Source organism: Dyella sp. C11, from assembly GCF_003121485.1.
Lineage (GTDB): Bacteria > Pseudomonadota > Gammaproteobacteria > Xanthomonadales > Rhodanobacteraceae > Dyella.
The window spans coordinates 57,672-108,431 of the sequence record NZ_QAVX01000017.1 but is presented as its reverse complement, the minus strand read 5'-3'; the positions used below and the strand labels follow the sequence as shown (position 1 = coordinate 108,431).

Annotated in this window: 47 protein-coding genes (1 of these 47 cut by a window edge); 28 read left to right on the top strand and 19 right to left on the bottom strand. The window is 60.8% G+C overall.

Annotated elements, in window-relative coordinates; genetic code table 11:
- Positions 1 to 888, top strand: an 888-nt coding sequence (locus DK366_RS15760) for an IS30 family transposase (protein ID WP_109126511.1), incomplete at its 5' end; no start/stop codon positions are given.
- A gap of 412 nt (positions 889 to 1,300) precedes the next feature.
- Here DK366_RS15760 and DK366_RS15750 read toward each other — a convergent pair.
- Positions 1,301 to 1,855 carry a YaeQ family protein gene (locus tag DK366_RS15750; RefSeq protein ID WP_109126509.1) on the bottom strand — a complete coding sequence of 185 codons (555 nt, stop codon included), beginning with the start codon at positions 1,853 to 1,855 and terminating at the stop codon, positions 1,301 to 1,303.
- 871 nt (positions 1,856 to 2,726) lie between these two features.
- On the opposite strand from DK366_RS15750, the gene DK366_RS15745 reads away from it, so the two are divergent.
- The 7 genes from DK366_RS15745 (at position 2,727) to DK366_RS15710 (ending at position 8,540) form a co-directional block, all read left to right on the top strand.
- A complete protein-coding gene (locus tag DK366_RS15745; protein WP_198651596.1) occupies positions 2,727 to 3,119 on the top strand; it encodes a hypothetical protein in 393 nt (130 codons plus the stop codon).
- Between the two features lie 139 nt (positions 3,120 to 3,258).
- Entirely contained in the window at positions 3,259 to 3,723 is a 465-nt protein-coding gene (locus DK366_RS15740; RefSeq protein WP_109126507.1) for a GNAT family N-acetyltransferase, read from the top strand.
- A gap of 882 nt (positions 3,724 to 4,605) precedes the next feature.
- Entirely contained in the window at positions 4,606 to 5,175 is a 570-nt protein-coding gene (locus tag DK366_RS15730; protein WP_109126505.1) for a hypothetical protein, read from the top strand.
- 81 nt (positions 5,176 to 5,256) lie between these two features.
- On the top strand, positions 5,257 to 5,871 hold the full coding sequence (locus DK366_RS15725; protein WP_157956583.1) for a hypothetical protein: 615 nt from the start codon (positions 5,257 to 5,259) through the stop codon (positions 5,869 to 5,871).
- 83 nt (positions 5,872 to 5,954) lie between these two features.
- Positions 5,955 to 6,278: a hypothetical protein gene (locus DK366_RS15720; protein WP_157956582.1), complete on the top strand. Its 324-nt coding sequence runs from the start codon at positions 5,955 to 5,957 to the stop codon at positions 6,276 to 6,278.
- A gap of 91 nt (positions 6,279 to 6,369) precedes the next feature.
- The gene (locus DK366_RS15715) at positions 6,370 to 7,770 is read left to right on the top strand and encodes a hypothetical protein (protein WP_157956581.1); all 1,401 of its coding nucleotides are present in this window, start codon (positions 6,370 to 6,372) and stop codon (positions 7,768 to 7,770) included.
- 293 nt (positions 7,771 to 8,063) lie between these two features.
- The gene (locus DK366_RS15710; protein ID WP_157956580.1) at positions 8,064 to 8,540 is read left to right on the top strand and encodes a GFA family protein; all 477 of its coding nucleotides are present in this window, start codon (positions 8,064 to 8,066) and stop codon (positions 8,538 to 8,540) included.
- Between the two features lie 40 nt (positions 8,541 to 8,580).
- Here DK366_RS15710 and DK366_RS15705 read toward each other — a convergent pair whose 3' ends face one another.
- Positions 8,581 to 9,111, bottom strand: coding sequence for a dihydrofolate reductase family protein (locus DK366_RS15705; RefSeq protein WP_109126500.1), 531 nt, complete (start codon positions 9,109 to 9,111; stop codon positions 8,581 to 8,583).
- Positions 9,112 to 9,261: 150 nt separating this feature from the next.
- On the opposite strand from DK366_RS15705, the gene DK366_RS15700 reads away from it, so the two are divergent.
- From DK366_RS15700 to DK366_RS15675, 6 genes are all read left to right on the top strand, one after another.
- Positions 9,262 to 10,746: a hypothetical protein gene (locus DK366_RS15700; RefSeq protein WP_109126499.1), complete on the top strand. Its 1,485-nt coding sequence runs from the start codon at positions 9,262 to 9,264 to the stop codon at positions 10,744 to 10,746.
- Between the two features lie 104 nt (positions 10,747 to 10,850).
- The gene (locus DK366_RS15695; RefSeq protein ID WP_109126498.1) at positions 10,851 to 11,768 is read left to right on the top strand and encodes a DUF5996 family protein; all 918 of its coding nucleotides are present in this window, start codon (positions 10,851 to 10,853) and stop codon (positions 11,766 to 11,768) included.
- Between the two features lie 221 nt (positions 11,769 to 11,989).
- Positions 11,990 to 13,069: a GGDEF domain-containing protein gene (locus DK366_RS15690; protein WP_157956579.1), complete on the top strand. Its 1,080-nt coding sequence runs from the start codon at positions 11,990 to 11,992 to the stop codon at positions 13,067 to 13,069.
- Positions 13,070 to 13,132: 63 nt separating this feature from the next.
- Positions 13,133 to 13,423: a hypothetical protein gene (locus DK366_RS15685; protein WP_109126496.1), complete on the top strand. Its 291-nt coding sequence runs from the start codon at positions 13,133 to 13,135 to the stop codon at positions 13,421 to 13,423.
- Positions 13,424 to 13,490: 67 nt separating this feature from the next.
- On the top strand, positions 13,491 to 13,721 hold the full coding sequence (locus tag DK366_RS15680; RefSeq protein ID WP_109126495.1) for a hypothetical protein: 231 nt from the start codon (positions 13,491 to 13,493) through the stop codon (positions 13,719 to 13,721).
- Positions 13,722 to 13,772: 51 nt separating this feature from the next.
- On the top strand, positions 13,773 to 14,174 hold the full coding sequence (locus DK366_RS15675; RefSeq protein WP_109126521.1) for a VOC family protein: 402 nt from the start codon (positions 13,773 to 13,775) through the stop codon (positions 14,172 to 14,174).
- A gap of 705 nt (positions 14,175 to 14,879) precedes the next feature.
- On the opposite strand, the gene DK366_RS15665 is transcribed toward DK366_RS15675, so the two are convergent.
- The 4 genes from DK366_RS15665 to DK366_RS15650 form a co-directional block, all read right to left on the bottom strand.
- Positions 14,880 to 15,338 (bottom strand): hypothetical protein, encoded by a 459-nt coding sequence (locus DK366_RS15665; protein WP_157956578.1) that lies wholly within the window; start codon positions 15,336 to 15,338, stop codon positions 14,880 to 14,882.
- Between the two features lie 58 nt (positions 15,339 to 15,396).
- Positions 15,397 to 16,929, bottom strand: coding sequence for a DUF1254 domain-containing protein (locus tag DK366_RS15660; protein ID WP_109126492.1), 1,533 nt, complete (start codon positions 16,927 to 16,929; stop codon positions 15,397 to 15,399).
- Positions 16,929 to 18,332: a DUF1214 domain-containing protein gene (locus DK366_RS15655; RefSeq protein WP_198651595.1), complete on the bottom strand. Its 1,404-nt coding sequence runs from the start codon at positions 18,330 to 18,332 to the stop codon at positions 16,929 to 16,931. Before DK366_RS15655 ends, DK366_RS15660 begins: the two co-directional genes overlap by 1 nt.
- Before the next feature lie 205 nt (positions 18,333 to 18,537).
- The gene (locus tag DK366_RS15650) at positions 18,538 to 19,869 is read right to left on the bottom strand and encodes a DUF1254 domain-containing protein (RefSeq protein WP_198651594.1); all 1,332 of its coding nucleotides are present in this window, start codon (positions 19,867 to 19,869) and stop codon (positions 18,538 to 18,540) included.
- 464 nt (positions 19,870 to 20,333) lie between these two features.
- On the opposite strand from DK366_RS15650, the gene DK366_RS15645 reads away from it, so the two are divergent.
- From DK366_RS15645 to DK366_RS15635, 3 genes are all read left to right on the top strand, one after another.
- On the top strand, positions 20,334 to 21,278 hold the full coding sequence (locus tag DK366_RS15645; RefSeq protein ID WP_109126489.1) for a transporter: 945 nt from the start codon (positions 20,334 to 20,336) through the stop codon (positions 21,276 to 21,278).
- A gap of 23 nt (positions 21,279 to 21,301) precedes the next feature.
- Entirely contained in the window at positions 21,302 to 22,762 is a 1,461-nt protein-coding gene (locus DK366_RS15640) for an arylsulfatase (protein ID WP_198651593.1), read from the top strand.
- 338 nt (positions 22,763 to 23,100) lie between these two features.
- Positions 23,101 to 24,069, top strand: coding sequence for a hypothetical protein (locus DK366_RS15635; protein WP_109126487.1), 969 nt, complete (start codon positions 23,101 to 23,103; stop codon positions 24,067 to 24,069).
- Positions 24,070 to 24,304: 235 nt separating this feature from the next.
- Here DK366_RS15635 and DK366_RS21705 read toward each other — a convergent pair whose 3' ends face one another.
- Together DK366_RS21705 and DK366_RS21700 are read right to left on the bottom strand one after the other, a co-directional pair.
- Positions 24,305 to 25,666: a sulfatase-like hydrolase/transferase gene (locus DK366_RS21705; RefSeq protein WP_198651592.1), complete on the bottom strand. Its 1,362-nt coding sequence runs from the start codon at positions 25,664 to 25,666 to the stop codon at positions 24,305 to 24,307.
- A complete protein-coding gene (locus tag DK366_RS21700; RefSeq protein WP_198651591.1) occupies positions 25,654 to 26,742 on the bottom strand; it encodes a sulfatase-like hydrolase/transferase in 1,089 nt (362 codons plus the stop codon). Before DK366_RS21700 ends, DK366_RS21705 begins: the two co-directional genes overlap by 13 nt.
- 426 nt (positions 26,743 to 27,168) lie before the next feature.
- Here DK366_RS21700 and DK366_RS15625 point away from each other — a divergent pair, with 426 nt between their 5' ends.
- The gene (locus tag DK366_RS15625; RefSeq protein WP_109126486.1) at positions 27,169 to 28,011 is read left to right on the top strand and encodes a PP2C family serine/threonine-protein phosphatase; all 843 of its coding nucleotides are present in this window, start codon (positions 27,169 to 27,171) and stop codon (positions 28,009 to 28,011) included.
- On the top strand, positions 28,008 to 28,940 hold the full coding sequence (locus DK366_RS15620; RefSeq protein ID WP_232821074.1) for a LysM domain-containing protein: 933 nt from the start codon (positions 28,008 to 28,010) through the stop codon (positions 28,938 to 28,940). Before DK366_RS15625 ends, DK366_RS15620 begins: the two co-directional genes overlap by 4 nt.
- Positions 28,941 to 28,964: 24 nt before the next feature.
- Here DK366_RS15620 and DK366_RS15615 read toward each other — a convergent pair whose 3' ends face one another.
- Both DK366_RS15615 and DK366_RS15610 read right to left on the bottom strand, forming a co-directional pair.
- A complete protein-coding gene (locus DK366_RS15615) occupies positions 28,965 to 30,641 on the bottom strand; it encodes a protein kinase (protein WP_109126519.1) in 1,677 nt (558 codons plus the stop codon).
- A 5-nt stretch (positions 30,642 to 30,646) separates the two neighbouring features.
- Positions 30,647 to 31,171 carry an FHA domain-containing protein gene (locus tag DK366_RS15610; RefSeq protein ID WP_109126485.1) on the bottom strand — a complete coding sequence of 175 codons (525 nt, stop codon included), beginning with the start codon at positions 31,169 to 31,171 and terminating at the stop codon, positions 30,647 to 30,649.
- A gap of 375 nt (positions 31,172 to 31,546) precedes the next feature.
- Here DK366_RS15610 and DK366_RS15605 point away from each other — a divergent pair, with 375 nt between their 5' ends.
- Positions 31,547 to 32,242: a hypothetical protein gene (locus DK366_RS15605; RefSeq protein ID WP_109126484.1), complete on the top strand. Its 696-nt coding sequence runs from the start codon at positions 31,547 to 31,549 to the stop codon at positions 32,240 to 32,242.
- Between the two features lie 149 nt (positions 32,243 to 32,391).
- Positions 32,392 to 32,769 (top strand): PDZ domain-containing protein, encoded by a 378-nt coding sequence (locus DK366_RS21580; protein ID WP_157956577.1) that lies wholly within the window; start codon positions 32,392 to 32,394, stop codon positions 32,767 to 32,769.
- A 107-nt stretch (positions 32,770 to 32,876) separates the two neighbouring features.
- Here DK366_RS21580 and DK366_RS15600 read toward each other — a convergent pair whose 3' ends face one another.
- Positions 32,877 to 33,710, bottom strand: coding sequence for an oxidoreductase (locus DK366_RS15600; protein ID WP_109126483.1), 834 nt, complete (start codon positions 33,708 to 33,710; stop codon positions 32,877 to 32,879).
- A gap of 153 nt (positions 33,711 to 33,863) precedes the next feature.
- On the opposite strand from DK366_RS15600, the gene DK366_RS15595 reads away from it, so the two are divergent.
- The 3 genes from DK366_RS15595 to DK366_RS15585 all read left to right on the top strand — a co-directional run bounded on the left by DK366_RS15595 (position 33,864) and on the right by DK366_RS15585 (position 36,084).
- Entirely contained in the window at positions 33,864 to 34,775 is a 912-nt protein-coding gene (locus tag DK366_RS15595; protein ID WP_109126482.1) for an AraC family transcriptional regulator, read from the top strand.
- Between the two features lie 389 nt (positions 34,776 to 35,164).
- The gene (locus tag DK366_RS15590) at positions 35,165 to 35,545 is read left to right on the top strand and encodes a hypothetical protein (protein WP_109126481.1); all 381 of its coding nucleotides are present in this window, start codon (positions 35,165 to 35,167) and stop codon (positions 35,543 to 35,545) included.
- Positions 35,546 to 35,547: 2 nt separating this feature from the next.
- A complete protein-coding gene (locus tag DK366_RS15585) occupies positions 35,548 to 36,084 on the top strand; it encodes a hypothetical protein (RefSeq protein ID WP_109126480.1) in 537 nt (178 codons plus the stop codon).
- 192 nt (positions 36,085 to 36,276) lie between these two features.
- On the opposite strand, the gene DK366_RS15580 is transcribed toward DK366_RS15585, so the two are convergent.
- Positions 36,277 to 37,056 (bottom strand): alpha/beta hydrolase, encoded by a 780-nt coding sequence (locus tag DK366_RS15580; protein ID WP_198651589.1) that lies wholly within the window; start codon positions 37,054 to 37,056, stop codon positions 36,277 to 36,279.
- A gap of 158 nt (positions 37,057 to 37,214) precedes the next feature.
- Between DK366_RS15580 and DK366_RS15575 the strand changes: the two genes are divergently transcribed.
- The gene (locus DK366_RS15575) at positions 37,215 to 38,696 is read left to right on the top strand and encodes an HD domain-containing phosphohydrolase (RefSeq protein ID WP_232821073.1); all 1,482 of its coding nucleotides are present in this window, start codon (positions 37,215 to 37,217) and stop codon (positions 38,694 to 38,696) included.
- Between the two features lie 195 nt (positions 38,697 to 38,891).
- Here the strand turns inward: DK366_RS15575 and DK366_RS15565 are convergent, their stop codons facing one another.
- From DK366_RS15565 to DK366_RS15550, 4 genes are all read right to left on the bottom strand, one after another.
- Positions 38,892 to 40,067: a PepSY-associated TM helix domain-containing protein gene (locus DK366_RS15565; protein ID WP_109126478.1), complete on the bottom strand. Its 1,176-nt coding sequence runs from the start codon at positions 40,065 to 40,067 to the stop codon at positions 38,892 to 38,894.
- 75 nt (positions 40,068 to 40,142) lie between these two features.
- Positions 40,143 to 42,599: a TonB-dependent siderophore receptor gene (locus DK366_RS15560; protein ID WP_109126477.1), complete on the bottom strand. Its 2,457-nt coding sequence runs from the start codon at positions 42,597 to 42,599 to the stop codon at positions 40,143 to 40,145.
- A gap of 63 nt (positions 42,600 to 42,662) precedes the next feature.
- On the bottom strand, positions 42,663 to 43,628 hold the full coding sequence (locus DK366_RS15555; protein WP_198651588.1) for a DUF4880 domain-containing protein: 966 nt from the start codon (positions 43,626 to 43,628) through the stop codon (positions 42,663 to 42,665).
- 10 nt (positions 43,629 to 43,638) lie between these two features.
- A complete protein-coding gene (locus DK366_RS15550) occupies positions 43,639 to 44,139 on the bottom strand; it encodes a sigma-70 family RNA polymerase sigma factor (RefSeq protein WP_109126475.1) in 501 nt (166 codons plus the stop codon).
- 349 nt (positions 44,140 to 44,488) lie between these two features.
- Here DK366_RS15550 and DK366_RS15545 point away from each other — a divergent pair, with 349 nt between their 5' ends.
- Positions 44,489 to 45,016 carry a TOBE domain-containing protein gene (locus tag DK366_RS15545; RefSeq protein ID WP_198651587.1) on the top strand — a complete coding sequence of 176 codons (528 nt, stop codon included), beginning with the start codon at positions 44,489 to 44,491 and terminating at the stop codon, positions 45,014 to 45,016.
- A gap of 186 nt (positions 45,017 to 45,202) precedes the next feature.
- Here the strand turns inward: DK366_RS15545 and DK366_RS15540 are convergent, their stop codons facing one another.
- Positions 45,203 to 45,691: a pilin gene (locus tag DK366_RS15540; protein WP_109126474.1), complete on the bottom strand. Its 489-nt coding sequence runs from the start codon at positions 45,689 to 45,691 to the stop codon at positions 45,203 to 45,205.
- A gap of 638 nt (positions 45,692 to 46,329) precedes the next feature.
- On the opposite strand from DK366_RS15540, the gene DK366_RS15535 reads away from it, so the two are divergent.
- Together DK366_RS15535 and DK366_RS15530 are read left to right on the top strand one after the other, a co-directional pair.
- Positions 46,330 to 46,686, top strand: a complete 357-nt coding sequence (locus DK366_RS15535) for a DUF1428 domain-containing protein (RefSeq protein WP_109126473.1) — start codon at positions 46,330 to 46,332, stop codon at positions 46,684 to 46,686.
- A gap of 53 nt (positions 46,687 to 46,739) precedes the next feature.
- Positions 46,740 to 47,168, top strand: coding sequence for a DUF1801 domain-containing protein (locus DK366_RS15530; RefSeq protein ID WP_109126472.1), 429 nt, complete (start codon positions 46,740 to 46,742; stop codon positions 47,166 to 47,168).
- 135 nt (positions 47,169 to 47,303) lie between these two features.
- Here DK366_RS15530 and DK366_RS15525 read toward each other — a convergent pair whose 3' ends face one another.
- Both DK366_RS15525 and DK366_RS15520 read right to left on the bottom strand, forming a co-directional pair.
- Positions 47,304 to 49,271, bottom strand: coding sequence for a beta-L-arabinofuranosidase domain-containing protein (locus DK366_RS15525; protein ID WP_232821072.1), 1,968 nt, complete (start codon positions 49,269 to 49,271; stop codon positions 47,304 to 47,306).
- 164 nt (positions 49,272 to 49,435) lie between these two features.
- On the bottom strand, positions 49,436 to 50,760 hold the 3' portion of the coding sequence (locus DK366_RS15520) for a DUF4231 domain-containing protein (protein ID WP_109126470.1). The gene runs 355 nt beyond the window's last position; 1,325 of the gene's 1,680 nt are visible here — the last part of the coding sequence; its start codon lies off the right edge, out of view; its stop codon occupies positions 49,436 to 49,438.

Below are 50,760 nucleotides of genomic sequence, written 5' to 3'. Positions count from 1 at the left end.
CCCTCCACGATCAGCCGCGAGATTCAGCGTAACGGCGGTCGCGAGCGGTACCGAGCCAACGGCGCCGATGTGCGCGCATGGCATTGCGCCTGTCGGCCCAAGGTCTGCAAGCTGTGCATGCACCCCCTGTTGGCCAAACGTGTCGCCAGCAAGTTGCAGCAACGATGGTCGCCGGTGCAAATTGCCGGTTGGCTAAAGAAGCGATCCAAGGGCCATGAGGAGCGTCGGGTGTCGCACGAGACCATCTATCGCAGTCTCTTCATTCAAGCCCGTGGCGCCTTGAAAAAGGACCTCCTGGCGCATCTCAGGCGTCCGCGAACGATGCGTCGATCACGCCACCACACGCAGAAGACGGCCCATCACGGTCAGCTCACCGACATGGTGTCGATCCGGGAGCGTCCGGCAGAAGTCGAAGATCGCGCCATACCAGGTCACTGGGAAGGTGACCTGTTGATGGGCAGTCACCACAGCCAAATCGCCACGCTGGTGGAGCGTCGTACGCGCTACGTCATGTTGGTCAAGGTACCCAGTAAAGACACCAAGACCGTGATCGATGCACTCATCAAGCATGCGCACAAGCTTCCACGCGAACTGTATCGGTCGTTGACCTGGGATCGCGGCAAGGAGATGGGCGAGCATCGTCGCTTCACACTGGCGACGGATATCCAGGTCTACTTCTGCGATCCACAACACCCGTGGCAGCGCGGCTCGAACGAAAATACCAACGGGTTGCTCCGCCAATATTTTCCTAAAGGCACTGACCTGTCAGGCATCTCGCAAGCTAAGCTTGATGCTGTTGCACGACAGCTCAATGAGCGGCTGCGCCAAACGTTGGACTTCGATACGCCGGCCGAACGATTCCAGCAATGTGTTGCGTTGACCGGCTGAAGTCGCAACCCAAAGCGGACAGTTTCAGCCTGACAATCAACGCTGGAGACGGAGAAAAATGACATCGAGTCGATTCGCCGATTTGGCCTTAGTGTTGGTGGCAGCAGGCTGGCTTCTCTGCTTCTACGGCGTGATGTCTCAACTGGGTGACCCATCGCCGACAACGCCTTCGTCAGTCATCGAGGCACACAGGCACACATCCATCGCCATTTTGCTCGTGGGTGTCCTGTGCCTGGTCAGTTCCCTGTGGTTGTCGGGACGCTCGTATGTGGAGGCAATGAAGCGCTCCCTCATGGCTGCGGTCTTGGCAGTCGCTCCTGTCGTCGCCGCTTTTGTAAGCCTGTACTAGTAGGCTTTGATCTGTCCGCTTCCGACCCACGGCGGACGTTTCAAAACGGGGCAGGGGCACTCCTCAAGCGACAGCGTACTCACCCATGCGGATAGCCGGACGGATCGGCAGCGTGAGGTCGCCGGCGATGAGCTGCAGTTCGCCGTCCTGGATCAGGCATTGCAGGCGCATGCTCCGCTCGCACAGGGCAGCCAGTTGCTTTATGTCGGCGTGGTCGATGGCGAGCACGCTGAGGTTGTCGTGGCGGGTGAGTGTGCTGGCGATCTTGCTCCACCAGACGTCGACGGCATGGCCGCCATAGGCCAGCACCACGACGTGCCGCGACTGGTTGCAGGCTTTGCGCAAGCGTGTTTCATCAGGCAGGCCGACGTCGATCCACAGCTCGATCTCGTCGGTATAGGCCTTGCGCCACAGGGCCGGTTCGTCGGTGTCGCTGAGCCCCTTGCCGAACTCCAGCCGTTCGTCAGCATAAAGCGCAAACGCGAGCAGGCGCGCCATCAATCGCTCCTCGGTTTCCGACGGATGCCGGGCGAGGGTCAATGCGTGGGTGGCGTAGTAGTGTCGATCCATGTCGCTGATCGACAGTTCGGCCTTGTGGATGGTGGCGGTGAGGGCCATGGGGGCACTTGAGTGGGCGTAAAGCCACCATTTTACGCGGCTTTGCCCCGGGAGCGGAAAGACACCCGGGGCCATGCTAGAGCCGCCCGTGTTGCGGCCATGCCAGGAGGTTGGCCGTAGTCGTCCATCAAATGCAGAGTCGGGCTCACGCCGTTGTCTGTGTCGCCAAATCTGCCCGCTGTTCCGATCAATCCGTCGGCGTGGGATAACGAGCTAGCATTGGTCCGCTTTCGACCCATAGCGGACGTTTTAGCATAGCGGGTGGGTTCCGTTTGATACCAATGATCAGGGGGGTATTCCATGCGTATGAATGATGAAGGAGGTCATCTTTTTTCGTTCAGTCGATGGATGCTTTCGCTCTTGCTTCTTGCTGGTTTCGCGTCGCCGTCATTGTCGTCTGCTGTCGACGCCCCCACGAATTCCGGCGTTAGTTCATGGGGCGGTCCAAGCGGAATAGCTGAAGGTGATTCCTACGTGCAGATCGCAGTCCGTACGATCTATGTGGAAGACAGCCGCCGGACGCGCAATAGACTTGTCGTGGAGCTGGCCCAGTGGGTGCGCAAGCATTCTGAGCAAGTGTCTCGGGCAGACATTGACGCGTTGGCATTTCAGATGGGTGATGCCGACGATGGAGTGCGACTATGGACTGCCGGAGCGCTGGGGTCCCTCGGTGCGCGAGCTGGAAGTGCTGTCCCTATCCTTCAGGAGGATCTAAGGGATCGGCCGTGCGATTTTCGACCAGCAACTTCCGCAGGGGCCATTCGGTTGGCGTTGGTGCGAATCGGAGTTCAGCCCACTTACGCGCCTTGTCTAAATTCGGGGCCATAGAAAAGGTCCGCTTCCGACCCAGAGCGGACATCGAAATGAGAGTGTGGACAACATGCAGATATTCGAGTCGCAAACGGATCGGCAATCACTAGAACGGTTTGGCCAAGAAGCTGTCACTTTGCTGCATGACGGCAATTTTCGGGCAATGGCAGAGCGCTTCGGCTACGCCCTTGCCTATGGGAGAGAGCCGGCAAACGCGATTGAGGCAGATCTCATCGCCAGTTTATCCGAGGACGGGGAGTTCCCTGGCGACATCGCCGCATCGGTGGTGATCAAGTACTTCGAGGCCGATGCGACAGAAAGCACCGGATTGGTAGCGGCCGTTGAATGCATCACCCATGTCGCCGACGGCTCGGCAGTGCTTCTCGCGCTTGTTATCACTGGAAGGGGCGTGGATCGGTATATCACGCTGGAAGGAATCGATCGGGTCCGCTAGAAATGCTCGGTAAGGTCCGCTCCCGACCCGAAGCGGACACTCAAGAAAGTAGGTGGCATAGCGCCTTTTCAGGTTTTCACTAAGGCCTTGAGCGCGCGCTCTATCCCCTTTTCAAATCAGCCAATCAGAGGTTGCCGACATGGAGATCGTCAAGTTGAGGGAGCGCGCTGGATACGTGTCTGAGTTGGCGAAGCTGCATTTTGACGCATGGGGGTATCTGCGGCCGCATGAGACGTTGAGCGAGCGAACGGCTCGCCTGGATGAGACGTCCCGCGCGCTGGATATGCCTACGGTTCTTATCGCAGTCGAGTTCGGCCAGTTGCTCGGTTCCGCTACGCTTCAAGCCAGTGACGGTTTGCTGCCGGACATTGAGCTGACGCCTTGGCTGGCCGGTGTCTACGTCAAAACCGCGCATCGGTCGCGGGGAATTGCCGCAAGGCTGATTCGTGAGATCGAGACGCTGGCGTTTGCGAAGGGCTTTTCAACCTTGAATCTCTGCACCCATGATCACGAGGTCTACTATGCCGGCCTTGGTTATAGGACCTTAGCCACCCAGGACTTTCGGGGCGAGCCAACGTCCATCATGGCAAAGGCCCTCGGGTAGGTCCGCTTTCGACCGGAAGCGGACATTGAGCAAGAGATTGCCGGACTGGCGCCCTTCGCAGTCGTTGCGGAGGATCGGCTTTTTTGGGGGAGAATAGGTATCTATGAAGCACCGGTTTCCTGGGTGGTTTCCTTATCTGCTATTGGGCGTCTTGGGCGGAATAACTGGGGCCTGCACTGTTGCGATACTTGGATCAGAGGCAATTTATGGCGTAGGCGCCTATGTAACACTTGGTTTGTTGGCAGCCGCTGTCTGCGCGCTAGCGTGGAGCTTCCTGTATGCCATTCGTTACAGCGTGCAGGTGCGCCCAGAGGGTGTCTTAATCACTGGGGCGTTCCGAATCCGCACTATTCCTTTGGACTCCATCGCACAGGTCATCACTGCGAGTGCTCCTAGAAGTGGCACGGACTCGTGGCTACTAGATAAGGACGACACATGCCTTGCAAAGCTCGCCGGAAGTCTGGTTGGGTTCGAGGTCCTTCTTGTCGAGTTGGGGCAAGCGTTGCGCCCTTATCAGGTGCTTTTCTATCGGCGGGAAAACTTCGGGCCGTGGCAAATGCAAGTTGCCGGCGACTCACATTGGGTGCCTTATGAAGCACCGCGTTTCGCAAGGAAAAGCGGGCGCCGCATGATGATCGCGACCGTCTTTGCCCTTCTTCTGATAGTCATAGCTGTCATGCTTTCAAGACGCTAGGAAACGTAAATTCTGGCCGATCTTTAACGGTGTCAGATGTCCGCTTCCGACCCAAAGCGGACCCCCAAAAAATCAGTTCATCGCAAGAAATCATGGCCCGTGGCCAGTGGTATTTGAGCTGGCAAGCATTGCCCGGATTTGGGCGTCCTTGATACGTTGCGATCTCCCCAAACTGTTAAGGAGTTTCGATGGATTCGACGAGCCAGGCAGTTTATGAAAATCGTATCAAGAGCTTGGAACGTTCACTGCGCTGTACGCAATGGACGATGGCCGTCCTGTTGATCGCAGTGATATTCCTCGGCCTCGCTTGGTACGGGGTTGGCGGCATAACGCAGCGTCAAGTCACGACTAATCGCGTGGTGGTGGTCGATGACTCGGGTGCCGTGCGTGTGAGGCTTGGGCAGGACAAGCAGGATACTAAGCGAGCCAGTCGCGCCGCGGGCATCGTTCTTTACGATAAGGCGGGGCACGAACGTGGCGGCATGGCGACTATGGACAACGGTCGTGTGGCTTTTGGTCTGGATGCGCCCAATGTGCCTGACGGCAAGGAGTCCGACCGTGTTGGCATGATGGTGGACGCAAAGGGCCACGTGATGTTTGCCGTAGCAGACAACCAAGGCGTCCCTGTTGTGATGATGAAGTCTGCCGATGCCGGCGGAACGTTGCAGGTGATGTCCGCCACGCCGGATCAGAAACAAGTCGACGTACGGACGCTCGGGGTGAAGGGAGACACCCAGTCAACGATGGGCGGTGGCTGACAGAGCATAGGTCCGCTTTCGACCCGAACCGGACATTCGGGAATGTCCAGAATCTTACCCCTTCAATCGGTGAACGGAATCATGTCCGACCAAAAGAGCCAAGCTGAGGTCTTTGTGTACGGCCTAGTTCACGGGCTCGTTACACCTGACGAGGTGGGTCGATGGGCAGAGGGTTTGCTATCAGCGACTCCGGCACCCGAGAGCTGGATCATCGAGTTGTGCACAGGCGAGGAGCGAAGCCCTAAGGAACTAATCGCCACCCTCCATACAGTTCCTGGCGCGTCTAACCCGGCTGACGTGAATGCGGGTGTGAACAATCTGCTTACGAGGAAGAACAAGCCTTTTGAGCTGTTTGCACCCGAACTGTTGCCGCCATCGTTCGTCTCCCCTCTAAGGCTTGTCCAGTACGCGCGGACGGGGCATTTTCCTTACGACCCGTCCGTGTGGTTCATTGATGCCGCGTCAAGCCACGCAAGATCACTGCTCAGGCACGTGAGGGACGTCAATCCGTTATATGTGCCGTTCGCGAAAGTGGGCGATCGATTCCTGAGCTTTGATTCCAGCGCCAAAAACGGCGTGGTAGTCGTAGACATCGTTGAGCGGATCGTGGCCCAGCTTGAAAGCGCCGCCTCTTGGTTTGACTCATACGAACAGCGGGCAAACGAGATTGTTTGGCACCTGGACGTGCCGGGATAGTTGAAGATCAAAGGTCCGCTTTCGACCCATAGCGGACGTCAAGGCGAATGAGGATGGGCGGGTCAGGAGACAGTGGAGCGACGATGAATTTGACTGCTGCAATGACGCTGGCTTTTGTCGCGATTTTCGGCCGCTGGTACTTGATGCTGGTGGCCGGGAGGGCCTGGAAGGGTATTTCCAAATCTCATCCTGAGTTCGCAGCAGAGCTTTACGCATCCGGTTTGGACATGGCTTTCTATGGCATTGGTCCCCTTAACTGGAAGCCGCTATTTCGGCACCCCGTGCCACACGATATTGAGTCAACAATAAGGCGCTTGCGGCGCGTAGTTCTGACCACCGGCCTGCTCGGCTTGGCGGCGCTTATTTACGTGCCTGCAACCTTCTTGCATGAGGCCATGATCGGCTAGGGCGCGTCCGCTTCCGACCCGTAGCGGACATTCATGACGCCCCTATCTATCGTGTAATCGATTTCCTCTTTTACAAGGATGAAAGATGCACTTGTCCGACGCCCGCAGCGTTTTCATGCGGAAGCGGTTCTGTATTTCGTTACTCCTTCTCGTGCTTGTGCTGGCTTTGACGGGCCAGCATCTTCAGGCCCAAGCGATTCAGCCCAGTTTTCGTTGCGGACCAGCCAACAGTGCCGTGGAAAGGACTATCTGCTCCAATACGGTGTTGGCGCAACTCGATTCAGAACTCACGCCACTTTATTCGTACTTGGTCGCTCATGTGACCCCGGATGAGCGCAAGAGGCTAATTTCGGAACAGCGCGAGTGGTTGGCGGTTGGCCGCGTCAAAGGCTGCACTGATTCGGGGCTCGCGCCCTGTATGGTCAACAACTACAGTTTGCGAATTACCGCTTTGACTACGAAGCGCAACAGTCTTGGCGAGGATGGCGGTGATGAATCGCTCGGCGATGGCGAATCGACTGCCATTGGAGGTGCTGAATTCGGCTGCAAAAAGGACCAGGTGACCCTGACCTTCCCTGATGATGATCCGTCGTTGAATCAGGCTGGCAGGGGCGTACTAAATGCGACCTACGTGGATTGTCGCTTCTCCGATGGTGCAACCATTCGAGTGAAGTCTGGATACGCATTTCCTCCCATGCCATATGGGTACTGCGGATTGTCTCCACCCTTGAAGCTCAGTGTGTGGCTGAACCATAGAAAGGTTGTTTCGGAGATGGTGTTTACTGGCCAGTGTGAAGAACCTTTCGCGGAATCTTTGTCATTCAACGAAAAGGGCGCAAGCTACTGCCTGAAGACGAGACCGAATGGCGATGCCGATCTGCCAGAGCGCTTCAAGGCAACGAATGAATTGTGTGGCGGCTGGGCGTTTGATCAGGCCAGTCCGCTTGATGTTGTTGAATTTCCACCCAAGGGCAAGAAGCCCGCGGAAGTCGGGAGCTTGACGCTGGAGGCGAGCGGGCCAATGAGCACAGTGTGTGCGGGAATGCTCGTTCTTGATTCCAATGGCGAACCTTTTGTTCCCGATGGTCTGCCAACGCCAGCATGGGTGACGCAAGATGTGCATGCATCACAACCTGATACGTTGTCGGACGATGGGTCAGTTAGAGTGGCCACGTTCGACCTAACCAATACGGGCCGTACGAGCAGGGTCTATTCAATGGACGAGAATAAGCCGTTCTTCGATGGGACGGCTTTAGGTACCGGTGGAAACGATGTTCTTGCCAAGCCGTTTAATCCCGAAAATTGGGATGACGCTGTTGCAGAAGGCATTTATGTGTTCCAGTTTGCACACGCAAGCGTCTTCTTCGCGCTTGGCAAAACGCACATGTTGCTCAATCCCGTGAACCACCTGGAAGACCCAACGGTGATCGCCTTGAGAGGTCAGTCAGTCGTGACAGAGTGTACGTTTCATCGCACGCAAGAGAATTTTTGAAATCTCAAGGCAGTCTCCGAACTGCTTGGCGGTGGCGCTGTCCTTCAGGGACAGCCCGCGTCTGCTTTCTGCCCGTCTACATGTCTGCTACGGGTCGAACGATCTGAAAGTGGATGCATATGACCCCAATGTCCGCTTCCGACCCATGGCGGACATTCGCCACCAGGTGGATATGGCAGGGAAAGCGATGCGAACGTTTTTATGCCTGCTGGCACCGGTTTACGCGTTCTTCGTTGGACTGTTCACCACTTCTATCCAGAACGGACGAACGTTGGGTTGGAGGCCGGGCAATCATGACCATTGTGAATCAACGAAGCGTGTGTGCTTGCGGGGCATCGGGGACGCATGTCCATGGTGTGTTGCTGGCCCGTTTCTTTTGTCACTGCACGATCTGTCAGTCGCTGTACAAGCGGCCCTGGGCAGACGTAATGGTCTTCCGTCCAGGCGCCATCACCGTCTCTGACCCGAACAGGCTGGCGTTCCGTCGCTATCGCTCGCTGCCCGCGCTGAATCGCGGGGTGTGCTCGGCCTGCGGGTCGCCGGTGGTTGCCCTTACGCCGGGGCCGTCTGCCTCGGGGCTTGGCTTTATGCCTGCGGGCACGTTTGAAAATCCCGGTGAATTGCCTCCGCCGACACATCACATTTTCTACGATCGCAGGGTGGCGGACGTGGACGACGCGCTGCCCAAGATCCATGGATATTGGCGCAGCGAGCTTGCTGTCGGCAGCTTGGTGGTGCGGGGCCTTCTTGCAGCGAGAAAGCTGTCCTGAGTCGAAAACCATGTGCTCTACGTTGCGGCGTGCGCGGGCACTACGCCGGAACGTAAGTCAGCCTGACGATGTTCTCGTCGATCATTTCGTTTGCCACGAGGCGCAGCGGTGGTCGGGCAGCGGCGAAGAACGGTTTGCCATGCCCAATCACCACGGGATGTATGTAGATGCGGTACTCGTCGATCAGGCCAAGATCGCCAAGGCTGCGTGCAAGCTCGGGGCCGGCAACTTCAATCTCTCCTTTCAGCTCGGCCTTTAGCTCTCGAATCACCGCTTCCACGTTGTCGGCGACAAGGGTGGCATTCGGCCCAACGGATGTCAGCGAACGTGATACGACCCACTTGGGCTGTTTGCGCCACGCGACGGCGTACTCGTGTTCGTCCGCGCTCCACTCGGGAGAATCTTCGTCCCAGTAACGCATCACCTCGTACATGCGGCGGCCGTACACGCTGCCCGTCTGATCGCGCACCTGCTCGATGAAGTGACGGAAGAGGGCCGGCGAGGGCGACATGGCCTGGTGGTCAATGTAGCCATCCAGGGACTGGTTCAATCCGTAGACAAGCTTTGCCATGGAACCTCTCCATACGGGGAGTTTCAGCCTAGTGCGGGTCACCGCAGCGCGGCGTGAGGATCAAACATAGGCCATTCGCCAGAGCGACTTGCGCTAACACCTGCTCGCGGCTTCCGGTGCACAATAGCCGGGTGCTCAAGGGAGATGCTCATGTCCCGATGGTCGCGAGTTTGCCATGCGCTATTTTTCGTCGCTTCGTCTGCGCTGGCGGACGAGGTTCACCAGCACGGTGTGCCCGAAGCGTTGGGCGACGTATCGTTTCCGGTCTCGTGCGATCCGGCGCAACAGCAGCCGTTCAATCGCGCCGTCGCACTGCTGCATTCCTTTGCGTATACCGAGGCCGAGCAGGCGTTCCAGGACATCACCGTGAAAGATCCCCACTGCGCCATGGCGTATTGGGGGCTGGCGATGGTGCATTTCCATCCGGTGTGGACACCATCGCTGCCGCCTGACTCGTTTGAACAGGCACAGAAGAACATGCAGCAGGCGTCGCGGCTGGGTGCGGCGTCGGATCGCGAAAAGGGCTTCATTCACGCCGGCAGCGTGCTGTTCCAGGCGACTCCAGGCGTCAAGACGAACCAGCGCACGGAAGCCTACGAACAGGCGATGGGGCAGGTGGCCAGCGACCATCCCAAGGATACGGAAGCGCAGGTGTTCTATGCGTTGGCCATGCTTTCCAACGTATCGTCCACCGACAAGACCCACGCGAAGCAGAAGCAGGCCATCGCGATATTGCAGCCGCTTTTTCGCGCACATCCCGATCATCCGGGGCTCGCGCACTATCTGATCCACGCCTGCGACAGCCAGGAACTGGCGCAGCAGGGTCTGCCCGCTGCGCGCGTGTACGCCAAGATCGCGCCTTCCGCACCACACGCACTGCATATGCCTTCGCACATCTTCACGCGGCTGGGGCTGTGGGACGATTCGATCCAGTCCAATCTGGCCTCCAAGCAATCCGCGCACAGGCATGGCGATGCGATGGGCGAGCTTCACGCCATGGACTATCTGGTCTATGCCTATCTGCAGGAAGGCAAGGACGGGCAAGCGGCGGGTGTGGTCGAAGAGATGAAGGCCATGCCTGCGCTGGACATGAACGAGTTTGCGATTGCTTATGCAGCCACCGCCATGCCGATACGCCTGGCGGTGGAGCGCAGGCAATGGAACGATGCGGCGCAGGTGGTGGCCTTGCCCGGCGCTCCGCCCTCGGTCCAGGCCATTGCGGTGTGGGCCAGAGGGATGGGCCTTGCGCGTACCGGCCACGCCGCCGAAGCCAGCGCTGAAGCCCAGAAGCTCCATCATCTGGAAAAGCAGCTGCGCGATGCCGGTGATGACTATTGGGCCGTCCAGACGGCCGTACTGGCCGATGAGGTCACCGCGTGGTCAAGCCAGGCCAGCGGCAACACCGACCAGGCGCGCTCGCTGCTTCAGGCTGCTGCCGACCGCGAAGACAGCCTGGAAAAACGACCGGTAACGCCAGGCCCCATTCTTCCCGCGCGCGAGCAACTGGGCGATCTGCTCGCGTTGCAAGGCCATCCAGCCGACGCGAGCGAGGCCTATCGTGCCGCCCTGATCCAGGCGCCCGGCCGGCGCGGTGCGCTGCTTGGCGAGGCGCAGGTCGATCAGCGTGCGCACTGACGTAAGCCCAAGGCGCGCTGGTGATTCGGCATGCGCGACGGGGCAGGGCGAAACGCACGTGCCCATGTCTGCTTTGGAGTTGTCTTCCCGCTGAGGATGCCGCCATGCCAGTACAGAGTGATCACCATGCCGATCCGTGGCCTGCGCTTTCCTACCCGGATTTCGTGGGAACGCAGTACCTGCTCCACATGGGCCTGCAGGCTGTTGGCAAGCTGAAACTCGCATCGCCCTTCCAGCCGCAATGGTCGGGCGTACCCATGTGGATAAGCGCAACAGGGCTGACCACGGGGCCCATCGACTACGATGGCGGCGCCTATGAAGTCCACGCCGATCTGATTCGTCACGAATTGATCTGCGTCACCAGCCGGGGCGAATCAAAGTCCTTCAAGCTGGCGTCCATGTCGGTGGCAGAGTGCGTGGCGCGTCTGTTCGCCCTGCTCAAGAGCGTGGGCGTGGATGTTTCCATCAACGTGATTCCGCAAGAAGTGGATCACCAGACGCCATTCGACCAGGACACGCAACATCGCCCTTACGATCCGCTCATGGCCAACCACTGGTGGCGCATCCTGCTGAGCACACAGCGCGTCATGCGGCATTTCAGGGGATGCTTTCAGGGGAAGATGCAGCCCATTGGCCTCATGTGGGGCACGCTGGACATCCGTGATGTGTTCTACAACGGAAAGCCCGCGTCGCCTGCGCCCGACGCAGACTACATCCGTCGCAATGCCATGAACGCCGAGCTGGTCGAGTGGGGATGGTGGGCCGGCAGTGCCGCGTACCCGAAGCCCGCGTTCTACTCGTTTACCTACCCGCAGCCCACGGGTATGGAAGGCGCCAAGGTCAGCCCTGCCAGCGCCCACTGGAACCCCACCATGGGCGAATTCATCCTGGATTACGACGATCTGCGCGCATCAAAGCATCCTGACGAGGATCTTTTAGCGTTCTTCCGTTCCACCTTCGACGCCGGTGCCACGCACGCGCACTGGGACCCCGCCCTGGTGGGAAGCGGAAAGCCCACGTAGCGGAAGCGCGCCCGGGCAGACGCGCCCCCGGAAGCTGGCCGCACAGGAGGGCCGTCCTTTACCGGGCCATGGCAAGGCCCCATCATCCCCGCAGGGGGCGCATCGGGGCGTGGCCAGGCCATGCCACCCGGGGCGTCGATGACAGACCGAATCCGCCGCATGCCGTGTGCCGTCCATCAGCCACTCAAGCCGCGGCGATTCAACCCGGGCCATACCGATCCATGAACCACAAGCGCCTAACCCCGCACTCGGCGGACGGCTTCACGCGTGCCCTGCTGCTGGCCATCATCGTGCTGGGGCTGGTGAGCACCTTGGGCGGCTGGGCCATCATGGGCATGCGGCACGTGCTTTCCCCCGTATTGCGGGGCATGTTCGGCACGTGCACCGTCGTTCTGCTGGGCCTGTTCGTGGTTGCGTGGCGACGCCTGCTGCCCGCGCGCACCATCGGCCTGGGTTGCCTGTTGTTCGCCGTCAGCGTTTGCGCGCTGTGCATGGTGCTGCGTTTGTATTTTCCCGTTTATGGCGCCGCGCTGGATCTGCAGCCGCTGTACCTGTGGATACCGGTGCTCTACGTGTTCGCCTTCACGCTCACGGGCCACAAGACCAGCCTCGGTATTTCGCTGGCCGTCATGTCGCTGTTCGCGCTCATCAGCCTGCCTTACCTGGTGCGTGACATCGATGGGCCCTACGCCAACTTCACCTTGCAGCTGCATACCGTGTCTGCCGTGCTGGTTGCCGCGCTGTATTTCTTTTCAAGCTACCAGCGCCGCCTTCATCTGGCGGAATTGACCGTGGGTGAGCTTGCCGAGCTTTCCAATACCGACGAACTCACCAAACTGTGCAACCGCCGCCGCATGGCCACGCTGATCGATATCGAGCTGGAGCACCGTCGCGAACGCGGAACCCACTTCGCCGTCGTGCTGTTCGACATCGACCACTTCAAGAAGGTCAACGACAAGTTTGGACACAGCGCTGGCGACGAGGCACTCATTGAACTGGCCACGCGGGCACGACAAGTGTTTCGCGGCATGGACACGGTAGCCCGCTGGGGCGGCGACGAGTTTGTCGCGCTGGTGCGCAACGTCGATCTCGCCGAGGCGCTGCATATCGCAGACGCCCTTTGCCGACATGTAGCCGCCAAACCCATGGATGGCGGCCACGGCATGACCATCAGCTGCGGCACGGTGATGGCGCAGGACGGTGACAACGTGGACAGCGTGCTTCAGCGTGCGGATGCGGCGTTGTATGCGGCCAAGCGTGCGGGTAGAAATCGCGCCGAAGGCGTGCCGCTGGTGTCGTGAAAGAGCAGCGCCGTCCAGAAGCATTGAGTGTTGAGAGAACGACGCGTCACAAGGAGGTAGACCATGCGCAACGTGTTCTTGCTGATGGCCGCAGCGGCACTTCTGGCTTCATGCTCGGACCGTCCCCTGCGGGGCGCCGCTGACCCTTCGCCAGACGGAAAAACCTATCTGGCCATCATGGACGACAACGGCGGGGCCTGTGGCCCAATCAAGGTTGACGGTCAGGTCTGGACCCACAAGATAGGGGAGCCGGCTGCCATTGAGCCGGGAAAGCACTCCATCGAATGTGGAACCGGCATGACATTCGATATCCCGAGCGGCACGGTTTTCAAGTTCGACTACTGGGGGCCGTGACCCTGCTCAGGATTTTGTTTTCCTTGCAACAGGTCCAAACCTCAACAGCTTTAAGCCAGGGGGAATAATGAAGTGGGGAGCTTTGTTGCTTGCGTGGCTTGCCGCATTCAACGTCTTCAAGATCATCACGGCGTTTCGGACCGGAAAGATTGGCATGTATACGAGTTCGGAAAGTGGCCAGGGCTATTCCCGATCCCAAGAACCCTGGGGCTTCTACCGCGCCATCGTCCTTCTGGCGCTTTTTACCCGTGTGTTGGTGCTTCTCGCCCTTTTTGATTTTCTTGAACCAGGGAAGTAATTGCCCCGCACCCAGAGCCAGCATGACCACCGCCACAACCGGACCAAGCACATGCCCATTCCCGCCACCGTCGGTGCCTTCGCCATCGTTCCCAGCAACGACCTGCAAGCAGCGCTCCCTTTCTGGGAACGTCTGGGTTTCACGCGAACAGGCGGCGATGCCAACTACGTCATCATGACGGGCTGGGGTTGCGAGGTGCATTTGACGCAGGCGGGGACGGGCCCCTGGGCCGTTCCGGAAGCGCACAACCCGTTCGGTGTCTTTATTCGCACGCCGGATGTGGATGCCATTGCCGCGCGCGTGGACGATCTGATCATTCGTCCCGGTGGCGTGCTTCGGCATCGCGAATGGGGTTTGTACGAAGTGGGGATATGCGGTCCGGATGGCCTGCTTGTGCGTATTGGTTGGCCTTCACGGCTCATGCAAGACGGCAGCAGGGACGCGAACGGCTGACGGTAATGGATGGCTGGTCCATCCCATGCTTCGTTGTGTCGCACTGATCGACACCTTCTGCACTACCGTCCAACGCGCAAGTGGATCGCGCAGCACGGCGATATATCCCTACATCCCACCCGCGCGTCCTTTGCTACGGTCGTGGTGTTGCTCGCGGGGTCTTCGGACGGGGTTTGCGAGCAGCCGCAGCAGCCATGCTGCGAGTAGCGCGGGCCGCATGGGGCGCAACCCACACGACCCGCTGACCATCACCAACTAATAAGGAGTTGATCATGGCTACGCCGGATCATACGGCACGCGCATGCGCGTCTTCCCATCAAGACGACCACCTCGCTTCCATCCCCGACAGTTCGCATAGGGCGAACCTGACACGGCGCCCGCGCAGCACCGCGCCTCCCGCACTCACGACCCGCTTGGGTGACAGCCACGTTGTCCACGGACGGCAACGCGGGCCTCTGCGTGCAACCTTCGGCATGCCGGGGCGGGCGGATCATCGTGAGCGCGAGGCCGAGCAGCACGGCTAGCGCGAGCCGCGCATTGCACTATCGGCAAGGAGCACTCGCCGGCCAACTTCCGGCGTGAGGTACTCGCGAGCCCGTTGATCACCCCTGTGGCGCGCCGTGTTGCATGCGGCGCGCCACACCTGGCAGTGCGTGATCAAGCACGGGAACGTTCGAATGCGAAATTCGGCTCCGGCTTTCCGCGTCAGTGTGGTTCAACGGATGCCGTGACGTCCGTGCCCGTCTTGCTGGCACATGACTTCTCCCACGCCGCTTTTTCCTCCGCCATGTCGGCGCGAATGAGTTCGTTGCCTGCGGAAAGCACGGCCGTGCCGGCATCCATGCTGCCCGACGCGTTCCGTGCGTGATAGGCGTAGCAGACAACACCGTCCTCCATGATCGATGCGTGATCCAGCGTGTAGCTGTCCGGGTTGGTCTGCGCCTGGCGAAGGGCGATGTTTCCAAGCGTGGCGCGGCGAACGGCTTCCTCGGACCTGACGTAAGCGTCATCCTGATGGCGTTCCTCCGATGAGCTGGCCATGCTCGCATTCGCGTGCTTCTTGTATTGGTGGGCCGACCACACGGCGAAGACAGCGCCTGCGATCAATAGCGCCCCAACGACTATCACGCCCGTCGATCTGAAATTCGTCAGACTCTTTGCCATGTGCGTATCGCCAGATGAAGGTTAGTGGCCTGATGCACTCGCGTCCCCGATTCACCACTCAGTCGCTGATCTTCTTCACGTCATCCGGCTTCCACGTCTTGTCGAAGAACGCCTGTTTCGGGCTATAGAGACGGAAGATGATGAAGTAGCCCTTGTTGGGCAGCGTGCGCACCCAGTTGTGTTCCTTGCCAGCAGGCGCCTTGGGGCCGAAGTAGAGATCGAAGGAGCCATCCGCGTTCTGCACGGGTTTGTCCATGGAGTTGAGTGAGGGCAACGGCTGTCCGTTCTCCAGGCCCGATGCGTTGATCGGGTCGTACACCGTCACGGACCAGAAGTTGGCCGCAGGCACATTGGGCGGTAGATGCAGCTGATAGGTGTGATCGCCCCTCAGATAGTTGCCTTCGGCATCGCGCCACGCCGATGGATACTTCGCTCCCTTTTCCACCATGTCCACCACCATGCCGGGGCTGGTGGCATAGGCCGAGGTGAAGTACGCGTCGCGTTGCACGAGGTTGGTGAACGTGCCGCTGGATTGGAACTCGGGGTTCTGTCCGGCAAACACGTTCTCCCACTGGCGATCCGGGTAATAGCGGCCGCCGGGCTGGTTGAGTAGCTCATCCCAGATTTCTACCTTGCTCATCGCAAACGCTGTCTTGGCGGCCTTGTCGAGCAACTCGCGTTGATGTGGCGTGGGCTGGAACGGCTGGCCTTTGGCGATACCGATGGCGGCCATCATGCCCCGCCAATCCATGTCGGCCGGGTCCACGGTTTCCTCATCCACGAAACGCTTGAGCATGTCGAAGTACGTGCCGTCGTGCGGGAACAACATGAAAGCGGGTGTCTTGGAGCCGTCCGGGAATTTCATCGCCGCCGCGCCAGTGGGCTTGTTGAGCGGGTAGATGCGAGTGCCGGCAATCAGCTTGTTGGCCGGCCCCAGATCCTTGGGATCGGTGAAGAACCCGCGATAGAACACCAGCACGTTGTTGGTGCGTGAGCGGAAAACAAAGTAGCCCGCAGGCGTATCGCCCTTGTAATCCCACGGCACCAACAAGTACTTGCCACCCTTGCCACCATCAGGACCGGCAAAGCCGAAGTCACCCATGAAGGTGTGGTCGTTGAGGGTCGGTCCCGTGAGCGGCCGCTGGTAGAAGTCATCGAAAATGCCCTGATTCTTCGGTGGCACTTCCACCACGATGGGACCATCCTTCGCGAGGTTCACGTAACCCATCGCATAGAGGCAATCGGAGTTCGGCGTAGTCACCTTGGTCTTGGCGTTAAGGCGTTCCTTCCACACGGGTAGCACGTTGTAGCCCGCGCCGTACACCTTCTCGGAACCTTCCTTCATCGCGTAGATGTTCACTGCCGGCAGCGCCCACAGATACACCTGCACGGCGCGCTGGAAGAACAACTCATCCCTCAGAAGATCGGCCGACTCCTTGGTCGGGAAGTCGCCGGCGAACGGTGCATTGGCAAGCGCATCGTGTGAAGCCGCGCCCGACTGTGCCTGGGCGCATGCGATGGGCGCAGCCAGCGCTACGAGCAACGCGGCAGAAAGTACGTGCAGGCTCTTGGATCCGGGTAACGAGAGCATCACACCACCTCCTCGAAGTCAGGCATCTTGAATGACTGGTTGTTGAGCGCGTCGGTGACACCGTAAAGACGCATGGCAGGCAACGGCCGTTTGCCGCGCGTCGGTATCCAGTTCTCTTCAAAGCCCGCAGGGGCTTTCGGACCGACATAGATGGTGACGCCGCCATCGGCGTTCTTCTTCATCTTGTCCATGTCGTACGACGAGAGCGTGGTGCGGTTTGAATCGGTGTAGATGAAGGAGAAGGTGGCGCGGTCGTACACGGTCAGCGCCCAGAACTGCTTCACCGGCATGTCCTTGGGAACATCCACCTTGTAGAGCTTGCCCGCTTCCAGCAACTTGCCGTTCTTGTCGGCCACTGCCATCAGGTATTGCGTGGCGGGAACATCCGCCAGCACCTTGGGCATGTACGTGCACCAGAAGTATTCGGCTGCACGCTCGATAAGGTCGATGCGGTCGTCGTAGACGAAGGTGAAGCGCTTGTTTGCGTCCGCCTGCAACAAGGCGACGTAGTGGCGATCTGGCCAGAACGCCTTCTTGAATACTTGCGTGTCGTACCAGTACTGAAGGTAGTACCACGCGTCGATGGCGGCCTGCTTCAGGATTCCCTTGGTTTTTTCGTCCGGGTTGAAGGGCTTGCCCTTTTCAATACCCAGCGACACCAACATGCCCATCATCACCTTGTCCTGCTCATGCACAGGCTCAACGGTCATGATGTCGTGCATGTCCTCGAAGTGTCGCTCGTCGTAGAACGGCAGTGTGGGATAGCGTTCGTTGATGGGATCGATAAATCGCTGCTTGGGTGGGTTCTTGTCTTCGGACAGGTAGTGCATGCGAAGCCGCTGCGCGTACGTGTAGGCGTCGGCAGCCGTCTTGCCCGGCGCGGGCACGGAGCGGAACGCAAACGCGATGCGGTAGTTGGGGGATGGCACATGGATGAACCCCGGCGGGATCGCTTCCTTGTAACCGGGGGGCGTAAAGAGATACCTGCCACCCTTGCCTTGATCGAGGCCAGCCGGGCCCACGTCAGCAATGGTGAACTGCCATGCGTCGACCACCTGGCCGTAGAGGCTCCCATCCGGTCCAGCCGCAGGCACGTCCAATACTGCCGGGCCTTTGCGCAAATCCGTAAACGACGAAATGTAGGGCGTCGTGGCGTTGGCCGTGATGGCTTCCAGCTTCGGCGTGGCCGGCGCCGAGTAGACGATGATGTCGTTGTCCTTCAGCTTGAGCGTGTCGAACGCTGCGCGGCGGAAGGAGTAGATGGCGATAGCCGGCATGTTCCACAGCACGGCTTCAAACGCGCGGTGGTATTTGATCTGTGCATCGAAGTCGGTGACGGAAGGTTTCGATCCCGGCGGAGGTTGCCCTCCAAGCGGTTCGCGGTCAGCAGTTGCCGCTGGCATGGTGATGCTCTGTGTGACTGGCTTCGACGCGGCGGGGGCAGACGCTGACGCTGTGTCCGCGAGGGATAGGCCGGTGGCCGACGCAAGCGCACCGGCAGCGGTCGATTTCATGAACTGGCGACGATCCATGGGTATGCCCCTTTGCGGTGGCGACAATGAGGGAGCTTTTGGTATCCGAGAGACCAAATCGGGCGAGAGCGAATCGTTATCCCTTCGCCTTAACGACAGGCGGCGGCGTCCACTGTCCGCTGGTCACCGCTTCCTTGGGCCAGTAAGCACGCACGTAGAGCGAGAAATCACCCTTCGGCGACGGCAACCAGTTCGCGCGCTTCTCTCCCGGAGGAGGTGTGCTCTGTACGTAAATGGTGAGCGAACCATCGGCGTTGAGCTTTAAATCCTTGTTCTTGGTGCCCACCGAGTAGCGTTTGATCGCGTTGGGCTCGAAGAAGTGCGTGTCGTTGTAAAGCGTGAGCGACCAGAAGCCGTTGACCGGCGGCATCTCGTCCTTGGTGAAGGTGACCGTGTAGTTGGTCTTGCCGTTGAGGCGGCCGCCGGCTTCGTCCAGGTCCTGATAGAAGTACTTCGTTTCGTTCGGCTTGTTGACGAAGATGTTGGAGCGCGCCACGGCCGTGCGCGTGAAGTAATCCGTGCCGAAGGCTGCGCCGTTGTTCTGGGTGGTCCAGTTGGCGGGCAGGGGAATGCCGTAATTGCGGAACTGCAAGAGTGGGGTGACGACCTCTGCGTCAGCCTTCTTGGCTTCATCGAGCATGGCGGCCTTCAGCTTCGGGTCCTTGGCTGCCGCGTCCAGCACGGACTGGATCTGCTGATACCGCACTTCTTCGCCCGGCATGGGGGGTGTGTCCTTGAGCACAACGGGAAGCTCGTCAACAAACTTGGCCGGATCAACCCACTTGGTTTCACCGCCGCCCTGCGTCGGCGCGGGAATGGTGGGGCTCTTTGTCCAGTCGTGTTGCGTGGCCTTGCCGTCAAACTTGGATAACGGATAGACGTCGATCTGATTGACGAAGTGCTGCACCGCCTTCAGGTCTTCCGGCGTGTCATCCATGAACACGCGCGGTATCACCACGCCCGTGTTGGTCTTGGCGCGGAATACGCCGGAGATGCCCTTGGGCACTGTGCCATTCCAGTTGGGGCCGGCAAGCAGGTAGAAGCCGGGCTTGGTGCCATACATCTTGCCGAGGTCGGCAAAGCTGTCGGTGCGCGTATCCACCACCTGATAGACCCAGAATCGGTCGCCAAAATCAGGCACCTGCACAACGACAGGTTCGACGTCCAACGAAAGCAACGCGATGCCGTAGCCCACATCCTGATTGGGGCATGCCACAGCGCGTTCGGCAGGGTCGACGTAGCTGTGCAACATGCTCAGATGATTGGGTGGCGCCACAGGCACCGTGCCTCCCAGCAATCCCGGTTCCTTGAGCTGTGAAAAGACCACGCGGCGGCTGTAGACGTTGATCATCGGCCACGCCCAAAAGAAGGTGTCACGCGTCACCATGCGCACGTAGGACTCGGTCATGCGCGTGTTGGCTACCGGGCCTGGAATGGGGCTTTGCGCTGGGGCTTGCGGCGGCGTGGTGGCTGCAGCGATAGCGCCTACTGAAAGCGCTCCTAAAGAGGTGGCCAGCAAGGTAAGGACAACGGCGTGGCGAGCATTCGCATGACGCATGGCAGAAGCCCCCAATGGCAAGGAAGGTCTGCTTATCAAATCACGCATATAGGATTTTTCGCGTCCGTAAAGTACGAACAAAGGCTTGCGTAAAACTACCTATGCCTTGCGCTTTCGCGAAATCAGATGAGGCGCTGGCTGGTGGCCGAGACGGCAAACGGCTGCATATAGCTTGCTCGGTTCAACCCGTGTTCGTGGCGTGGGTGCCCGCTACGTAGTTTTACTCGTCATATGGCCGTGCATTTACGCTTGAAGCTCGGCTTGGCCGGGCAGACGGTAGACGGGGTCGGGTCCACTCGCTCACCGGATGCTCTATGCGCTGGTTATTGAAGCTGGCCATGATCTTCGCGCTGTCACAGCCAACATGGGTGTCGGCAACCGAAGGCGCGCTTGGGCGCTCCATTACCGGCGCGCAAATCACTTCCTACGTTGGCATTGTTCCGCCGTCGCCAGGGCTTCAGGTATCACTGAGTTATGTCTACTACTCAGGCACTGTCGGTGGCGCCAGGCAGGCGCCCGTGGGTGGCTTGCTGGCGGTGGATACCAAGGCCACGGCCAACCTTTACGCGGCGGCGCTTATCTACGTGTGGAACACGGGGCAGGGGCGCTGGAACTTCGCGTCGATGTTTACGCTGCCCTACATGACGACCGATGCCACTGCCGATGTAGCGTTCGCCGGACGAGCCGTGCGAACGACCGATAGCTCTTCGGCGCTGTATGACCTGTATTTCGCGCCGGTGATCGCGAGCTACCACGTAAGCGAGGTCGAGCATTGGTCCTTCGGCGTTTATGTGTACGCGCCCACGGCCGATTTCCAAAAAGGCAAGCTGGCGAACGACGGCCTCAATGTCTGGACGACGTCGCCAGCCGTGGGCTACACGCATCTGTTTCAGCAGGGCACGTTCGAGTTCAGCGCGCTCGCGGGTATCGATATCTATTCCAGGAATAACGCGACCGACTACCAGAACGGCTCGGTGTTCCGGCTGGATGCGCTGGTGATGAAACGTCTCCCGAATGGCTGGGGTTTCGGCGTCGATGGTGGCTGGATCTATCAGCTGCAGGACGACAGCGGCCCCACCGCCAGGTTGCTCAACGGCTTCAAGGGTCATGCGCTCGCCGTGGGTCCGGCCATCGAGTACGCCAAGACGTGGGACAAGGACAAGACGCTGAGCTTCAACCTTCGCTGGATGAAAGAGTTTGATGTCACCAATCGCGTGAAGGGCGATCCGCTGGTGCTGGTGGTCAATATTCCGATGTAGCGCTTGTGCAGGAGTGAGGCCGCATGAAAGTCAGATCGCTGATATGCGCTATGGTGTTTGCGGTGTTGTCGCTGTTGTATGTGAATGCGGCAGCACAGGCAAGTCGCGAGAAGCCGAGCATCGTCTTCATCCTGGTCGACAACCTGGGCTACGGCGAACTGGGTGTTTATGGTGGCGGCGTGCTGCGCGGCGCGCCCACGCCACGTATCGACCAACTCGCGGCAGAAGGTTTGCGACTCACGAACTTCAACGTGGAAGCGCAATGCACGCCGACGCGCTCCGCGCTGATGACGGGCCGCTTCTCCTATCGCTCGGGTACGTACGCCGTACCGATGGGGGGACAAGCTGACGGCCTGACGCAATGGGAAATCACCATGCCGCAGGTGCTTTCCCGCCAGGGTTACGCCACGGGCATGTGGGGCAAGTGGCATCTGGGTAGCGAGGAAGGGCGATTGCCGCATCGCCGGGGCTTCGACGAATGGTTTGGCATTCCACGCACGTATGACGAGGCCATGTGGTCCGCACAAACGGAAAGCGGCGGGCTCACGCCGGCCGTGGGAAGCAAGCAAGGCTGGGACCCGTCGATTGCGCCACTGGAACCGATCTATGAAGCGCACAAGGGTGAAAACGCGAAGCAGGTAGCGCAGCTCACCATGGAAACGCGACGGACCATGGAGGCGGAGATCACCAAGCGTGCCATCGCCTTCATCCAGCGAAACGCCGCGGTCGGCAAACCGTTCTACGCGTATGTGTCCTCATCGATGGTGCATATGCCCACGCTGCCGGGACCCGACTTCGTGGGAAAGACCGGCAATGGCGATTGGGCCGATGTGCTCGCCGAAATGGATTACCGCACGGGGCAGATCCTGGATGCGATCAAGGACGCCGGCATCGCAAACAACACCATCGTGGTGTTTGCCAGCGACAACGGCCCCGAAGGCACCGACCCGTGGGAAGGCGACAGCGGCCCATGGCGCGGCACGTACTTCACCGCGATGGAGGCGTCGTTGCGTGCGCCCTTCATCATCCGCTGGCCAGGGCACATTCCTGCGGGGCGCGTAAGCAACGAGATCGTGCACGTCGTCGACATGTTCCCCACGTTGGCTCACGTGGCCGGCGCCGAGGTTCCCAAGGATCGCCCCATCGACGGCGTCGACCAGATGCCTTTCTTCCTCGGCAAACAGGAAAACTCAACTCGCGACGGGTTCCCCGTGTATGTCGCCGACAAGCTCTATGCGGTGAAGTGGCGCAACTGGAAGATGCACTTCATCTGGCAAGTGAACATGTACGACGCGCCGGAGGTTCTCGCCGAGCCGCGCATCTTCAACTTGCTCGCCGATCTCAAGGAGGAGCGCAACGTGGCGGTCAAGAACACGTGGGTCGCGGCGCCCATGGGCAAGATCATCGCGGAGTGGCAAGCGAGCTTGAAGAAGTACCCGCCGATACCGATGGGAACGCCTGATCCTTATCGCCCGGGGAAGTGAGCTGGCGGGACGTAACAGATGAACCCTCCGCGTTAGTTCGACCTAATCGCTGTGTTTTATCCCACAGCCATCAGCTTGATCAGGTTTCCGCTGTCATCTTTGAAGAAGACGCATGCGGAATACTGCGCTGAAGAGGGATAGATCTTTCGATCTGCGCAGCAATAGATCGCAAGCTATAACGTTTCATCGCAAGAAATGAGTTATCACGGTTGATGCCGTTCGCGCCGCATTGAGCGCTGCGCCTATCGAAATCGACAAAGCGTGCCGCCGCGCGGAGGCAGACGCTTGGGTGATCTGTGCCCAGGCATTGGGTTCTCACTGGTTTGGAGGATGTTCCAATGAGCGATTCCGCAAACGTGAGCATGACGATGCGAAACCTGATAACGGAAAACGGCCCTGCCTTTGTTGACGATCAATTGCGTCGTCATTTACTGAAGATAGGGGCGATAGGGGAGGGTGATTCACTCGCCGCACTGATGGTGCGCGGACGAGGCACGGAGTCCGCGCAAGAGCAATTCGACTTTACACACGTCGAGTGGTGGTTTGCGCATCCACGGTTCTACAGTAAGCCAGTCATGGACGCTTCGGGCTATACAGGACCTTATTCGCCGGTGGCTGGCGCGTGGCACTTCGAACAAGCCAATGGCTGGGACAGCTGGTTCAATTTTGTCGTTCGCCCCGACGGTGGCTTCTACGTTTTAACGCCCGCCGCCCGCATTACCGGATCGCACAAGGCGGGGATCGAAGGCAATGAATCCGTCGCCGCCTGCATTGATTCAAGCAATGGCGTAACCACGTATCCGCGGTGGTTTGACAATTTTTGCTTCGTGGTTCAATGGACCAACGGGACGGAAGGCGAATACCAATGCTCATGCGATCCCTACGGCACCGCGATGACTGGCACCTTGACCGACAGGAACACGCAGCAGCAAATCGGATTTACTGGCTCCCGTACGGGACCATCGACGAAATTGGAGCCGGGAGGGTGGCCGGTCAGCAAACCTGCACTGAGGGTGCCGACGATCGAAGTGACATGGGTCGTGCACGCTAACGATTGGCTTTACGACGAGGTTGTCACGGGTACGGGTTTCATTCCTGGGGATGAAGCTCTGGTCTTCTTCAACGGCAACTACTACGAATCGGGCCAGCTCGGTTCAGCAGTGGTGGATGACACCGGCGGGTTTGTATGTCACCGATACGGCAGGAAATTGAATTGGAGTCCGCTTACGTATTTTGCCTTCGGCGAAATATCCGGTTACACGGGAACCGTATGGATCGATTCGACGGCGCAGTTCGACCATAAATGATGTGCTGCGCCGTCTCGCCCAAGTTCGGGCGAGGCGGCGCAGGGTAAGGGCTCTTTGGCCTCAAACGGGCGGCTTTCCTGGAAAACTGGTGGACACGCTAAAAGTCTCTATGCGATCGGTCATTGATCAGACGATCGGTGGCCCATAATCAGGATCCATCTTGCCTGAAGTCGCTTTTCGATCCGAGGCGGACTTGGTGTAGTCGGTCTCAAAGGCGAAACATGATCTACGCTTCCTATTCGGTGGCCATCTCAATTTGCAGCTCCATCTGGCGGGCCTTTTCCTGTTGCTCCGCCGTCGCTTGAGAAGGTTGGATCTTGAAGGTGACGTGATCCAGCTGACCGGTGAACGGGAAGGGCCCTTCGTATTGCGTGGACACGGCTTCACCGGTGTCTTCACCGATGTCGAAGGTTTCAGTGGCGCCGTAGCGGTAGGGCACCACGTGGTTGAACTTCATCTTCCCCTCTTCCTTTCCATTGACCACAAGACGGCCCGTTCCGCCTCCGCCAATGGTCTTGTCTTCCTGGGTGTACTCAAAGATGGCGGTTACCGTGCCCTTGGGTAACGGGTCTTTTGATGTGATGACGTCACGCTCGCGACCGAAGAAATTGTTTTCGTAAACCAAGTGATTGTTCTTGACGAACAAGGTGTATCCCGCGCTGCCACCCGCGGCCACGATCACGCCTTGTGCGCCCTTGTCGGGCATGCTGAACACCGCCGTGATGCTATGCGTTCGCGCCTTTACGTTGGGGGCGCTACCTTCCGGAATACGCACCGACCCTGGATAGAACGTCATTTCCGAGCGTCCCTGCGTGAGGCTGGGCCGGTCGGGCACATTGCCTCGCTCGGAGAAGCGATCGTCCATGGGGTACACATGGTTCTTCTTGGCTTCGCTTTCGAACAGCGCCTGCATCTCTTTTAGTTTGGCTGGATTCCTCGCGGCCAGGTCGTCTGCCTGGCTGAAGTCGTCATTGAGGTTGTAGAGCTCCCACTTGTCGTTTTCGAAGTCTCCCTTTCTTCCCACGAGAACCCAAGGAATGCCGTGGCGTGCAGAGGCGATCCAGCCATCGTGGTATATCGCGCGGTTACCCATGATTTCGAAATATTGAGTGTGATGGCGGCTCGGCGCGTTCTTGTCGTTGAACGTATAAAGCATGCTCACGCCGGATAGTGGTTGCTGCTTGATGCCGTTGACATACGCAGGTGCCGGAATACCCACCGCCTCGTACACCGTCGGCGCCACGTCCACCATGTGGTGCCATTGCGAACGCACTTCGCCGTGCGCTGCTATTTTTTCCGGCCAGCTGATCAGGAACCCGCTACGTGTTCCTCCGAAGTGCGAGGCAACCTGTTTGGTCCATTGAAACGGCGTATCCACCGCCCATGCCCAACCCACGGAAAAATGGTTCTCGTGCTTGGGTCCGCCGATCTCGTCGATGACCTTGAGCATGCTGGCAACGTTATCGGGGAAGCCGTTCTGCGTGCCCATGTTGTTGATGGTGCCGTCCAGGCCTCCCTCCGCGCTCGCGCCGTTGTCGCCCAGCGCCACGATGACGAGTGTGTTGTTGGCGTTGGGGCTGTGGGCTACGGCGTCCAATACGCGCCCGACCTGCTCGTCGGTCTGCGCGCCATGAAGCCCGCGAAAACTTCCATCTGTCGTTCGTACAACCGTTTCTGATCAGCGTTGAGCGAATCCCAGGCCGGAAGCTCCGCCGGGCGAGGAGTGAGCTTGGCATTCGCCGGAACCACGCCGAGCTTCTTCTGGTTCTCGAAGGCTATCTCGCGATACTTGTCCCAGCCCATGTCGAACTTGCCCTTGAAGCGGGCAATGTACGATTCAGGGACATGATGCGGCGCATGCATTGCGCCGGGTGCGTAGTAGACAAACCAGGGTTTGGACGGAGCCACCGACTGTTGTTGGCGAAGCCACGCAATGGCGTGATCGGCGAGATCTTCATTGAGCGTATAGCCCTGCTCGGGGGTTTTGTTCGGCTCAACGGGCACCGTGTTCTGGTAGAGCTGCGGGTAATACTGGCTCGTTTCGCCACCCTGGAAGCCATAGAAAAAATCAAAGCCCTTGCCTGTCGGCCAGCGGTCGAAAGGACCAGCAGAACTGGTCTCCCAGTCAGGGGTGTCGTGCCATTTGCCAAAGGCGGCGGTGCTGTACCCGTGGTACTTGAGAACCTGGCCGATCGACGCGGCATCTTCTCCCCAGATGCTGTTGTAGCCCGGAAAGCCCGTTGCGCCCTCGGTGATGCTGGCCATGCCCACGTCATGGTGGTTCCTGCCACTGAGCAGCGCAGCGCGCGTGGGCGAGCAAAGCGCCGTGTTGTGCATCTCGGTATAGATCAGCCCTTCGTGTGCCAGCTTGTCGATGTTTGGCGTCGGAATGATGCCGCCGTAGGTGCTGGTTCCCGCGTAACCGAGATCATCGATGAGGATGATGAGTACGTTGGGCGCGCCCTTCGGCGGGGCGATCGGTTGCGGAAAGTCGGACTTGGAATCCTTGTAGGTCGTGCCAATGGTTCCCTTGAAGCCAGCCGGCGAAAGAGGGAGTTGAGTGCCAGCAGCGGAACTTGATGCGGAGGCATCTTTCGCGGTCTGACTGAAGGCAGCGACTGACCAGACGAGTGCCACGATCAAGAAGGACAGAAACACCTGTTGACGGAACATGGTGATGCTCCCGGAGCAGGACGCGTGCACGAAAGTACCTTCTGACAGGTACCAGGAACCTCATGATGCCCCTGCTGCCCGCAGGCCCAATACCGTAGCAATACGGTTCGCGCTTGAGTATTTCTACGATGGGACTGGCGTAGCGGGTGAAGTAGACAAGTCCGAGCGCTCGCGGTGGCGCGAGGCACGACGGAAGCTGTCATCCCTCAGTTGAGCGCGACACTCACTCCCACTGATTGACCTCGGCGGCCCAACCACGCCTTTCGGTGAGCTCTATCACGAAAGCATCGACGCAATGCAGGCCAGGGTTTGGATGGCCTTGCGGCAGAGGTGACGCGATGTACGCTGTGCCCATGGACGGGGCTCGACGCGCCGATGTGCATCCGGGAAAGACACGATGCCGTGGCGGTCTCCAAGGGGGCAGGGGTGGACAACGCGATCGAATTCCATGCGCTTCCCGGCATTGTCGCCGGCCGCGCGCGAGGTGGCCGTGCCGAGCAGCAGGATGACCTGGTCTGTTTCCATGACGCGGCGACCGGGAGCTATCTGCTGGTGCTCGCCGACGGCATGGGCGGGGATGGCGCGGGCGAGCTTGCGTCGCAGGGCGTGATCGATTCGGCGCGGCGCCTGTGGGACCAGGGCACGTGGCGCGAGCAGCCGACCTCGCTGTTCCTGGAGTCGCTCTGCCAGGCCGCCCACGCCGAACTTCGTTGCCGCCAGCAACAGGTGGCCCGTGGCGCGCCTCATTCGACGATTGTCGCCTTTCTTGTCAGGGACCATCGCATCGCGTGGGCTCACGTTGGCGACAGCCGTCTGTACCGCTTTCGCGGCCGTCGCCTGTTGGGATGCACCGAAGACCACAGCCTGGCGCAGGCCAGGCACCGGCTGGGCGAGATCACGGCGGACGAGCTGTCGACGCACGACGATCAGCAACTGCTGCTGCGCGGGCTGGGCGGGCCCGACGCGCCCGTGGTGGAGCACGGCAGCGGCGTGTTGAACCACCGCGACGCGTTCGCGCTGTGCAGCGATGGCCTGTGGACGCAGTTGAAGGAAGCGGAGCTGGCGCGCTTCGTCCAGCGCGCTGACCAGCAGCGGGCGTTGCGCGAGGCGATCCATCTGGCAGTCGAACGTGGCGGCGCAAAAGGGGACAATGTCGCGTTGAGCTTTGCGCGCCCATCGTCTGGTGGGTTTTGGCCTTCGCTACGGAAGGCGATGTTGTCGGCCCTGCGACGAAACGATGCGCGGGCCACCCTGCAGGACGAGGCATGAGTTTGAAGGTTGCGGTGGGTTCCCGGTGGCACGTCGCCCGATGCGCGACGCCCGGGTTGTGCGTTGCCCTGGTGATGGGCGCGTCGGGCTGCACGCAGGTGGGTGCATTGAAGTCCAAGGTGGGCAGCGCTTTCAGCGGTACGTCGGCGAACGGCGCGGCCGCGTCCACCGCGTCGGACAACGAGCAGCCGCTGAGCCTGAGCGTTATCACCGGCACGTATCTTCAGCACGGCCGTTATACGGAAGGCGAGCAGCAGTTGCGCCGCTATCTGGCCCGCTACCCGAATGATCGCGCCGCGCAGAACCTGCTGCGCCAGCTCACCGTGGACCCCAAGGTGGCGCTGGGCGCGAGCTCGCGCAATTACGTGGTGCAGCCGGGCGACAGTTACAGCACGCTGGCCGCGCGCGATCTAGGCGACTCCAACCAGTTCCTGGTGCTGGCGCGCTACAGCGGCTCGACCAACCCTTCCGCGCTGCACGCGGGCGACACCATCCTTCTGCCGGCGACGACACGCAATGCGTCGGCCGGTGGTGCACCGACGCGCGGCGCGCCGCGTGGTGCCGTATCAACGGCTGCGGCGCCGGCAACGCCTGCACCGTCGGCCGATGAGTCATCCGCCATCAAGGCCCAGCGATTGCAGGCGGAGAGCACCGCGCTTTTCAAGCAAGGCCAGAAAGACCAGGCGATGACCCGCCTGGACGAGGCGCTGACGCTGGACCCGCACGTCAAGCCGGCAGGCGACCCCACCGTGCGTGCACAACTGCTGGCGTCGTACCACGAACGTGCGGTGGTGCTCTATCGCGACCAGAAGCTGGACCAGGCCATTGCACTCTGGGATCGCATTCTGGCGGTGGACCCGGGTTACGAGCGTGCCGTGATCTATCGCGCGCGTGCGCTGGAATTGCAGCGGCGCCTCAATCAGATTTGAGTCAGCACGCGCCGGTGTCCGGCGTCACTCCGAGGGCGGCGATACGACCAGCGTGGGTTGTTGGGCGCTCTGTGCCGCCGGGCCGGGCGCGGGCTTGGCATCGCCGGGATGGCGTGATTCCAGCGCGTGGGTCATCAGGTTGAACGAGGCAAACAATTGCCCCAGTTCGTCGCGACGCGCCAGGCGGATGCGGTGCCGATATTCGCCGCGCGCCACGCGCATCAGTGCGTCGTTGAGCATGGCCATCAAGGCCAGCGGCTGGCGGAACAGCCAGTAGGCCGCAGTGATCAACGCCAGCAGCGTCACCAGCAGTACGGCGATGATCACACCCAGCGTGGTGCGCTGCGCGGCAACCAGCGGCGCGTTGCTTACGCCAAGGCGCAGTTCGCCAACGGTCTTTTCCTGGTAGCGGATGGGCACGTCGAACACCATCATATTGTCCAGCCCCGCTGGATGGCCGACGTAGCGCTTCACATCGGGGAACGACGCCAAAGGCTGCGACTCGCCGGCGTCATCCAGTGGCCGTCCCAGGTCCGACGATTGCGTGCTGGCCACCACCTTTCCCTCGCGATTGGCGATGGCCAGGTAATGGATCTGCTGGTTGCGCGATACGTCCTGCACCAGCGCGCGGGTGGCCGCTTCGTCGCCCAGCAGCAGGTTCTCCGCCGATTCGCCGGCCACGATGCGGCCCAGCGAGCTGCCGAAATCGGTGGCCAGGCCGTTCACCGCAATGTTCTGCTTGGCGTAGATGCCGGCCAGGCCCAGCAGCAACACCAGGCACAGGATGGCGCCCAGCGTGCCGATCCAGCGCAAGCGAAGGGAAATGATGCGCGTGGCGATGGGCGTTTCGTGCGTGCGCTCGTATTCGCGCCGCGCAAGGCGCAGATCGTTGATCACCTCGGCGCCGGATTGATAGCGCGCCTCCACCGTGGGCGCCAGCAGCGTGCTCACCACGTCGGTCAGCAGGGCAGGCGCGGCGGGATCGAGCGGTGTCACCTCGGGATGAGGGTGGCGCTGCCGCTCGCGGATCAGCTGCTTCATGTCCGGCATCTCTGGCCAGGGCAGCTTGCCGGTGATCAGCCAGTACAGCACCACGCCCAGAGAAAACAGGTCGCTGCGTTCGTCCGCCGGTTCGCCGCGCAGGCGTTCGGGCGCCATGTACGCAGGCGTGCCGCCGACGGGCAGGTTGCCGGTGCGCGTCTTCTGACGTGCACGACGTTCGGCGATGCCGAAGTCGCTGAGCTTGGCGTAGTGCCAACCATCCGCCAGCATGATGTTCTCGGGCTTCACATCCTGATGGATGATGCCCTGGCCGTGCGCATGATCCAGCGCCGCGGCCATCTGCGACACCAGCTCGATCGCCATCGGCAGCGGCGGCAAGCCCTCGCGCGCGACCATGCTTGCGAGCGTGTCGCCGGGCAGGCGTTCCATTGCGATGTACGGACGTCCGTCGTCGGTTTCGCCGCTGTCGAAGATGGTGACGATGTTGGGATGCACGAGCTGCCCCGACGCCCGTGCTTCCAGCAGCAGGCGACGATCGGACCCGGCCGCCGAGGCGGCATCGCGGTGCAGGCACTTGATGGCCACGGGTCGGTCGATGCCCGGGTCAAAGCCCGCATAGACCACCGCCATGGCACCTTCGCCCAGGATGCCGTCGATGCGGTAGCGACCGATATGGCGCGGCAGCTCGGCCGTATCCATGACGCTCAGAGCAGCCACCACCACAGCAGTGCACCCAGCCCGGTCAATGCCAGCGCGCCGGTCAGCACAAAGATGCCCACCGGTCGGCGTGCGTGTGACTCGTGCGTCAGGAAAACAAATTCCACCTGGCCAAAGCGGATGCGGTCACCGTGCTTGATGGTGGCTTCGTGCACGCGCGTGCCGTTGACGAACGTGCCATTCGTGGACAGCGTGTTCATCACCACGTAATGGCCCTGCTGGTTGATGATCCACGCGTGCGCCGACGAAACGCTGGGCTCGTTAACAACGATGTCGTTGTCGTCGCGGCGCCCGATGGTCTGTCGACCGGCGCGCAGGGAGAAGCGGTGGCCTTCCAGGCCCATGCTCGTGCCCTGCAGAACCGGCTCGCGCGCCGTGGCATGCCCGTGAGCGGAGGCGCCCGCTTCGGCCGCCCATTGGCTGAGTTCCCCGCTGGAAAACAGCTGGGTTCCCTGGGTACCGGCAAGCCGCTGCCCGGCCGTGGTCGATGGGGTGTGACGAGAGTTTTCCATCGAACGCCTTGGCTAATGAATCGCGCGAGTTGCAAAGTTACCGAATCGGCCAAAGGTGCACAAACTTGAGTTGCGCACCCACCCCTATGCCTTTCCTGTCCCTTACAGCTTGCTTGGTTGAGCTGATGCCGGCGTGAAAAAACGGTGGAAAAGGGGCGGGGTTATCCCTCCCTGCGCCTGTCTGGCGTTAGCGGTGGCAGGCGGGCTGTGCGTTTGGGCGCGAAGGTCGCGGCAGGCGACGCTCTCGGGATAGGCCGTGTGAAGGCCGGGCCAGGTGCCTGGCCATGGCCACAGCCGTGCGCGGCACTGCGATGGCGGCGAGTGATCGGCTACGCTCGCGCCCAGCCATTTCATTGACCGCAAGGGATTCGCGTCATGCATATTGAAGTGCGTCAGGTGCACCTTCGTTCGTTGAAGGAGTTCGCCAGCCATTATCTGATGATCGTGCTCAGCATCCTTACCGCCCTTGGGTTGGAGGCATGGATCGAGCATGTACACCATCAGCACGCTGCCGCCGAAGCCACGGCAAACATCGAGGCGGAGATTCGCGAGAATCTTGTGCACGTCAAGGAGAGCCGCGACCACGATTTCAGTCGCATGCATGCGCTGGAAAAGATTCGCGACGGTCTGGTTGCCGATCTCAAGGCGCACGCATCCATAGTGGATATCAATCGCCATATCCACGAGGCCGACCCCGACGGGCTTTACCTTGACTGGCGCTGGCCGTCGCTGCGTCGCGAAGCTTGGGACGTTGCCGTAGCCAATCAGTCGGCCGGCTGGATCAACAGTGATCGCTTGCGGCGCTATTCCAGCATCTACGCTGCTCAAGCCAGCGAGTCCGCCATCATTATCCAGGACACATCCAGCGTGTTCAGTGGCCAGCGGATGGCGGACATCCTGGTCGACATGCAGATGGACGACTATCAACCCCGCGAATTGCTGCGCGTCGTCAACCAGATGGCCGGCGCCGCCAGCGAAGCGGGGCATGGCCTGGACATTCTGGCCACCCGCATGGACGCAGCCTTGTCCAACGGAGCCGACTCGGATGCGCACAAGTTGGCATCGAACTGAGCGGTAGCCTTTTAGGGCCTTCCGAACGTGCAGTGCGGATAAGTTAGGTTCGCTTTCGACCGAAAGCGAACCTTAGTGACTTCTGGCAGAAGCCATTGAGGCGAGGTGCTCCTTAGGCTTCGATCAAACGGCCGAGAGGGACAAATGCAATGCTCATTTCCAGGAAATGGATTTTTGCTTTGGCAACGTGCATCTGTGCTGCCAATGTATGTGCCGAGGATTGGAACGACTACAAGCACACATCGGATAGCTCCCTTGTATGGCGACGGTCAGACCACAAGGCGCTCACCCTCAATTCCGAGGGGAACAAAGGAATTGAAGTAATGAGTGTTTCCCCCGATGGCCTTTGGGGTTTGCATAAGGGCGACCGCATAACTTCGTTGAACAACACACCCGTTTATCTGGTTAGCGATTTACTCGAAAAATTGCCGCGAACTGATGAAGACACTGCGACTCTTGGTGTCGTCAACAACGGCAACGCTCGGACAGTCAGTGTTACCAGCGAAGCCTACAAGGCGCTCAAATAGAAGATGCAAGACCTGGCGTGGATCCGTCGAAGGTCTGCCTTCAACCCAAGACGGACATGCCTTTAGTACCCGACCTTTAGTACCCGGCGACAGATCCACCGAATTCGTCACCCATCAGTCGAGCGCGACACTGACTCCCATTGATTGATCTCGGCCGTCAGGTCGGACAGTTTCTGACGCACCAGCCCAAGCGCGTCACTTCCCAGTAACAGATGCGCTGGCGGCGAAGGGCTGTCGATGACATCGAGCATGGCCTTTGCTGCCTTGGCAGGGTCGCCGAGCTGCTTTCCGCTTTTTTCCTGGCGAGTGGCGCGGATGGGATCGAACAGCGCGTCGTAATCGGGAATGGAGCGGGGTGTTCTTGCCATGGAACGACCCGCCCAGTCCGTGCGGAACGAGCCGGGAGCGACGGCGGTGATGGCAATGCCCAGCGACGCCACTTCCTTGCCAAGCGTTTCCGATATGCCTTCCAGTGCGAACTTGCTGCCGCAGTAGTAGGCAATGCCGGGCAGGGTGATGTATCCGCCCATCGACGTGATGTTGAGGATGTGTCCCCGACGACGGCGACGCATGTACGGCAGTACCGCCTTCATCATGGCGACGGCGCCGAATACATTCACGGCGAACTGTTGTTGCATCTCCGCGAGCGGCGATTCTTCCAGAATGCCCTCATGGCCGTATCCGGCGTTGTTGATCAGCACGTCTATCGGGCCCACGGTTTCTTCGATGTCGGCAACCACGCCGTCGATCGCATCGAAGTGGGTGACATCCAGTACGCGGCCCACGGCTGTCCCCGGGGACAGCATCTCGAATTCGCGCAGCACCTGCGCATTTCGCACGGTTCCGACAACGCGGTTCCCTCTGGCCAGGGCCTCTTGAGCGAGTGCCCGGCCGAACCCGCTGCTGACTCCGGTAATGAGCAAAGTCCTGGCGGTTGCCATGTTGGTCACTCCTGAAAGCGGAAGAAGGGTGCACAATACGCATCAATGGCCTTCGTATTGAGGCCGGTTTGGCTCATCTTCTTGCCTATTTCTATGAACCGCGATTTTTCAGGTCCTAAGCGGCAGGCGGCTCCGGGCGAAGCAACCCGGCGCATGATTGCCCTCGCCAGGAAGCTGGCGCCTCAGGAGGGGTACAACCTCACAGCCTTGCCCGGCGTCCGCATACTGCGTTCGGATCGCGCCCTGTCGCGAACGCCAGTGCTGTACGACCCCGGTATCGTCATCGTGTGCCAGGGCAGCAAGCGGGGCTATTTCGGCAAGCAGGTCTACCTGTACGACCAGCAACACTATCTGGCGGTCGCGGTGCCGGTTCCTTTCACGATGGAATCGGACGGCACGCCGGAGCATCCGTTGCTGGCCATCTATATGCATCTGGACTTCCAGATGGCCGCCGAGTTGATGATCCAGATCGATCGTCATCAGGCGACTGTCAACGAAGACTCACCGCAGAGCTTGATGTCCAGCCCGATGGACCCCGCACTTCAGCGTTCCGTCTCGCGCTTCCTGGAAGCGATGAGCCAACCGCTGGAGGCGGCCATACTCGGGCCGGGGCTGCTGCGCGAAATTTATTTCCGCGTACTTACCGGCGCGCAGGGACCCGCCTTGCGCTCGGCGCTGGGGATGCGCGGTCAATTCGGCAGGATAGGGAAGGCGCTTCGGCGCATCCACGACGCCTACGCCGAGCCGATGCATCTGGCGGAACTGGCCCTTGAAGCGGGCATGAGCGTGCCCTCGTTCCACAGCCACTTCAAGGCCGTCACGCGCACATCGCCCATGCAGTACGTGAAGTCCACCCGCCTGCATCAGGCACGCCTGTTGATGGTGCGCCAGGGCATGACAGCCGAGGCCGCTGGCTATGCGGTGGGTTATGCCAGCGCGTCGCAATTTACGCGCGAGTTCAAACGGCTCTTTGGCCTTCCCCCTGTTGCGGAAGTGAAGCGCATGAGGGAAAACTTCGCCATACCACCTGAGCAGGCGGCGTCGAGCTATGTTTCGTCGCATTAGAACTGTTGAAAGAGCAGGCTGGCTTGGGAGAATTCAGATGTCCGCTCTCGACCCGTAACGGACAATTTGGTCAAGGCGCCCAGTAGAAACTTGGAAATGGATATGCGCCCGACCATCCGTGCGATTTATATGCGTGCGATCAAGAACGTCGCGTCTGAGACTGAATGACCGGTTGAAAACGTCCGCTTCCAATCGATAGCGGGCCTACCTCTTAAGGAGACAGAAAGCTGGAGCCGCTGCCTGTAGATCGCTCCCCGGAGCTGATAACTGAGTTTGCACAGATGGCAGCGATTTGCGGCTGGAGGAGCTCGACTCTGCGATCTTTTTGCGCAGCCAACGGCATATCGCCGAGTGATGCGCTTTCGCAGTGGCCACGGGGGATTCGCAGTGTGGCGTGGCAGTTCAATGCGCATGCCGATGCGATGATGATCGCTTGCGCCAACGCACTTGGCGCGCCCGCACTTTCAGGGCTCATCCTTCGCAGGTTTGCCGACAACGAACCTTTGAAAGGGGCGGTGAGAAGTCTTGCACGGTCTGACGCCATGCATCCGTTCGACACGCTGGAAAGAACCGCCCAGACGGCCCGCGCCATGTGGCAATGCTTGGGACTCTGCGGCGCAGAACAGCGTCGCCCCAGTCGGCTTCGCATCTGGGGAATGACGATCATGTACAGCGTGTGTGTGCTCGTATGGTTGGCCGACGGTACGAGATCCCAGAAGGCCGTACGTTCGTCTGTCCATCTCGGCGTCAGGTTGTTGGGAGAACATTGAGCATGAACTGGGATGTTCTACCCGCTGATCCGGAGCAGCTGCGGCTCGCCAGGTGTTTCGTCGATGCGGTGCCTGCCTGTGGTGTAAGCCGGAGGGCGCTGGCACAGGCTTCGCGCGAGGCCTTCAGCGATCCAGCGAGATGGACGGCGTTCTTTCCTGATGGCCCTACGGGCATGATCTGGTTTATCAGCGACGTCTCCGATGCCAGCATGCACGCGATCTACGCTATGGAGCCAGCCCAGTGCATCGCTGATGTCATTGGCGAGCGTTTCGCCCAGAACGCGGAGCTCAAGCCTTTCGTGAGGCGGGTGATGCAATATGACGTATTGCACCCGTTCCAGGCACTGGCACGAATGCAAAGGACCGCCAAGGTCATGTATGCATGCAGGGCCCGTATTGAGCGCCCAGGCTTCATTCGCTTGGCCCTGCTCAATATCTTTTATACGGCGCTTGTTCTTTTCTGGCTGTACGATCGGTCACCACACGACACCCGTACGAAAGCGGCCACGGATGCGCTCATGCGCTTGCTTCGAACATGACTTCGTGCGGTTTATGAAGGCCGGCTTGAAGCGTTCGATGTCTGCTTCCGATCCAACGCAGACCTTCAAGACATGACGAGGCGCTGAGCCTGTCCTCACTCGTCACGCAACTTGCGGCGCTTGCATGCCGGAGCGTGCTTCAACAAGCAGAAGGGAGCAGGGCACAGATGGTGCCCTGCTCCCCGAACCCGCTTACTTCTTGTCGTGCGCTGCCTGCTCGATCAGCTTGGCGACGACAGCCGGCTTGGAGACGTAGATGGCGTGGCTGCCCGAGGTTTCGACAACAGTCGAGCCTGCGCGCTTGGCCATCATGTGTTGCGCCTGCTGCGGAATCATGTGGTCGTCCATGGTGACGAGGTACCAGCTCGGCTTTGTCTTCCAGGCCGGCACGGTCACTTGTCCGCCCAGTGCCTGGACGCCCCACGGCACCTGCGAATCTGCCATGAAGCTGGCTTCGGGGGCGGAGACGTCACCCGCGAAGGCGGCGGCGAACTTCGCGCGGTCCAGGAACAGGAAGCCATCCTGGGGAGGCAGGATCGGCGGCTGCGAGGCGCCCGGGGGCGGGTTGGCGATCAGGCTCTGCACCGACTCGCCGGTGTCGGGTGCGAAGGCGGCGATGTACACCAGGCGCTGCACCTTGGGGTCGGTGCCGGCTTCGGAAATCACTACGCCGCCGTAGGAGTGGCCCACCAGGACAACGGGGCCGCTCTGCTGCGCGATGGCGCGCTTGGTGAAGGCGACGTCGTCGGCCAGCGTGGTGGTCGGGTTCTGGACGATAGTGACGTTGTAGCCATCCTTCTTGAGGATGTCGTACACCTTCTGCCAGCCGGAGCCATCGACGAAACCGCCGTGCACCAGCACGACATTCTTGATGGCATCCTGGGACGCGGGGGCCGTGTCGTTGGCGGCGTGAGCGGTGGCGGCAAGGGTCATGGCGGCCAGCGAGGCGAGGGCGAAAGCTTTGATCTTCATCAGAATCTCCAAAGGTTATTTGACGAAACGAAGCGGGATATAAGGAGGACGGTTCGTGCTGTCGACCTTGGAGCAAAGCTTGCGCGCCGGGGTTTGCTCCAACCATCGGTTGAATGACCGAGGCGGCGGCGGGAAAGGGGGCGCTATGCTGCCTGCCCATGAAATCCCGATCTGACACAGCGGTGTCCGCCGTCGCCCTGCTCGACGTGATCCGGTCGATCGCGTTCGTGGGCGACCTGGCCATGGGTCAGCCCACGAGCCACTCACCTCGGGCCGCCTGGATCGCCGGGCAACTGGCCAGGGTGGCCGGTGCGGATGCGCTGGCCTGCGTCGACGCCACCACCGTCGCGTTGCTGCGTTGGTCCGGCTGCACGGCCAACGCGCCCGAGTTCGCGCGTCTGGTCGGCGATGACGTCAGCGGAAGAAAGGCCCTGCTGGCCATCCAGTCCGAGGGCAGCAGTTTTCGCGCGGGCACCAAGGGCAATGGCTCGGCGTTTCATTCGTTGTCGCGCATCCATTGCGAAGTCTCCGGGGATGTCGCCAAGGCCCTGGGTTTGAGTGAGGCGGCGCAGTTCGCGCTGCGGCATCTGTTTGAAAGCCACAACGGCGCGGGCGCACCGGATGGCTTGCAGGGCGATCAGATTCCGTCGTCCGTCTATATGGCGACGCTCGCCGGCGACCTCGACATTTTCAATCGCCTCTACGGTTTTGAGCGGGCATGCCAGTTGATTGGCCAGCGCGCCGATGTGTTGTATCCCGTCGGCCTCTCATCGCTGCTTATCGAGAACGCCGCCCAGTGGCTGGCCGAACTCGAAAACGATCCGACGATGGCTGGCGCGTGTTCGCTTGATGCAGCGTTCGCCGGTCGTACCACGTCGCTGGAAATACTCGCCGACATCATCGACCTGAAACTGCCTTGGATGACGGGACATTCGCGGCGCGTGGCGCAGCTGGCGCAACATGCGGCGATTGAACTTGGGCTGGACGACGCCCGCCACCAGAAGGTGTATCGCGCTGCCCTTATCCACGGCATCGGCCGCGCCGCCGTACCGAACATGGTGTGGGATACCCCGGGAAAACTGATGGAGTCGGAATGGGAGCGCGTGCGTCTGGTGCCCTACTGGACGGGACGCGCCGCGCGACAACTCGGCACCCTTGCCGTGGAGGCGGACATTGCTTCGTACGCCTACGAAAGGCCGGATGGCTCCGGTTACTACCGCGAGGCCAGGACCGGAACCATTCCTGTCGAAGGGCGCATCCTTTCGGCAGCGGCCGCCCTGGCCGCCTTGCGTGAGGGACGTCCCTGGCGAGCGGCGCTGGAAGAGGGCGCTGCACGCGCGTTGCTGGAGTCCGAAGCCGCCGCCGGCCGACACGACGCGGACGTTGTTCGCGCACTCCTGAAGAAGCCAAGGGCGAGCAGGAATACAGTGCCCGTCGCGCCGATCACCAGCCTGCTGACGCAGCGCGAGCGCGATGTGCTGCGCTGTATCAGCCTTGGCGCCAGCAACAAGGAAGTCGCCAGGAAGCTGGCGATCAGTCCCAGTACCGTACGCACGCATGTCGAGAGCGTGTTCCGCAAGCTGGAGTGCACCACCCGTGCTGCAGCCACTTTGAAAGCATCACAATTGGGTCTGCTTTAGATCGCCCCTGCGCTCATGGCGTCTTGCGCGGCCACGCAAACCACAGGGCGACCACGACGGGAGTGGCCAGTGCGAACCAGCACAGTGCTTTCCATGCGAGATGCTCGCCCCATAGCGCCGATGCCAGACCGAGAAGAGTCAGGGCGCTTATGGCTACGGGGGCACGCCATACGCGCCATGACAACGATCCACGCATCATGAGCGCTCTCCGCTCGCCTGGTGTGCGGCGACGAGGTGGGCGAGACGATCGGCATGCGCTTTTCGCCGTGCCACCCAAAGGACAAGGCCGCTGGCCAGCACCACGATGGTGACGAGGTCGAGCAGTGCCCACAGGACTTTCAGTGGAAGTCCGCCGTAATCCCCGAAGTGCAGGGGGCGTGATACTTCCAGTGCGCGGAGATACCACGGCATCTGCACGAGAGCGCTGAGTGCCCCCGTGCGTGCGTCGACCAGCACAGGACTGAGCAGGCGCGATGTCAGCGTGCTGCTGCCCTTTGCCCATAGGAGATAGTGATAGGGACTGCCGAATGGGTTTCCCGGATACACCACGCTCACCACCGTCATGTCAGGTACGGCGCGCTGTGCCGTGTCCAGTGCTGCCTGCACGGACGGCAGTGCATGTTGCAAAGGCACCGTGTGACCTGCGTAAGAGGCGAGCAGTTGCTTCACGTCGGTCTGCTGCCACAGTCCAAACAGCGGCGTGGACAGTTCATTCATGGTGCCCGTAACGCCAACCAGCAGCGCCCAGGTCATGGTGACGATGCCCAGCAGATTGTGCAGGTCGAGCCACTTGAGCCGATGAGAGCGCCCCCGGCGTATCGTCCCGAAGTCCAGCTTCTTCATGAAGGGGCCGTAGAGCACGATGCCGGACACGGTGGCGAGGATAAACAGCAACGCCATCAGCGCGAGGAACAACGAGCCCCGCAGGCCCGCGAACAGATCCGTGTGCAAGGCGAGCATCAGGTCCGTGAACTTCCGGTGCTGTACGCCCTGGTTGCGGGTCGTCTCCAGCACCTGTGCCGTGCGCGCATCGAAACGGATGGAATACATCACGCTCACGTCCGCCTTTATCGCGGCGAACGACGGCGCCATCAGCACGAACACCGCCGGCTCGTCGTCATCGGCGTACATGGATGCAATGACATCACCGGGGTGCAGCGCCAGCGCTTCGGCGGCAAAGCGGTCGTAGCTTGCCGTTGGCGTATCCGCAGGCAGGGATGCGTAGGCGTGCGGCTCCAGCCACTGGTCGATCTCGTCATGGAAGATCAGCGGGAGTCCTGTTACGCAGATCAGCAACAGGAAAGCCGTGCATATCAGGCTGGCCCACTTATGGACGGCGTACCAGTGCTTGAGAGTGCGAGTGGCGGTCATGAAGACATCCGTTATCCATGCCCCCATCGCCTGGCGAATGGGGGCATATACCCGATGGGCCGGCTGTTGATGGCTTTACCAGCGGTAGTTCGCGCCGACGATCACCATGCGACGCGATCCGTAATTGCAGGCATTCTGCGAATACAGGCAGGACGCCACGTAGCGGCGGTCGGTGAGGTTCGAGGCGTTGAGGTAATACGTCCAGCCAAGCCGCTCATAGCGGAGGCCGCCATCGAACACCGTATAACCCGGTGTGCTGAAGGTGTTCTCGCTGTCGCCGTAGCTTGAACCAACGTAGCGCGCGCCCAGGCTAAAGCTCAGGCCTTCGAGGCTGCCATCCTGCACGCGGTAATCGAACCATAGTGCTGCCGTGTTGCGCGGAATGCCGATGAGTCGCTTGCCAAGCTCATCCGTCTGGCGCGTGCTGGTGTTGACCTGCTGCAGGTACGTGTAACTGCCCACCAGGGTCAGCGCATCGCTGAGCTGGGCATGGGCTTCGGTTTCCAGTCCGCGTGAACGAACTTCGCCGGTCACGTACTGCAGCAGCGTGACCGGATCGGTCGTCAGCACGTTCTGCTGCACCAGATGATAAGTGGCGACGCTGACGAAGCTTTGCTTGTCGGGCGCCTGGTACTTCATGCCGAACTCATACTGCGTTCCGGTCGTCGGTGGCGGGGTGCCACCACCATCCAGCGATGCCGTCGCCTGCGGCTGGAACGACGTGGCGTAGCTTACGTAGGGCGCCAGGCCGACATCGGAAACATAGGTGAGGCCAACGTGGGAAGTGAACTTGTGCTTTGACTGCTCGATGGCGGTACCGGCGATGGCATCGGTGGTATCGGAGCGGGCCCAGTCTTCACGACCGGCCAGCAGCAGGCGCCAGCGATCCCAGCTCATCATGTCCTGCGCATAGATGCCCGTCTGCGAGATGCGCGTGTGCTGGTCGGCCGTGATGGCGGGCGCAGCGATGGGGACGCCGTACGTGGGGTTGAGCACGTCCAGGCCGGGCACGCCAAACCAGTTGTAGCCGTATTCCTGCTGGAAAAGCGTGCGCTGATAATCCTGCCCCATGAGTACGTCGTGCGTGACGGGGCCCGTTTCGGCGTGCGCGTGGAACTGGTTGTCGACGGTGAACGATCGCGTCACTTCGTGCATGGCGAGCGCGTAGCGTCCCAGCGTGTGATCAGCGAGGCTTCCATCGTTCCAGGTCCAGCCATTGGCGAACACGCCCCGCAAGGTGTCGCTGTTGTCCATGTAACGCGTGTTCTGGCGGAAGTCCCAGGTGTCGTTGAAGCGATGCTCGAAACTGTAGCCAAGCCAGTATTGCTTGCGCCGATGCTTGTCGAAGTCCGGGTCGCCCGGATCGAGATTCGTGGGGATGGTGCCGAACGGCGCGCGCTGCTCGGTACCCACGTAGGGCAGCGTGTTGTAGTAGCCGGCATCGGGGTCCAGCTGGTATCCGCTCAATATCGTCAGGGAGGTGCTGTCGCTTGGCTTCCAGCGCAATGAAGGCGCAAGCATCACGCGTTTGTCGCTGACGTGGTCGACCTGTGTATCGGCATCCCGCCCCAGGCCCGTCACGCGATAGGTCACCGTGTCGCTCAATGCGTCACTCAGGTCGAACTGCAATTGCTTGCGTGCGTAGCTTCCGGTCTGCACGCCGACTTCGTGCAATGGCGTATCCGTGGGGGTCTTGCTGACCAGGTTGACCAGGCCGCCCGGGCTGGATTGCCCATACATGACCGATGCCGGCCCGTGCACCAGCTCGATGCTTTCCAGGTCGTACGGGTCGATGGCGGACGCGCCGTAGGAAGCCACCGAGCGACTCGGCAAGCGCAGGCCATCAAGGTATTGATCCACCATGAAGCCGCGTACGTACATTTCCTCCAGCCCGCCACCGTCCTGGCTGAAACCGCGTTGCGCGGTAAGGATGCCGGACGTGTAACGCAATGCTTGCGGCACGTTCTGCACGCCTTGCGCGTCCATCTGCGCGCGCGTCACCACGGAAATCGCCTCGGGGGTTTCCAGCAGCGGCGTGGCCGTTTTCGTTCCCGCGCTGCTGTCCGATGCGGCATAGGTGGCCGAGTTCACGCCGTAGACCTGCATGGCGCCGAGTGTTTTTGCGCTGCCGACGGAAGCCGAAGTCTTTGCTGGCGCCGCTGGCCGTGCGTTGGCGGCAGCCGGAACCAGGGTCCACGCGTTGCCGGTCGTCGTTGCGATCGACAAGCCGCTGTTCGCCAGGGCAAGTTCGGCAGCTTGTTCGCCCGTATAGCTTCCGCGCACCGCAGGGGACTGCTTGTCCTGCACCACGGCAGGGTCGATCGATATCAGGTGGCCGCTTCGGCTGGCGATGCGGAGCAACGTGGTGCCCAGGGGCCCCGCGGGCAGGTCGAAAGACAGGCGGCCGTCGGTATTGGCCGCACCCGAATGGCCGTCGCTCGACTGTGCGAGTGCCACGGAGGAAAGGGTCAGCGACAGGCCAAGGCAGATGGCGGCACGCAGTCGGGACTGCGCATAAGGAGGACGATGCATAAGGGGCTCGCGAGGAAAGGAAGGTTCTTCGCTAGCCTTGTGTAACGACCACGGTAAAAGTGTTCACCCGACCGACCCGATCCGGGCGGTATCGATCACTACCAGCAACGGACCGTAGTGCGTTACGTGGATCGGCAATGTCGCCCCAAGCAGGTCCAGCGCCCGATCGGTGTCGTCAAGCGGAAGCACGCCAAGCACGGGCAGGGTCGCGGCCCTTGGGGAAAGGCGGATATAGCCATGGCGGTACGCGCGCAGCGCATCCACGACCTGGGCCAACGGCTGATTGTCCACTTCAAGAAGGCCACGCTGCCAGGCTGCCGAGGCCGTGGCATCACCGGCATAGGGCGTCACGGTTGCATGCTCCACATAGACGCCGAGGCCTTCTGCCAACGCAAGCGAAGAGCGTCCCTGACCAGGTTCGATGGCCAACGGCCCCTCCATGGCCACCACGAGCGCACGCGAGCCTTCCTTTCGAACCATGAAGCGCCCGCCATGACTGAGGATGCGCGCCGAATCGCAATTCACCTGGAATGGCGTCGCCGCCTCCGTGCAGGTGACCAGCATCTCGCCACGCTCCAGGCGCAGTGCGCCGTCGGCCCTGTTCACGATGGAACGTGCATTGAGCTGCAAGGTGTTGCCGTTTCCCAAATCGAACTGGCGGCGTTCTGCGGTGCCCGTGGCAAAGTCCGCACCCAGCGCATCCAGCGGTTCCATGCGCGACAACAGCAAGCCACCGCTGATGCCGATGCCTGTAACCGCCAGCGCGCCGCGTATGAATCGCCGGCGTGGCGGTCGCTCAATGACATTACGCAACGCGCGAGCGGCAACCGGATCAGCGCCGGCCTGGTCACGCAAGGGAGATAGCGCCTTGTCCAGCGCGCCGTGAACCCGCTTCCAGGCATCCCCATGACTGGGGTGCTTTTCCAGCCACGCCTGGAAACGTTGGTGGTCGTCGTCATTGGCATCGCCGGAATTCAGCAACACATGCCATGTCACCGCCTGGCGCATCAGGGCGTCGGTGGAACTCATGCGCGCCATGTCACGCCAGCGCGCAGCATCGTTCGACGGCGCGGGCAATGTGGCGGCGCACGGTCATCGTCGAAAGACCCAGCCGCGCCGCGATTTCCTTGTGCGTGAGTCCATCGATCTGGCTGTAGAGAAAAGCCGTCTTGGCCTTGGATGGAAGGCCATCCAGCGCGTGATCCACGCGCAGCAGCGTCTCGACCAGATCGTTATGTTCTTCCGCGGAGAGCGCCTGCGTCGCCGGCTGAAGACTCAGCGCATCAAGGTAAGCCTGCTCAAGATCCCGGCGCCGCCAGAAATGAAAGAGGATGCGTTTGGCCAGGGTGGTCAGGAAGGCGCGCGGTTCCCGAATGTCGGCCAGGTCGCGTTGCTGCATGACCTGCAGGAACGTTTCTGCCGTCAAATCCTCCGCGTCCTCACGATGGCGAACGCGTGAGTGCAACCGGTGCAGCAGCCACGGCTGATGTTCGCCGTAGAACCTGTGAACAATGGCGTGGCTGGTGTGGGTTCCGGTCATTGGATGATCTGGGTTCTCCTTTGGCCCTTATTGTAAATGAGAAGTCTTATCATTTGCGAACCCTGCGGAGCCCCGGCGCGCCTTGGCAGCTATCGCCCTTGGTAGGGCGGCCGACGCCAGTCTTCCGGTTTGCATCGTAAAGATTTGATGTATCCAAAGGCCGAGGCGGCTGTCCTTTGCCCCCTATCCTTGGCGCGGGCGAGGCTGCTGCCGGGCCTCAGTTCGGGCAGGACTGAAGCGGTCGATTTGCAGGTCTGCTCCGATCCATGGCGGGCACCCGATGCCTTGATCCCCATCATCGGGGAGAACGTGGCCAGATCTTTTTGCGATCGCCTTTCATGAACTGGATGTGCCTTTCGTCGAAGGGTCACATCGTTCTGTGGAAGGTGGGCTCGGGGTCGCCGACAATCCGTTTTCCGACATCGAACTGGCGAGGCATTTCATGATGAAGACGAGTGCAAGAAACCAGCTGACCGGCACCGTGGCCGCTATCGATAACGGCGCCGTCAATGACGTCATCCAGCTGGATATCCAGGGTGGTCAGCGATTGACGGCCACCGTTACTCATGAAAGCACGAAGACCCTGGGGCTCACTGTTGGCAAAAGCGCATTCGCCTTGATCAAGGCTTCCTCGGTGATCATAGGCGTGCCTGACGATTCAACGCGACTGTCTGCGCGCAATCAGCTGAAGGGGACGGTTTCCAACGTCAAGCGTGGCGCAGTAAACGCCGAAGTCAGTGTCCAGCTGGATGGCGGCAACGTCATCGTTTCGATCATCACCAACGGGAGCCTCGATGCGCTCCAATTGCATGAAGGCATGACCGTCGTGGCCATCATCAAGGCATCGAGCATCATCGTGGGGACGTCCGATCCCTAGGAGCAAAGCGCCTGCCAGGCTGTCATCGCGCGAGATCTCGCCTGATCCGCATGGGCTCTGCTGATGAGCGTTTCGCCTGGGGTCTGGGGGCAACGAGTGATGTTGGCGGTGGGCAGCACATCGATGCCCTGTCCCCGAGGGATTCAGCGCCTTGGCGGACGCGAGTCGGCACCCAGAGCAGGCGGATCAAGGCTGAAACGGGCAGCTCGCCGGGGCGTACTTGCTGCCAATGATTGAATCCACCGTGCAGCTCCAGCCGCCGCTGGTATCACGAGTCCAGGTAATGGTGCCCTTGTCTATGCGGGATTGGACGTGATTGCCAAGTTCGGCCGTGACTATGCCGTGGCCCGCTGCGTCCTGCGGAAGCTGGATATGCGGTACGCCCGTGCCGGGTGGCAGCGTGGCCCCAATCTGTGACCCTCCTTGCAGAATGTCAGAACCAACGATGGGGGTCGTGTCGCACTGTCCCTGGGAGGTTCCCAACTGGACTTTGCCACTGGTTGCGCAGTCTTCCAAAAGTATCCGGGCGTCGCTGGCTTCGCTCACGGCTCGTGTCACCTGCGACTTGATGACGTAGGTCTGGTATTGCGGTACGGCGATGGCGGCAAGGATCGCAATGATCCCGACCACAATCATCAATTCGATCAGCGTAAATCCCTTCTGCAAATTCTTCATGGTGGCCCCCTGTATTGACCCACTAACGAAAACTAATGCGTGGAAAGCGTAAGTTTACCCGGCGCACGCCCATCAAAAACGCGACACCCGTTACTTGTCACTCCCAGTGCACGCCTGGCGACTGGCGCGACAACCAAGGCGAGGCGAAAGTCGACCGTGACTGGGTTCACCCAAGTTTTCTTGATCAAATCACCACAACCGCAAGGATCTCGATGCCAACAACGGGACGGGAAAGTTGTCGTTTCGGTGAAACAGCCTGGCTGGCGGGTGGTGGAGCTATGCTGCTGATGGTGTGTTGCAGTGGTGCGAACCGAACCCCCGCTGGCGGGTGACATCCGGCTTTCGGGAAGGCCGACGCGGTTTCACGCATCGCCAAGCATCGGTTCCGGCGAAGGCAGGCGCAGCGCGCGGAGCTGTAGCGATGGTCACATGGAGGTATTCCGCCCAGGGGCAGCGAAGATATCGTGGGTGGCGCGGAGCTTGTCGGTCAGATGGACGCAAGTACGGATCAGGAAACGATTCGCTTTCGATCCATGGCGGGCAATTTCTCCATAACCTTATGTCGATTCCGCAGGCGCTCGTTCGTCGAGTACGTAAAGGTGACCATGCCGGCCACCCTTCACGCCAAGGAGACATTCATGTCCTACATCGATGGTTTCGTGATCGCCGTACCCAACGCCAACCGCGAAAAGTTCATTGCACACGCGGCCAAGTTCGATGCCATTTTCGTGGAGTACGGCGCCATCCGGGTGGTGGAGTGCTGGGGCGACGATGTGCCCGACGGCAAGGTCACCGATTTTCGCCGCGCCGTGCAGGCGACGCAGGATGAGTCCGTGGTGTTCTCCTGGGTGGAATGGCCGGACAAGGCCACTCGCGATGCTGGCATGGCGAAATTCATGGCAGACCCGCGCATGCAGGACGCTGCGGACTGTCCGTTCGACGGCAAGCGCATGATCTTTGGCGGCTTCAAGTCGGTGGTCAGCTTGCCGAAGTAGGGCGACCTTTGAGCGGTGGCAGCGAGGGGCGACCCCATCAGGCAGGAGACCGTATGAGCATCGACGAACAGATCAAGGATTACTTCGCTGCCCAGTCGGAACCGAAGCGCAGCGACATGAAGGCATTGCACGGCTTCATTCGGGATCTTCTGCCGAAGGGCAAATTGTGGTTTCTGGATGGCAAGGATGCTTCGGGCAAAACCGTGTCCAATCCCAACGTGGGATACGGAACTCAGACGCTGAAATATGCCAACGGCGATACCAAGGAGTTCTACCAGATAGGCATCAGCGCAAATACCACGGGAATTTCCGTCTACATACTCGGCATCGAAGACAAGAAGTACCTGGCGCAGGCCTATGGGAAAGACCTCGGCAAGGCCAAGGTCACCGGGTATTGCATCAAGTTCAAGGCGCTCGGCGATATCAACGTAGAGACACTGAAAGCGGCGATGCAATACGGCATCGATCAGACGGCCATTTAGCGCGGTTGTTGGCGAATTCGAGCAGGTCGTGGTGGAGCGGTATCCCAGCGATAGCCAAGATACCGGGTCCATCATCAGGACGCCGCTGCCGTTGAGTGCGCGACCGCCGGAAGGATGAGTAGGCGCTTCCGCTTTTCAGCTGAGTGATGGAAACGCAGCAATGCGCAATTTGGCACCGGCGTAGGGTGTCAGCGTGATGGATTGCGCGGCTTCGTCCGAGGCAGGCTCGGCTTTGGCGGGGATGGGGTCTGCGCTGCCGTCCGTTGCTTTCCAGTCCGGCACGTACTGACCTTGCACTGCCAGCTGCACGGCGGGAGTCGCGCCCGCGAACGGTTTGTCGCCGATGGGATGTTCGCTCACGGTGATGGGCGTATCGGCATGCATGCCGAGGTTCCAGCGCGAGCCGGGATAGATTTGCCAGTCGTTGGTCAGGCCGCGCTTGCGCCAGAGTAGCCAGTTTTCCTTGATCGGCAGCGCATAGACCAGGGCGCCGCGACTGAAACTGAGGGCGCCGTTGAAGCCGCGTTCGAACGCCACGTCGGCGCCGAAGGTCACTTCAATTGTGTCACCGGGCGCCCACGTGCGTTCGATAGTGGTGAAACCCTGAGCGGCGGTCACCGATTCCCCGTTCACCGAGATGCGCGTGTCTTTCGACCATCCTGGCATGCGCAGCCGCAGGGGAAAGCGCAGCGCCTGTTGCGGCGTCACCGTGATGTTGACGGACTGGCGGAAAGGGTAGTCGCTGGTTTGTTCAACGACCACCGGTACGTCACGCACCACCGTCGTCACCGTGCACGGCGAATAGCTCATGGCTGCAAGGCCTTGGTCGGCAGTGGCCATCCACACGCTGTTGGCGAACTTGGGCCAGCCCTGGTGGAAATTGGCCGTGCAGCAGCGGAAGTTGGGTTCAAGCCCGAACAGGTTCGATTCCGGGCCGTCGGTGGTCCATGGGCGGCTATGCAGGCTGCATTCCACCTGGTTGGGCTGCTGGTTGTATTGATGCGACCACATGTCGTCGCTCAAGGCGGCCGGTAGCGCGTTGAACGCGATGCGCTCCAGTCGGTCGCCCAGTGCGGCGTCGCCGGTGATGGCCAGCGCCACCTGCAGCGAGAACATGGTCTCCACCACGGTGCACAGCTCGGTGCCTTGCGACGGGCTGCGTCCGGCCAGATGTTCGTCCGCCGAGAACATGCCGTTGGGCAGGCCGTGATAGGTATCGAGCATGTGCAGCTGGTGTTGAATGGCTTCGCGATCAGAACCGCTGCCTGACACCACGGACCACACGGGTGATGCCTTCAGTGCCTGCGCGTTGTTGACGCCGTGCACCTGCAGGCCGAGGTCCTGCATGAACGCGTCCGAGTTGCCGGCCTTCTTGCGCAGCGCCTCGGCGTCGGTTTTCTCGGTGAAAGGGAAGCGGGCAAACATGGCTTGCCAGTCGTAGCCCTGTTGCTTGAGCAGCTGCACAAGCTGCAGCAACTTGGCATCCTGCGTGCGCTGATAAAGCCACAGCACGGACACCAGCTCGTCCTGCCAGCGCATGCGGCCCCAATCGCTCAAGGGGCGAGCGGGAAGGGCTTGCAGCTGATAGTGGAAGTAGCGCGTCATCAATGGCATGACACGCGCATCGCCGGTGAGCTCGTGATACTGCGTCAGCACCTTGAGCATTACCATGCGCGGCCACCAGTCATCGTTGCTGCGCGGGCCGAACATGCCATTGCGCCAAGGGTGGTCCAGCGTCCAGTCGATGAACCGCATCGCCTTGGCCTTGAGCGGCGCCGAATCCAGCTGCCAGGCAAGCGGCACCAGGCCATCAAGAAAGTAGGGGCCGTCTTCCCACGACTCGCCTTTGCCGCCGAGCCAGCCGCTCTCCGGCCCCACGATGGGCCAGAACTCGTCGAGGTGACCACCCAGCCCGTTTGCCTGGATCTCCAGTTGTCGACGCAACCAGCCGGTGGCCTTGATCGAGCCGGTGGGAAGCAACGCAAAGGGTTGCTGCATCAAGGGTGCCTGCGGGAACGGCGGCGCTTGTCCCGCACGTCCTGCCTGCGCCTTCGCGTTCGACGTGGCGGCTGCTTCGCGCGGAACAAATGTCATCGCGCTCATGGCAGCGGCTACAGTGACGCCTTGCAGGAAAGACCGGCGGCTCTTCGAAAAATGCGGCGGCATGCGCGTGTTCCCGTTTTCAGGTGCGCGCCGAGTGTTGTCTAATTGTCGGACAAATTCAAATGGACACAGCAGTAAGCATCATCGCTGGAAAATTTAGACGTCTAAAATTTGCTGTGCTCCACCTGTCGCTCGCGGCGCATCAGTGTCCACTCTGCGTGTTCGGTCAGCGCCGCATCGCCGAGTGAGCGGAGGATGCCGCGCTTCTCGTTGGGATCGTCAGTGCGATCCAGTGCCGCGCGCGCACCGCTGAAAATGCGCTGCATGAAGCGGTACTGACGGATGAGTTCCTTGTCGGCCTTGCGGTAGGCGTAGGCTTCGCGCACGGCAGCGACAATGGAGAGCACCGCCATGATCATCACCAGCGTGGTCTTGGTGGTTTCCGGCAGCTTCAGCGCGAAGATGGCCAGGAACACGCTGATGGAAATACCCGCCCACAGGCTCACCGCGCCCACGATTTCGGTGAAGTGATGCAGGCCCGCGCTTTCGGCCGTCTTGCGCTCGAAGTAGTGCAGTTGCCCTGACTGGCCGGATTCGCCCACCCATTCGCTGATGACGCGCGACAGCGCATCCGGCTCGGGGCGCGTGGGCGGATGCAGGCCCACGGCGCGCATCACGTTGCGTATCCAGCCCAGCTCGATGTTCTGCTTCTGCAGGAAATTGTCGTGCGCGAACTCGTGGTCGGTGTCTTTCAGGATGCCCGCACGGCGCCAGTACAGCTGGATGCGAAGACCCTCGGCGAGTGCGCGGTAGTCCAGGTATTTCCGGTGCCATTCACGGCGGCCTGCCAGCGCAGCCACGATGCCGCCCAGCGCGAACAGCAGCAGGAAGAAATAGATCATGTGGTCCTGGTGGGACATGTGCGCGTAGAAGGTGAACGCGATACCCATCAGCGCAGCGAGCGTAAAGGTGGCGCGCAGCGCGAGCAGCACGCGCTTCTGGAAGTGCATGGCCAGCCAGTCGGCGCAGCGGAACAGGTAATCGACGCTTTCCGGGCCGGCTTCACTGTTGGACAGCGCGGGGTAGGTGGCTTCGATCTCCGTGTCGTATTTCGCGCAGTCGTTGTTGAACTCGACCATGTGCCGGATCATCAGCGCGAATTCGTCCGGCATCTTTTTTTCCAGCGACACCTCGTCGCCGGTGCGCCAGAGGGTTTGCAGCGGTGTCAAACCGTCGCCGACCGATCCGTTCGATCCTTCGCGCGAGCAGACGATGTGATAAAGCAGATGCTCGTCGCCGCCGCTGAGGATGTGCCGCGCCTGTCGTGGGCGCTCGATGATGCCGGGCAGCGAACCGTGCAGGTAATACTTCACCACTTGCGCGGTGCCGCCGAGTCGTCCCGAATCCTTGCCGTCCCATATGGTGACCAGGATGTGCGCGTGGCTGGCGATGAACACGCCGGCTTTCGCGTATTGGCGGTTGCGCGCTT

Bases quoted from the DNA above. Each gene is read 5' to 3' on its own strand.
- DK366_RS15635 (WP_109126487.1), top strand. From the start codon at position 23,101: ATGAGCGATTCCGCAAACGTGAGCATGACGATGCGAAACCTGATAACG.
- DK366_RS15530 (WP_109126472.1), top strand. From the start codon at position 46,740: ATGAGCATCGACGAACAGATCAAGGATTACTTCGCTGCCCAGTCGGAA.
- DK366_RS15750 (WP_109126509.1), bottom strand. From the start codon at position 1,855: ATGGCCCTCACCGCCACCATCCACAAGGCCGAACTGTCGATCAGCGAC.
- DK366_RS15705 (WP_109126500.1), bottom strand. From the start codon at position 9,111: ATGGCAAAGCTTGTCTACGGATTGAACCAGTCCCTGGATGGCTACATT.
- DK366_RS15680 (WP_109126495.1), top strand. From the start codon at position 13,491: ATGAAGTGGGGAGCTTTGTTGCTTGCGTGGCTTGCCGCATTCAACGTC.
- DK366_RS15645 (WP_109126489.1), top strand. From the start codon at position 20,334: ATGCGCTGGTTATTGAAGCTGGCCATGATCTTCGCGCTGTCACAGCCA.
- DK366_RS15555 (WP_198651588.1), bottom strand. From the start codon at position 43,628: ATGAGTTCCACCGACGCCCTGATGCGCCAGGCGGTGACATGGCATGTG.
- DK366_RS15595 (WP_109126482.1), top strand. From the start codon at position 33,864: ATGATTGCCCTCGCCAGGAAGCTGGCGCCTCAGGAGGGGTACAACCTC.
- DK366_RS21700 (WP_198651591.1), bottom strand. From the start codon at position 26,742: ATGTTCCGTCAACAGGTGTTTCTGTCCTTCTTGATCGTGGCACTCGTC.
- DK366_RS15565 (WP_109126478.1), bottom strand. From the start codon at position 40,067: ATGACCGCCACTCGCACTCTCAAGCACTGGTACGCCGTCCATAAGTGG.
- DK366_RS15725 (WP_157956583.1), top strand. From the start codon at position 5,257: ATGTCCGACCAAAAGAGCCAAGCTGAGGTCTTTGTGTACGGCCTAGTT.
- DK366_RS15615 (WP_109126519.1), bottom strand. From the start codon at position 30,641: ATGGATACGGCCGAGCTGCCGCGCCATATCGGTCGCTACCGCATCGAC.
- DK366_RS15610 (WP_109126485.1), bottom strand. From the start codon at position 31,171: ATGGAAAACTCTCGTCACACCCCATCGACCACGGCCGGGCAGCGGCTT.
- DK366_RS15720 (WP_157956582.1), top strand. From the start codon at position 5,955: ATGAATTTGACTGCTGCAATGACGCTGGCTTTTGTCGCGATTTTCGGC.
- DK366_RS15650 (WP_198651594.1), bottom strand. From the start codon at position 19,869: ATGACCGAGTCCTACGTGCGCATGGTGACGCGTGACACCTTCTTTTGG.
- DK366_RS15620 (WP_232821074.1), top strand. From the start codon at position 28,008: ATGAGTTTGAAGGTTGCGGTGGGTTCCCGGTGGCACGTCGCCCGATGC.
- DK366_RS15550 (WP_109126475.1), bottom strand. From the start codon at position 44,139: ATGACCGGAACCCACACCAGCCACGCCATTGTTCACAGGTTCTACGGC.
- DK366_RS15535 (WP_109126473.1), top strand. From the start codon at position 46,330: ATGTCCTACATCGATGGTTTCGTGATCGCCGTACCCAACGCCAACCGC.
- DK366_RS15640 (WP_198651593.1), top strand. From the start codon at position 21,302: ATGAAAGTCAGATCGCTGATATGCGCTATGGTGTTTGCGGTGTTGTCG.
- DK366_RS15740 (WP_109126507.1), top strand. From the start codon at position 3,259: ATGGAGATCGTCAAGTTGAGGGAGCGCGCTGGATACGTGTCTGAGTTG.
- DK366_RS15675 (WP_109126521.1), top strand. From the start codon at position 13,773: ATGCCCATTCCCGCCACCGTCGGTGCCTTCGCCATCGTTCCCAGCAAC.
- DK366_RS15690 (WP_157956579.1), top strand. From the start codon at position 11,990: ATGAACCACAAGCGCCTAACCCCGCACTCGGCGGACGGCTTCACGCGT.
- DK366_RS15575 (WP_232821073.1), top strand. From the start codon at position 37,215: ATGAAATCCCGATCTGACACAGCGGTGTCCGCCGTCGCCCTGCTCGAC.
- DK366_RS15660 (WP_109126492.1), bottom strand. From the start codon at position 16,929: ATGCTCTCGTTACCCGGATCCAAGAGCCTGCACGTACTTTCTGCCGCG.
- DK366_RS21580 (WP_157956577.1), top strand. From the start codon at position 32,392: ATGCTCATTTCCAGGAAATGGATTTTTGCTTTGGCAACGTGCATCTGT.
- DK366_RS15710 (WP_157956580.1), top strand. From the start codon at position 8,064: ATGACCATTGTGAATCAACGAAGCGTGTGTGCTTGCGGGGCATCGGGG.
- DK366_RS15665 (WP_157956578.1), bottom strand. From the start codon at position 15,338: ATGGCAAAGAGTCTGACGAATTTCAGATCGACGGGCGTGATAGTCGTT.
- DK366_RS15585 (WP_109126480.1), top strand. From the start codon at position 35,548: ATGAACTGGGATGTTCTACCCGCTGATCCGGAGCAGCTGCGGCTCGCC.
- DK366_RS15540 (WP_109126474.1), bottom strand. From the start codon at position 45,691: ATGAAGAATTTGCAGAAGGGATTTACGCTGATCGAATTGATGATTGTG.
- DK366_RS15560 (WP_109126477.1), bottom strand. From the start codon at position 42,599: ATGCATCGTCCTCCTTATGCGCAGTCCCGACTGCGTGCCGCCATCTGC.
- DK366_RS15600 (WP_109126483.1), bottom strand. From the start codon at position 33,710: ATGGCAACCGCCAGGACTTTGCTCATTACCGGAGTCAGCAGCGGGTTC.
- DK366_RS15580 (WP_198651589.1), bottom strand. From the start codon at position 37,056: ATGAAGATCAAAGCTTTCGCCCTCGCCTCGCTGGCCGCCATGACCCTT.
- DK366_RS15525 (WP_232821072.1), bottom strand. From the start codon at position 49,271: ATGAGCGCGATGACATTTGTTCCGCGCGAAGCAGCCGCCACGTCGAAC.
- DK366_RS15695 (WP_109126498.1), top strand. From the start codon at position 10,851: ATGCCAGTACAGAGTGATCACCATGCCGATCCGTGGCCTGCGCTTTCC.
- DK366_RS15730 (WP_109126505.1), top strand. From the start codon at position 4,606: ATGGATTCGACGAGCCAGGCAGTTTATGAAAATCGTATCAAGAGCTTG.
- DK366_RS15685 (WP_109126496.1), top strand. From the start codon at position 13,133: ATGCGCAACGTGTTCTTGCTGATGGCCGCAGCGGCACTTCTGGCTTCA.
- DK366_RS15700 (WP_109126499.1), top strand. From the start codon at position 9,262: ATGTCCCGATGGTCGCGAGTTTGCCATGCGCTATTTTTCGTCGCTTCG.
- DK366_RS15655 (WP_198651595.1), bottom strand. From the start codon at position 18,332: ATGCCAGCGGCAACTGCTGACCGCGAACCGCTTGGAGGGCAACCTCCG.
- DK366_RS15605 (WP_109126484.1), top strand. From the start codon at position 31,547: ATGCATATTGAAGTGCGTCAGGTGCACCTTCGTTCGTTGAAGGAGTTC.